The sequence below is a fragment of the Nocardiopsis deserti genome (assembly GCF_008638355.1).
Lineage (GTDB): Bacteria > Actinomycetota > Actinomycetes > Streptosporangiales > Streptosporangiaceae > Nocardiopsis > Nocardiopsis alborubida.
Window position 1 is genome coordinate 1 of the sequence record NZ_VWVS01000016.1, and the last position, 57,671, is coordinate 57,671.

Below are 57,671 nucleotides of genomic sequence, written 5' to 3' on the forward strand. Positions count from 1 at the left end.
CCGCCCAGACCACCGCGGCGACGAGCGCGGCGACCTCTCCTCCGGTAAGCATGCGGGCTCCGTGGGCAGATAGAGGGTGACTTCGAGGGTGTGCGGCGGCCCCTCGCGCACGCGCCGGGACCGGGGGGGATGTTCTCCACGAGGTTGACCTCGTTGATGGTGCGCCAGGTGTTGGCGGCGAACTCCAGCGCCTCCTCCTCGCCGATGGCGGTGGCCATGTGGTGGAAGTAGGAGCGCGGGTCGGAGAACGCGGTGCGGCGCAGCTCGCGGAAGCGGTCGAGGTACCAGCCGCGGATGTTCTCGACCCTGGCGTCCACGTAGATGGAGAAGTCGAAGAAGTCGGCCACGGCCAGGCGCCCCACGGAGGGGGTCTGGAGGACGTTGATGCCCTCGACGATGAGGATGTCGGGTCGGTGCACGGTCTGGCGCTCGTCCGGCACGATGTCGTAGTTCAGGTGGGAGTAGACGGGGATGTCGATCCGGTCGGCCCCCGCCTTCATCTCCGACACGAAGCGCACCAGGGCGCGGCGGTCGTAGCTCTCGGGGAAGCCCTTGCGGCGCATCAGGCCGCGCGACTCCAGCACCGCGTTGGCGTGCAGGAAGTTGTCGGTGCTGACCAGTTCCACGTCCGGGTGGTTGGGCCATTGGGCGAGCAGGGAGCGCAGGAGGCGCGCCGTGGTGGACTTGCCCACCGCGACGCTGCCCGCGACGCCGATGATGAACGGCGACGGGCGGTCGGACTCGCCGAGGAAGGCGCGCACCGCGGCGTGCCGCTGCTGGGTCGCGCCCACGTAGAGGTTGAGCAGTCGCGACAGCGGCAGGTAGATGTCCCGCACGTCCTCAAGGGAGGTGGGGTCGGTGGTGCCGCGGAGCTCGGCGAGGTCCGCCTCGGTCAGGGAAAGGGGTGTGGAGGCCCGGAGCGCGGCCCAGGCCTCCCGGTCCATCTCCACGTACGGCGTGGAGAAGCCGTTCTTCGTCGTGTGAGACACGAATGACCACCCTAGGGCAGGGGGTCGACCGCACCGGGCGGCCGGTACCCACAAGTCCCGTCACAGCGCCGGAAACGTGCCCGAAGCCACATGTTCACGACACGTACCCCCAAAATTTTGCCTCTCCTTCCCGGAGGGTGGAATCGGTTCCACTCGTTGCCTCCCCATGCCCCCGACCTGCGCGGTCTACTCCCCATGCACCAAATGGTCTATACCGTTACCTGGGAAAACGACCAGTGGTATGGATGCCTGGTTGGTCGATTCGACCGGCTTCTTCGCTTACGCTGGCGGCCATGTGCGGAATCGTTGGCTACGTCGGGCCGCAACCGGCGCTTGAGGTTGTCGTGGACGGCCTCGCAAGGTTGGAGTACCGCGGATATGACTCCGCGGGTGTGGCTGTGCTGGGCGGGGGCGCCCTGCGCACCGAGAAGCGCGCGGGCAAGCTCGCGAACCTGCGCCGGGCGCTGGAGGAGCGGCCCGTCAGCGGCGACGGCGCCGGGATCGGGCACACGCGCTGGGCCACGCACGGCGCCCCGAACGACGTCAACGCCCACCCCCACGTGGACAACGACAACCGTGTCGCCATCGTCCACAACGGCATCATCGAGAACTTCGCCGCGCTGCGCCTGGAGCTGGAGGAGCAGGGCTGCAAGTTCCTCTCCGAGACCGACACCGAGGTCGCCGCGCACCTGCTCAACACCGAGCTGGCCCGGACCGACGGGCTCCCCTCCGCCATGCGCGCGGTGTGCAAACGCCTGGAGGGCGCGTTCACCCTCGTGGCCGTCTCCGTGGACGACCCCGACCTGGTCGTGGCCGCCCGCCGCAACTCGCCGCTGGTCGTCGGCCGCGGTGAGGGCGAGAACTTCCTGGCCAGCGACGTGGCGGCGTTCATCGCCCACACCCGCGAGGCGGTCGAGCTGGGCCAGGACCAGGTCGTGGAGCTGCGCGCGGACTCGGTCACGGTGACCGACTACGACGGCAACCCCGTCGACGTGCGCGAGTACCACGTGGACTGGGACGCCTCCGCCGCCGAGAAGGGCGGCTACGACTACTTCATGCTCAAGGAGATCGTCGAGCAGCCGCGCGCGGTGGCCGACACCCTCCTGGGCCGCGTGACGGTCGACGGCCAGCTCACCCTGGACGAGATGCGCCTGTCCCCCGAGGACCTGCGCTCGGTCGAGAAGATCGTCATCATCGCCTGCGGCACCTCCTACCACGCGGGTCTGATCGCCAAGTACGCCATCGAGCACTGGTGCCGCATCCCGTGCGAGGTCGAGGTGGCCAGCGAGTTCCGCTACCGGGACCCGATCCTGGACCAGCAGACCCTGGTCATCGCCATCTCCCAGTCCGGCGAGAGCATGGACACCCTGATGGCGGTCCGCTACGCCCGCGAGCAGCGCGCCCGGGTCCTGGCCATCTGCAACGTCAACGGGTCGACCATCCCGCGCGAGTCCGACGGCGTGCTGTACACGCACGCGGGCCCGGAGGTCGGCGTCGCCGCCACCAAGACCTTCCTCACCCAGCTGGCCGCCTGCTACCTGATCGGCCTGTACCTGGCCCAGGTGCGCGGGCTGAAGTTCGGCGACGAGATCAACACCGTGATCGCCCAGCTGGCCACCATGCCCGAGCAGGTCGAGCGGGTCTTGGAGACGGCCGAGCCGGTCCGTGAGCTGGCCCGGTCGCTGTCGGACGCCGACACGGTGCTGTTCCTGGGCCGTCACGTGGGCTACCCCGTGGCGATGGAGGGCGCGCTCAAGCTCAAGGAGCTGGCGTACATGCACGCCGAGGCGTTCGCCGCCGGTGAGCTCAAGCACGGGTCGATCGCGCTGATCGAGGACGGTGTGCCGGTCGTCGTGGTGGTGCCCTCCCCCAAGGGCCGCAGCGTGCTGCACGACAAGATCGTGTCCAACATCCAGGAGGTGCGCGCCCGCGGCGCCCGCACCATCGTCATCGCCGAGGAGGGCGACGAGGTGGTCCGCCCGTACGCGGACGTGCTCATCCCCATCCCGGCCGTGCCGACCCTGCTCCAGCCGCTCGTGTCGACGATCCCCATGCAGGTGTTCGCCTGCGAGCTGGCCCTGGCCAAGGGCAACGACGTGGACCAGCCGCGCAACCTGGCCAAGAGTGTGACGGTCGAGTAGGAGGACCGGGGAGGGGGCGTGTCCGGCGCGCGGCGCCGGGCGCGCCCTCTCCTGTGTCCGGTGTCGGCTCCCGTGTGCGGGGGCGGGCCCGTGCGCGGCGCGGGGCCGCGCCGGATGCGCGACCGGGTCCGCTCCCCCTCGTGGGAACGCTCCCGTCAGCGCGGGGCGCCGCGTCCGGACCCGTCGTGGGCGGAACGGGCGGCGGAGACGTCGGGGTGCGTCGGCAGGACCGCGCTCAGCGCCAGGACGTCGAGGATGCGGGTCAGCTGGCGGGGCGGGCAGGCCAGGAGGAGGTGGTGCCGGGCCCCCGCGGCGAAGCGCAGGGCACGGACGAGGGCGTTGACGCCCGAGGCGTCGATGAACTCCACCGCGGACAGGTCCACCACCACACAGCCGTCCGCGGCGGCGGCCGTGATCCGGGTGAACGCCTCCTCCGCGGTGGCGATGTCGATCTCGCCGCCCAGATCGACGACGGTGGTCCCGTCACAGACGAACTGGTCCTGTTCCGTGTCCAGCACGGTCACGCCTCGCTCCGGGGATCGGGTGTAGGGAACTCTGCTCAGGACGCGGTCGGCCAAATGCCGACATGCGTTGACAGCCTACTCTTCCCGGGCGGTCCGTCCGGTGCCGTCCACAGCCCCCGGCGCCCTTTCCCGGAATCCCTCAGGGGCGTGCGTCAGCCCTCACCACCGCATATCGCCCACACGATTTTTCCGCGTCCACCGACCGGTTCCCAGCCCCATTCACGGCTGAAAGCGGAGACGAGACCGAGCCCCCGGCCCGACTCCGCGAAATGGTGGGCCTCCACCCTGACCGGGGCTTTCTCGCTGGAATCGGCGACCATGCACACCACACCGCCCCGCCCGCCGTCGAGGCGGCGCAGCTGGACCACGACGCGGCCGCGCGGGCGTCCGACCTCGGGGAGGGCGTGCCGGCAGGCGTTGCCCACGAGTTCGGAGACGATCAGCCGAACGTCCTCGACCTCACCGAAGAACCCCCACTCCCCCAGGGCCCCGGAGGCGAACTCGCGCGCCCGGCGCACCGACTCCGGCGAGGCCGCGAACGCGCCCGCCGCCGCGTCCCTGGTCCGCGCGCGCTCACCGACCGAGAGGCGGCCCAGTGGGTCGTCCCACCAGCCGCCCAGGAGTGCCTGGGAGGCCTCCGCGAGGGAGGGGCGGCTCCAGGAGGGCTCGGAGTCGGTCTCCGAGGACACCAGCTCTGCGTTCATCAAGGTCCTCACGAGTGCGCTGTCGGTTGCCCCGGTCCGCGGGGCCATCGTGGCTTACATCTGTAAGACACAGATGCACGTGCAGCTCAACGTCCGGCCTAGAGTATAGGACGAAGCACCCTTATTGGTAGATCCCCTGCGCAGAATTCACAGACGGGCATCCGGGTTTACACCAGACCCGTAAGGGGCTCATAGGACCCGACCCAATCCCCACTCGCCTCTGTCCGCAACAGGGCCCCGTGGGTATACTGAGCGGTCGCCCGCACCAAAGCCGCTACAGCCGTTGCACAGGAGGCGATGTGGTCGCCGAAGAGGCACAGAATATGCAGGTCACCCAGGATTTCCTGGCCAATTCCAGCGGCGGTCCCACCGTGCTGCGCATTCTCCTGGGAACGCAGCTGCGACGGCTGCGCCAGGAGAAGGGGATTTCGCGGCACGACGCCGGGTACGCCATCCGCGCCTCCCACGCCAAGATCAGCCGCATGGAGCTCGGCCAGGTCAGCTTCAAGCGCCGCGACGTGGACGACCTGCTCAAGCTCTACGGCGTGGACCAGGCGGACCAGCGCGAGGCCCTCCTCGGGCTGGTCTCCAGCGCCAACGCCCAGGGCTGGTGGCACAAGTACGGCGACGTGCTGCCGAACTGGTTCGGCGTCTACGTCGGCCTGGAGGAGGCCGCGTCGGTCATCCGCACCTTCGAGGTCCAGTTCGTCCCGGGCCTGCTCCAGAGCGAGGACTACGCGCGTTCGGTCATCCGCCTGTCCCGGACCGCCACGTCGGAGGAGGACGTCGACAGCCGGGTGCAGATGCGCATGCGCCGCCAGCGCAGATTCGTCGAACCTGAGGCGCCCAGACTGTGGGCGGTCATCGACGAGGCCGTGCTGCACCGCCCCTACGGCGACACCGGGGTGATGCGCGGGCAGATCGAGCACCTGGTCGAGATGGCCCGCCGCCCCAACATCACCCTCCAGATCGCCACCTTCGCCATGGGCGGCCACCCCGCCGCGGGAGGCCCGTTCAGCATCCTGCGCTTCCCCACCCCCCAGCTGCCCGACGTGGTCTACCTGGAGCAGCTGAGCAGCGCCCTGTACTTCGACAAGTACGACGACACCCACCGCTACGCGCAGACGATGGACCACCTCGCCACCCAGGCGCCGCCGCCCTCCGCCACGGAGGAGATCCTCCGCGGCTTCCTGGAGCGCTACTCCTGACCGCCGTCCCCGCCCGCCGGTTCCCGAGCCCCTGACCGGGGTACCCGCCTCGGGACGCCCTCCCCCTCGACCCCGCCGCCAGACCCCGCCACCGGATCCCGCCACCGGATCCCGCTTGCGGGAGCCTCCTCCGCCCCGTCGGCTCTCTCCCCCCACGCCTTCCCACGCCTGGTCGCTCTCCGCGCCCAGGCGTTCGCTTTGCGCACATGAAACCGGCCTCCCGATGGCCGCCTTCGGCCACGACCGGACAACGATCCTCGGGGGCCGGACCCCCGGCTTTCCCGCCGCACTGGGCGTGACGTGCGGTTCCGCCCCCGAACCACCCGACGCGCTTGCATAAGTACTTACCGCCGCAAGTACGAATGCACGTGCATAAGCTACGCTTTGGCTCGCACCGGGGATGAAACAGCCCAACGGGGGACAGGGCTACCCATGCCCGGGGGTCGACTTCCCGGCGGGGGCCCGGTGGTTCGACACAACGGGCGCGGCGGACTGGACCGCCGCGTGTGGACACACCCCGCTCACGCGTCCCCCACGTTCCAGGAGGTTGAGATGCATCCGATCTACAACGGCGTACCCGCCGGCCGTCTGCCGAAAGTCGTCTGGACCAAGAGCAGCTGGAGCAATCCGGACGGGAACTGTGTCGAGGTCGCCACGCTTCCGGACGGGGACATCGCCGTGCGCAACTCGCGCGACCCCCAGGGACCGGCGCTCGTCTACACCCCCGCCGAGATCGAGGCCTTCGTGCGCGGCGCCAAGACCGGCGACTTCGACGCCCTCCTGCGCTGACCAGGACCCCCCACCCTCAGACCACCCAGGAAAGGGTCCGCGTCGAGGGTCGCCGTGACCACCCGAACCCGTCCGGCGGCCCGCACTCCGTCCACGGCGCGGACGCGAGCGGAGCCCGGCACCACCGCGGTGCCGGGCTCCGTCTGTGTCCGGGGACGCCCGCGGCGGCCGGGCCCGCCCCAGGGACGCTCCAAATCCCCTGGGACGGGACCGCCGTCCGCCTCGTCCCGCGCACCCTCGGGGGCGGGAACGCGCGCGGCGCCGGGCCGTCCTACAGGCGGGTGGGGTCGACCAGACCGCCGGGCGCTCCGACCGGCGGCTGCTCCCACGGCAGGTGGGTGGCGCCCAGGGCGGGCTTGAGGTCGAACAGCCACGCGGCCTTCTCGTCGTACTCGGCGAAGAAGGGCCTGCCGACCAGTTCGGGGTCGCGCGCCTGGATGAAGTGCAGGACGAAGACCTTCTGGCCCGCCACCTCGGCGACGCCGTCCACGCACACCTTGCCCGGGGTCGCCGACATCGACGGGCCGCGCACCGTGCGGGCCAGGCCCGAGACCTTCTTGTAGGCGCCGCGGAAGATCTCGTAGGCCTCCGCGAGCGGCACCGCGAAGTAGTCCTGCGGGCCCGTGTCACGCTCGACGAACATGTAGTACGGGACCATGCCGTGCCGCAGGTGGGTGCGCCACATGCTCTCCCACACGGCGGAGTCGTCGTTGATCGTGCGGATCAGCGGCGCCTGCGTCCGGATGACGGCACCGGTCGCGCGGATGCGGCGCACCGCCTCCTGCACGAGCTCGGGCCTCATCTCGTTGGGGTGGGAGAAGTGGGCCATGAACGCGAGGTTCTTGCCCGAGGCCACGACCTTCTCGAACAGGCGCAGGGTGTCGTCGGCGTCCGGGTCGGTGACGAAGCGCTGCGGCCAGTAGGCCAGCGCCTTCGTGCCGATGCGGATGGCCTCCAGGTGCTCGATCTCCAGCAGCGGCTCGATGTACTTGGAGATGACCCCCTCGCCCATGATCATCGGGTCGCCGCCGGTGAACAGGACGCTGGTGACCTCGGGGTGCGAGCGGACGTAGTCGACCAGCTGGTCGATCTCGCTGGAGGCGAACTTCAGGTCGGCGTCACCGACGAACTGGGCCCAGCGGAAGCAGTACGTGCAGTACGCGTGACAGGTCTGCCCCTGCTTGGGGAAGAAGAGCACGGTCTCCTTGTACTTGTGCTGGACGCCGGGGATGGGCTCCTCGTTGGCCAGCTTGGGCACGTTGAGGTCCATCTGGCCCGCGGGGTGCGGGTTCAGGCGTGCGCGGATCTGGTTGGCGGCCTCGTTCAGCTCCTTGCGCTGGGCGCCAGAGCGCAGCAGGTCGGCGATCCGGGACACGTCGTCCTGGGGCAGCATGTCCGCCTGCGGGAAGACCAGGCGGTAGATCGGATCGTCGGGAGCCGCGTCCCAGTCGATCAGCTCGTCGACGACGTAGCTGTTGACCCGGAACGGCAGCACGGTGGCCACCGCCTGCACCGCGAGCCGCTCGTCGGCGGCGAGTCCGGCTCGCGTGGTGAGCTCGTCGAGGTGTTTCGTCGTGTAGGCACGAAACCGACGTCCGGCGGACGGGGACGTCGCCGCGTCTGGCGTAACGCTCACGCCTCTCCTCTCTGCGGGTGAGCAGGGCGCCCGGCGGGTTGGTGCGGGCAGCCCTGACCCGGCGGTTCCGGTGTGCGGGCACACCGGCGGACCGCCGGAAGGTGTTCGATGTGGTTGTCGCGTGCCGCCGGAGGGTGATCACATCCCGGGGCAGCGAGCGGATATACCCCGTTTAGGGGCTTTTACCCATCATGCGGGAAGTTCAGGCCTGACCTGGACATACGGGAAGTATCCTCGCATGAGTACACGAAAGTGCCTGACGACGCCGCCCCGGCGCGACCCGATACCGTGTCACCGCGTCCGCCCACCACACCCGTGAGGGAACAGTTGACTGGTACACCCGACGCGGAGGCGTCCGTCGTGCGGCGCCCGCCCCCGCCGATCATCGCCGTGGACGCGATGGGCGGGGACAACGCGCCCGCCGAGATCGTGCGGGGCGCCGTGATGGCCGTCCGCGAACTCGGCCTGCGCGTCCTGCTCGTGGGGCGGCGGAGTGAGATCGCCGCGCTGCTCGCCGAGGAGGGCGCGCTGCGCGACATCCCCATCGTCCACGCCGAGGACAACCTGGCCATGCACGAGGGCGCCCTGGCCAGCTGGCGGCGGCCCCGCTCCAGCGCCGCCGTCTCCTGCCGCCTGATCCGCCGGGGCGACGCCGACGCCCTGGTCTCGGCCGGGTCCACCGGCGGGATCGTGGCCACCTCCACCGTGCGGCTGCGCACCCAGCCCGGGGTGCTGCGCCCGGCGCTGGCTGTGACCCTTCCCACCGGCGAGACGCCCACGATCATGGTGGACGCCGGGGCCAACGCCGACGCCAAGCCCGAGATGCTGGTGCAGTTCGCGCACCTGGGCTGCGCGTACGCCCAGACCGCCTTCGGGGTGCGCAGGCCCAGGGTGGGGGTGCTCACCATCGGCTCGGAGCCGGGCAAGGGCAACAAGCTCGTGCGCAGGGCGACGGAGCTGCTGGCGGCCACCGCGGAGGGGCCCCCGGCGATGGACTTCCGGGGCAACATCGAGGGCCACGACCTGCTGGCGCGCAAGGTGGACGTGGTGGTGACCGACGGCCACACCGGCAACGTGGCGCTGAAGTCGGTGGAGGGCACGGCCGCGTTCGCGATGGAGGCCGTGCACGCGGCGCTGACCTCCTCGACCGCGGCCAAGGCGGGCGCGCTGTTGCAGCGCAGGGCTCTGCGGAGCCTGCGCGAGCGGCTGGATAGCGAGACCTACGGCGGCGCCGCGCTGCTGGGCCTGAACGGGACCGTGGTGATCGCGCACGGCGACAGCCGCGCCAAGGGCGTGGCCCGCGCCTGCCAGCTGGCCAACGACCTGGCGGGCGGCCGCATCGGGGACCAGATCCGCCGCCGGGTGCACAGCCGTCCGCCGAACTGGCTGCACCGCCTGGCCCAGTCCGAGGCGCCGGGGCAGCGGGGCGCGGAGCAGACCGAGGAGCGCTGACGGACGGGTCCCCCGCCTCCTACGGGCCGGGAGAGGCGGCTCCGGTCGGTACGCTTGGGGCATGGCCGACCCGCAGGAAGTACTCTCGCGACGGGTCCAGTCCGCCCTCGGCGCCGCCTTCGGCCCCGAGTTCGCCGACACCGACCCCGTCATCCGCCCGTCCCAGTTCGCCGACTACCAGGCGAACGCCGCGCTCGCGCTCGCCAAGCGACTGGGCCGAAAGCCGCGTGAGGTGTCCGCGGCGATCATGGAGCACCTGGACGTGGCCGACGTCTGCCGCGACGTCGAGGTCAGCGGGCCGGGCTTCGTCAACCTGACGCTGCGCGAGGACTGGATCGCCGAGCAGACCCGCCAGCTCCTGGACGACCCGCGGCTGGGGGTCCCCGAGCAGGAGCGCCAGAACATCCCGCTGGACTACTCCGCGCCCAACGTGGCCAAGGAGATGCACGTCGGGCACCTGCGCACCACCGTGGTCGGCGACGCGCTCGCGCGCTCCCTGGAGTTCCTGGGCCACAACGTCATCCGCCAGAACCACATCGGCGACTGGGGCACCCCCTTCGGCATGCTCATCGAGCACCTGCTGGAGGTGGGCGAGGAATCCCCCGAAGCGGACCTGGTCACCACCGACCCCAACGCCTTCTACCAGGCGGCCCGGACCAAGTTCGACGCGTCGGGCCCCGGCTCCGACGACTTCGCCGCGCGCGCCCGCCGCCGCGTGGTCTCCCTCCAGAGCGGCGACGAGGAGACGCTGCGCCTGTGGCGCAAGCTCGTCGGCCTCTCCAAGGTCTACTTCAACAAGGTGTACGCCAAGCTCGGCGTGACCCTCACCGACGAGGACCTCGCCGGGGAGAGCAGCTACAACGCCGCGCTCGCCGACGTGTGCGAGGAGCTGGAGGCCAAGGGCATCGCCGAGGTCAGCGACGGCGCCCTGTGCGTGTTCCTGGAGGGCTTCACCGGCCGCGAGGACAAGCCCGTCCCGCTGATCGTGCGCAAGAGCGACGGCGGCTACGGCTACGCCACCACCGACCTGGCCACCGTCCGCCACCGCGTGGACGACCTCAAGGCCGACCGCATCCTGTACGTGGTCGGCGCCCCGCAGGCCATGCACTTCAAGATGGTGTGGGCCGCCGCCCGCGAGGCCGGGTGGCTGCCCGAGGGCGTCGAGACCGTCCACGTGCAGATCGGCAACGTGCTGGGCGGCGACGGCAAGATCCTGCGCACCCGCAGCGGCGCCCCGGTGCGCCTCATGGCTCTGCTGGACGAGGCGATCGAGCGCGCCGCCGCGGTGGTCGCGCAGAACCGCCCCGACCTGGACGCCGAGGGCCAGGCCGAGATCGCCCGCCAGGTGGGCATCGGCGCGGTCAAGTACGCCGACCTGTCGGTCGCGCACGACACCGAGTACACCTTCGACTTCGACCGGATGCTGGCCCTGACCGGCAACACCGGCCCCTACCTCCAGTACGCCCAGGCCCGGATCCGGTCCATCTTCCGCAAGGGCGGCCTGGAGCTGTCGCAGGCCAGGGGGAACATCAGCGTCTCCGAGGGCGCCGAGCGCGACCTGGCGCTCAAGCTGCTGGAGTTCGGCGCGGTGGTGGCGCAGGTCGGCGACCTGCTCCAGCCGCACCGGCTGTCCACGTACCTGTTCGAACTGGCGCAGTCCCTGACGGCCTTCTACGAGCACTGCCCGGTGCTGACCGCCCAGAGCGAGGCCGAGCGCGAGTCGCGCCTGGCGCTGGTCGCGGTGGCGTTCCGGGTCCTGGTCCAGGGTCTGGACCTGCTGGGTGTGGAGGCTCCCGAGCACATGTAGCGGAGCCCACGCGGGTCCACCGGACGCGCGTGTGTGGGAGGAGGCCGGGGCGGTGCCGCCCCGGCCTCCTCCGTGTGCGCCGGTGCCCGTGGGCGCGCGGTCCTTCGCGTGCCGTGTCCACCCGGAGTCGCGCGGCTGACCGGTTCCGGCCGCCCGGAACCCTCCGGGAGATCTCACACGGAACGAATCGCCTCGTCAGAGGCGGTTTCAGCACAAGCGCGGCCACCGAGTCGAAGATCTCGCCTCCGGCCGGGCCGGAACTCCGTTCTCCGTCGGGGCGTCAGACCTAAAGTATGTGGACAAAAGCCCCCATATAAGGCAAAAGGGAGAAATCGGTAATGACAACCGCGCCCGCGCAGGTCGGCCCCGGACCCGGCACCTGGTACCTCGACCCCCTGCACTCCAGCCTGATCTTCGTCGCCCACTACCTGCGCTTCGGCCGGGTCCAGGGCACGTTCGGCCAGGCCTGGGGCCGCGTCGCCGTCGCCGAGGCGCCCGAACGGTCCGCGGTGGAGGTCGTCCTCGACGCCGCCAGCGTCAACACCGGCGTGGGCGCGCGCGACGCCCACCTGCGCTCCTCCGACTTCCTGGACGTGGACCACCACCCCGAACTGCGCTTCGTCTCCACCGGACTGGAGCCGAGCCGACGCAACCGCAACGCCTTCCGCCTGCACGGCGACCTGACCATCCACGGCACGACCGTGCCCACCGTGCTGGACGCCCAGTGGGTGGGTGAGGCCCCGGACTACGCGTCCCCCGAGGACACCCACGGCCACTTCTTCTCCGCCACCACCCGGATCCGCCTCTCGGACTTCGGCGTGGGCGACGGCGGACCCGTGCCCTGGGGAGGCCGCATGGTCGGCGACACGGTCGACATCGTGCTGGAGGTGCGCCTCCAGGACCAGGACCCCGCCCCCTTCCTCAGGCAGATCGGGCACACGCCCTGAGAAGCGCCTGCCCGAACGCACGGGGTCCCGCGGGAACCGGGGAGGGGACGCGGCGGTCTCAGCCGCCGAGCAGCGCCTCGACCTCGTCCCGGGAGGCCATCGACGAACTGGCGCCGTGCCGCTGGACCGAGAGCGCGGCCGCCGCGGCGGCGAACCGCATGGCCTCCTCGGGCGAGCGGCCCTCCGCGCGGGCGACCGCGAACGACCCGCAGAAGACGTCCCCGGCCGCCGTGGTGTCCACCGCCTCCACCCGGCGCGCGGGAACGTGCACCGGCTCGGCCCCCCTGCGACCGTGGAACGAGCCGTCCCCGCCCAGGGTCAGCAGCACCTCCGGAACCAGTTCCAGCAGCGCCGCCAGCGCCTCACGCGGCTCGGCGCGGCCGGTGATGGCGGCCGCCTCGTGCTGGTTGGGCACCAGGACGTCCACCGACTCCAGGAGTTCGGCGGGCAGCTCGCGCGCGGGAGCCGGGGTCAGGTAGACCGGGACGCCCAGCTCGCGACCGGTACGCGCGGCCGATACCACCGCCTCCATGGGCAGTTCGAGCTGGAGCAGCAGGGCGGCGCTGCCCCCGATGATCCCGGGGTCGTCCGCGGCCACGCCGGTGACCTCGCCGTTGGCCCCGGGCACGACGATGATCGAGTTGCCGCCCCCGCCGTCCACGACGATGTGCGCCACCCCCGAGGCCCCGGGCACCGTGCGCAGCCCGGACACGTCGACGCCGCTGCCGACGAGGTTGGCGCGCAGGCCCTCCCCGAACGCGTCCTCGCCCACCGCCCCGAGGAAGGCCACGTCGGCTCCGGCCCTGGCCGCGGCGACGGCCTGGTTGGCGCCCTTGCCGCCGGGCACCTGGCGAAAGGCCGTGCCGGTGACCGTCTCACCGCTGGCGGGTACCTGCTCGACGTAGGCGACCAGGTCCATGTTGACGCTGCCGAAGACCGCCACACGCGGCGCCACGGCGCTCACTTGGCCGCCTCCCTGGCCACGGCCTCACCGCTGTCGCCGTCCAGGCCCACGATGACCGGGGCGTGGTCGGAGGCGCCCTTGCCCTTGCGCTCCTCGCGGTCGATGCTCGCGCCGCTGACGCGGTCGCGCAGCGCCGGGGAGGCGAGCACGAAGTCGATGCGCATGCCCCTGCGCTTGGGGAAGGCCAGGCCCTTGTAGTCCCAGTAGGTGTACACGCCGGGGCCGGGGGTGTGGGCGCGCACGACCTCGTCGAACCCGGCGCCGACCAGCTTGTCGAAGGCCATGCGCTCGGACTCGGTGACGTGGGTGCTGCCCTCGAAGGCGGCCATGTCCCACACGTCCTCGTCGCGGGGGGCGATGTTGAAGTCGCCGACGTAGGCGATCTGGGCGTCGGGGTCGGCGGCCAGGCTGGCGGTGCCCGCCTCGCGCAGCGCCTCCAGCCAGCGGAGCTTGTAGGCGTAGTGGGGGTGGTCGACCTCGCGCCCGTTGGGCACGTACAGGCTCCACACCTGTACGCCCGCGCAGGTGGCGCCGATGGCGCGGGCCTCGGTCTCCTCGGGGTCGCCGTAGCCGGGCTGGCCGGGGAAGCCGATCCGCACGTCCTCCAGGCCGACGCGGGAGGCGATCGCGACCCCGTTCCACTGGGACAGGCCGTGGTGGGCCACCTCGTAACCGCGGTCGGTGAGGACCGAGGCGGGGAACTGGTCGTCCCGGGCCTTGGTCTCCTGGATGGCGAGGACGTCGACGTCGCTCCGGTCCAGCCAGGCGCCGATCCGCTCGGCCCTGGCCCGGGCACTGTTCACATTCCATGTCGCGATACGCACAGCAGAAGGCTAGGCCATGACGGTGACGGGACCGGCCTCGCCGGGGAACCGGTCCCGCGTGTCCGCGCCCGCGGGCTCGCCCGGAGCGGACCGCGCCGCCGCGGCGGCCGCGCGACCGTCAGGGGTGGGAGACGAGCACCCCGCCCATCGCCTTCGTGAAGTCCATCGCCTCCAGGTCGTGGCGGTACATGACCCACACCGCGTACCCGGTCCAGCCGGGGGCGCCGAACAGCTCGTAGTTCGCCTGGGCCAGCAGCACGTACTCCCCTCCGTCGCGCTCGTGGTCCGCCGGGGTCTGGACGAAGGGCGGGTCCTGCGGCGAGTAGGCGTACCCGCCCAGGAGCAGGTCGGAGCGGCGCATGTGCTCCGCACGGTCGTACTGCTCCAACCGGTGCTCCAGGTAGACCCGCGCGGTCTCCCCGCCCGCGGCGACGGCGCCGTCGGCACCTGTCGGCATGCTCCAGGCCGTCCGGGCGTAGAGGGGGTACGGGTCCGTGTGGGGGGTGCCCTCGCCGGGGACGCGTTCGGCCGCGGCCGCCCCCGCGGGGACGTGGACCACCGCACCGTCGCCCGCGGAGCCCTCGGTGTCGCGCCGGTTGGCGAAGAACAGCAGTTGACCGTCCTCCGGCAGCGGGAAGTCGAGCACGTCCCGGGGCAGGGCAGCGCAGTCCACGGAGGCGATGAGGTCCGGGAAGCCGTTCCAGTCGACGTCCGGGGGGAGGACGGGACGGCCGCCGTACCGCCCGGCGAGGACCCCGCCGCCCTCGTCCGTGGGGCTCAGCCCGATCTGGGGACGGGCCAGGCGCAGGGCCGTGTCGACGATGTGGTCGGACACGCCGTTCCGGCGGGCCGAGTCGCGGTACTCCTCGAAACTGTCCATGGCGGACATGCTGGCGCACCGGGGGGACATCCCGCCGCGCGGGTGGGCACGCGAGGGGGAACGGGAAAACGGCCCTGTGGACAACGGGGACGCGGAGTTCCCGGCGGGGAGAACGCGAGGAGGCGACCGTTCGTGCCCCGCTCCTCGGGGGCGCGGGGCACGGGAACGGTCGTGGCCCCGGTGCGGCCGTCCTCCGCACCGGGGCTTGCGCGACTCCCGGCACGTGCCCGGTGGTTGTTGTCGCGTCCTGTTGGACGGCTTTCCACCCCCGGAGGTTCGCATTGGGTCAAAGGTTTTTCGGGGCTCCCGCCGGACCTGCGCACGGACCCCGCGGTCCGGAGGAGCGGACTGTCAGCGGTCGGGGTTACGGTGGCGCAATGGCAGAACCGCACCCCCGCCGCGACGCGGAACTCTCCCTCTCCCAGGCGCGCAGGATCGCGCTCGCCGCCCAGGGGTTCAGCGACCCCAGGCCCGCCGGGAAGCCGACCCTCACCCACCTGGCGCGGGTGGTGCGCAGGGTGGGCATCCTCCAGATCGACAGCGTGAACGTGCTGGCCCGCAGCCAGTACCTGCCGGTCTTCGCCCGCATGGGCGCCTACGACACCGCCCTGCTGGACCGGGCGACCACCTCCGCGGCCGGATCGGGGCCCGCCCGGCTGGTGGAGTGCTGGGCGCACGAGGCCAGTCTGGTGCCGCCCTCCACCCGCCAGCTCATGCGCTACCGGATGGAACGCAACCGCGCCCAGGAGCGGGTGGGGTGGATGGACCGCATCCGGGAGGAGAAGCCCGAGCTGGTCAAGGCGGCGCTGGAGGAGGTGGCGCGGCTCGGCCCGGCCACCGCCCGGCAGGTGGAGGCGGCGCTGGCGCACGACGTGCCGATCACCAAGAACCACTGGGGCTGGAACTGGTCCGAGGTCAAGAGGTGCCTGGAGTACCTGTTCTGGATCGGCGACCTGACCTCCAACGGACGCAACGCGCAGTTCGAGCGGCTCTACGACCTGCCCGAACGGGTGCTGCCCCCGGAGGTGTACGCCGCGCCGGAGACCACCCCGGAGGAGGCGCACCGGGAGCTGGTGTCGATCGCCGCCCGCAACCACGGGGTGGCCACCGAGGCGTGCCTGCGCGACTACTTCCGCCTGAAGCACACCGAGTCCCGGGCGGCCGTCTCCGACCTGGTGGAGGCGGGTGAGCTGGTGCCGGTGCGGGTGCGGGGCTGGGAGCGCACGGCCTACCTGCACCGGGACGCCCGGGTACCGCGGAGCGTGCGGGCACGGGCTCTGCTGAGCCCGTTCGACTCGCTGGTGTGGACGCGCGACCGGGCGGAGGAGCTGTTCGGGTTCCGGTACCGGTTGGAGATCTACGTGCCCGCCGCCAAGCGGGTGCACGGCTACTACGTGCTGCCGTTCCTGCTGGGCGAGGACCTGGTGGCGCGGGTGGACCTCAAGGCGGACCGCGCCTCGGGAACCCTGCTGGCGCAGCGGATCACCCTGGAGGACGGCGCCCCCGCCGAGACGGTGCCCGAACTGGTCGAGCAGCTGACCGAGATGGCCGCCTGGCTGGGCCTGCCCAACGGCGTCGGCGGCCCGGCGCTAGCCGCCTCCCCCTCCTGAGCCCGGGGCAGCGCCGCCGGTGGGGCCGCGCGAGCCTTCGTCAGGGCACCGTCGCGCCGTCCCCGACCGGGCCCGTGGCACGTACATCCCGGAGCAGTTTCCGGCAATGATCCGCCAAGGGGGTTCATCCCCGGCGGGGAGCTGTCCTAGGCTGCTCACAGGGGTGTTCGCGGCGCGCCCCGTCTTCGGTGGCTGCCACTGCGTCCGAGACCGACCGGCCCCGGAGGGCACCCCACGACGTGGGGAGGAAGCCATGGCCCAGCTCAAGACAGGCCCGGTGTCCGACACGGCCCTGAACCGGCTGAGGAGGGAGTTCACCGGTCGGCTGCTCACCCCCGGGGACGACGGGTACGAGGACGCCCGCGCCGTCTTCAACACCATGATCGACCTGAGGCCGGGCGTGATCGCCCAGTGCGCGAACACCGACGACGTCGCCCGCGCCCTCGCGTGCGCGCGGCAGGAGGGCGCGGAGGTCGCCGTACGCGGAGGCGGGCACAGCGTCGCGGGCATGTCCTCGACCGACGGCGGCCTGGTCGTGGACCTGCGCCGGCTGGACACCGCCACCGCCGACCCCGAGGCGATGGAGGTGCGGGTCGGGGGCGGGGCCCTCATGGCGGACCTGGACGCGGCCACGGCGCCGCTGGACCTGGCCACCACCGGCGGCAGGGTCTCCACCACGGGCGTCGGCGGCTTCACGCTCGGCGGAGGGTCGGGATGGCTCGAGCGCAGGTTCGGGCTGGCCTGCGACAACCTGGTGGGCGTGGACCTGGTGACCGCGGACGGGGAACTGGTCCACGCGTCCGCGGAGGAGGACCCGGAGCTGTTCTGGGCGCTGCACGGCGGAGGCGGGAACTTCGGGGTGGCGACGGAGCTGCGTTTGCGCCTGCACCCCCTGCCGGAGTTCTCGATCGGACTGCTCATGTTCCGCCCCGAGCGCGGGCCGGAGGCGGCCCGGACCTGGCGGGACCTCATGCGGACGGCGCCGGACGAGATCGGGGGCGCCCTGATCTACCTGGCCCCCGAGCCCGCTCCGTTCATCCCCCAGGACATGGTCGGGGCCCTGACCTGCGGCGTGGTACTGACGTGCGCGGGCGGCCAGGAGCTGCTGCGGGAGGTGGCCGACCCCCTCCTGCGGATGCGGCCCGACGCCGAGATGGTCACCGACATGCCCTACCAGGAGGCCCAGAAGCTGCTCGACGACCCTCCCGGCTACCGCAACTACTGGTCGGCGGAGTACCTGAGCGCTCTGCCGGACGAGGCCCTCGACCGGTTCTGCGCCCGCGCCGACGGCATGGTCGTGCCCTCGCCGACCGGGCACATCCTCTTCCCCCTCGGCGGAGCGGTGGCGCGGCCCCTGCACGACTATCCCGTGCCGTGGCGCTCCGCGCCGTGGGGCGTGCACCCCCTGGCCATGTGGGCGGACCCGCGCGACGACGCCCGTGTCCGCCGGTGGGTGAGGGACGTGCGCGAGGACATGCGCCCCTGGGCGACGGGGGACGTGTACCTCAACTTCACGGCGGACGACGAGGGGCAGGAGCGTGTCTTCGCCGGGTTCGGCAGGGACAACCACCGCAGGCTGAGCGCGGTCAAGACGAGGCTCGACCCGGAGAACGTGTTCCACCGCAACCACAACATCCACCCGGCGATGGCGATGCCGGCGGCACCGCCGCCGCGGAGGGGCTGAGGGTCCGGCGCGGGACCCGTACGGGGCACCGACGGCGGCCGGCCGGGAGTGGCCCGTGTGTCCGCGGGCGTGCCCGCGGACACACGGGTGACCGGCGGTCGGCCTAGACGCGCTCGATGATGGTGACGTTGGCCTGGCCGCCGCCCTCGCACATGGTCTGGAGGCCGTAGCGGCCGCCGGTGCGGTGCAGCTCGCCGACCAGCTTGGCCAGGAGCACGGTGCCGGTGGCGCCCAGCGGGTGGCCGAGGGCGATGGCGCCGCCGTTGGGGTTGACCTTGGCCGGGTCGGCGCCCAGTTCCTGGATCCAGGACATCGGCACCGGGGCGAAGGCCTCGTTGATCTCGGTGACGTCGATGTCGTCGATGCCCAGCCCGGCCTTCTCCAGGGCGATCCTCGTCGCCGGGATGGGCGCGGTGAGCATGTACACCGGGTCGTCGCCCACGAGCGAGAGCTGGACGATCCGGGCCAGCGGGGTCAGGCCGTGCTGCTCGACCGCGCGCTCGGAGGCGATCAGGACCGCGCCCGCGCCGACGGAGATCTGGCTGGCCACGGCGGCGGTGAGCTCCCAACCCTCGCGCAGCGGCTTCAGGCCCGCCATCTTCTCCAGGGTGGTGTCGGGGCGCACGCCCTCGTCGCGCTCCACCCCGGCCAGGGGGGCGACCTGCTCGTCGAAGTGGCCCGCCTCCAGCGCCAGGGCCGCGCGCCGGTGGCTCTCCAAAGCGAACTCCTCCAGCTGCTCGCGCTTGAAGCCCCACTTCTCACACATGAGCTGGGCCCCGCGGAACTGGGAGATCTCCTGGAGGCCGTAGCGCTCGACCCAACCGTCGCCGTACAGGCCGAGCCCGTTGTCGAGGGCGTACTGGACGTTGGCTCCCATGGGGACCATGCCCATGTTCTCCACGCCCGAGGCCACGACCAGGTCCTGGGTGCCGGACATGACGCCCTGGGCGGCGAAGTGGACGGCCTGCTGGGAGGACCCGCACTGGCGGTCGATGGTGACGCCGGGGACGGACTCCGGCAGGCCCGCGGAGAGCCAGGCGGTGCGGGCGAGGTCGAGCGCCTGCGGTCCGACCTGGCTGACACAGCCCATGATGACGTCCTCGACCGCGGCCGGGTCCACCCCGGTCCGGGAGACGAGTTCCCTGAGCACGTGCGCCCCCAGGTCCGCCGGATGCACGGCGGCCAGGGCGCCCTTCCTGGTGCCGACGGGGGTGCGTACTGCGCCGACGATGTATGCCTCGGCCACGGGGTCCTCCAAGGGCCTGGGTGACGATTACGAACCGAACTGTATTCGGTTTCTCGGATCCGGCAAGACCCCGCCCCCACGAACGAGGTGGAGCATGGCCGTGGTGGTGGGCGTGGGCGCTGACCTCCTCGCCATGACAGGTGGCCATGGACGGATGGCGGGGCCGGGTGGCGGAGCGGGGTGTCACTCCCGGGGTGGTGGGTGGGGTTCGGGCGGGTGCCCCCACCCCGGGCTGCCTTGGCGGAGCGGGTGGTTCTGGTGGCCGTTGCGGGCTTGGTGGTGTTGCTGGTGTGTGCGCAGTTCGCGTTGGTACTTGGCCCGGTTGTGCGGCCCGCACAACGGTTGCAGGTTCGCCACCACCGTGCGCCCGCCCCGGGAGAAGGACCGCACGTGGTCGGCCTGGCACCAGGTCACCGGCACCTCGCACCCGCCCGGGTGCGCACACGTGGCATGCCCGTGAAAGGCCGCCGTGCGCTGTCGGGCTGAGGCCAACCGTCGGCTGTGACCCACATCGAGGACCTGTCCGGTGGGCGGTGCGATGAGCATCCGCACCACCTCGGAGTCCCCCGCCAACTCATGCACCAGGCCGACCGGAACCACCCGACCGCGCTCGTCCAAGGCCGGAACCTCCTGGCCTTCGGCGTCCAGGTAAGTCTGCACCGGTACCAGGATGCGGATCTGCGCCAACGGAGCGGGAACGTTGTCGCATCCGGTGTGGGTGGTGGCAAAGCGCAGCGCCGCGATGAGCGCGTCGTGCTCACGCTGGGACCGGGTGCGGGTGTCGTCCTCACTCGGTGGGGTGGTGAAGGTGTCGATGGCCGCGCGCACGATCAACGCGTCCCCACTGCCTCCCCAGGCCTGCAACTGGTAGCTGCCCTGAAACGTGTCATGCACGCTCAGGCCACGCCCAGCGTGAGCGGCCTCGTGATCACGGTCCAGACGGTGCGGATCCAACCGGTAGGCGACCTGGCGAGCCACCGACCGAAGCTGGTTGACCGACAACGCAGGCCGCTCCCTCTTGGCGGCCACCAACGCTGACTCAAATCCTTGGCGGTATTCCGCCTCGTCGGGGAAATGCTGGGCGTCGCGGGTCTGGACGGCTTTATCGGTGGCCTTGGCGATCGCCACCGCCTCACCCAACACCACCCTGCCCTCAGCCACCGCTTGAGTGGTGGCGGGCAGCGTCTCCTGGTGGGCGTGCTGGGCCAGACGGGCCAGATCCTTGGCCTGGGCGGTGGGCATCTTGCCGTGGTGAACCAGCCACTTGTCCAGGGTGGTGTAACCGCTGTAGCGGGCCACCTCACCCCGCGCGTACAAACGCGCCATCCGCGCCAGGGCCTGGTAGCGGAGCTGGTCCAGCTGCGCCCACAGGGCGGCGACTTCCTCAGCCGCACTCTCGTCCGCTCCGGGCGGCAGTTCCCCGCTCCATGTCTGGTCGATGATCTCGCGCGCACCGGCCAGCGCGGCCACGACCGGGGAGCATTCCCCGGGGGCCACGTCGGGCGCTGCAAGCATCATCTCCATACCTCTTATTATAAGCCAGAGCCCGCCATTCAGCCAGTATTCACAGCCTTGAATTCACCGCCTTTTGGCCATCTTTCCTAGAATCCGCCCCTGATTGGAAAGCCACAATTAGGGCGAACCAAAAAGTGTCCGTAAATGCGCGGCCGAAACGATCGTTCGCCGTTGGTGTCATCGTCGCTCACCCCTGGCCGCAGGGGCCGGAGTCGTTGCCCGAAGCGGGAGGGTCCGCCTGCCGTTGGTGCCGACGCAGCAGAGCCCCACCACCCCCACGCCCTGGGCGTTGGTCGCCCTCCGTCAGTGGCTCCCGCCTTTGGTGCCGCTGTTCGTCGGACACCCCCGCCCTCCACCAAACGTCTACCGATTTTCGAAATCTGTTCCACTTCGCGGCAGCAGGTGCGCTTTCGTTGCTGCCGACAACCCCTGGCAGGAATGGCGTAGGGAGGGACCCTGAGGACGGCCCCTCCCTACCCCTTAATTTGTTATTTCCGTTGGGGTGTCAGATACTTCTCGGTTGTTCTAGGGCATGCCGAAACGCACGTGGGTGGGATCCCCCCTATTTCCAGCAAACCATCCCCGCCCCACCCCGGAACACCCCCAACCACCACCTGTGGAAAACCAATCCCTCCGCACGCACGAGTCCGTGCTCGCACGGGATGCGACGCCCCCAAACCCGCCACCCTCAAACCCACCACCCTCAAGCCCGCCACCCCCAGACCCACCACCCCCAAACCCGCCACCCCCAAACCCGCCACCCTCAAACCCACCACCCTCAAACCCGTCACCCCCAGACCCACCACCCCCAAACCCACCACCCTCAGGCCCGGTGCGCCCCCCGCTCCAGGTGCCCGGCGTCCCCCTCGTCCCCCAGGGTGTCGGTGGTGATCCGCTCCAGGGCGGCCACCACCTCCGGGTGTTCCTCGGGCCCGTAGTCGGCCAGCAGCGAGCGCAGCGCGGTGCGCTGGGCCTCGAACATCCTGCGGGCGGCGGACGCGCCGCGCCGGCTGAGCTCCCAGGGTTCGCCCCCACCGGCCAGGTAGCCAGCCTCGACCAGTTCCTGGTGGACCGGCGCCCAGTACTCGGCGGGTAGCCCCGACATCTCCACCAGCTCCCCGGGCGACAGCGGCCCGGTCACGCCCAGGTGGCTGAGCACCCAGCACGCGCGCGGCGAGACCTCCAGGCCCGCCGCCTCACGCAGGCGCCCGTACATCTCGTCGGCGCCCTCCCGGCCGCAGGCCCGGAACACCTCCTTCTCCACGTGCGCGATGGCGCTGCGGCTCGCGGCGGCCACGGGTGGGATGGACTCGTCCAGGTCCGGGGAGTCGATGGTGGTGCGCAGCGGGACCTGCCGCAGGAACAGCGCCAGCACGAACCCGGCCAGGGCGACCGGGACCGCGCACAGGAAGACGGTGTCCACGGCGTCCGCGTAGGCCTGGAGGAAGGACGCCTGCGCCTGCGGGGTCAGCTGGTCCAGGCTGCGCGGGTCGCTCTCCAGCGCCGCGGGGTCCACCCCGGGCGGCAGCTGGATCTGCGCGGCCCGCTCGGCCAGGTTGGCCGCCAGCTGCCCGGAGAAGACGGCGCCGAACACCGCCGTGCCGAACGACCCCCCGATGGACCGGAAGAACGTCGCCGCCGAGGTGGCCACCCCCAGGTTCGCGTAGCTGGCGGCGTTCTGCACCACCACGACCACCACCTGCATCACCAGGCCCAGGCCCACACCGAGGACGAAGAAGTAGAGCCCCATCTGCGTCATCGAGCTCTCCGGCCCCAGCCGCGAGAGCAGGAGCAGGCCGAGGGAGGTCACCGCCATCCCCAGCACCGGGTAGATCTTGTAGTGACCGGTGCGGGTGACCAGGCGCCCGCTGGTGATCGAGGTCAGGAACAGGCCCAGCACCATGGGCAGCAGGTGCAGCCCCGAGGCCGTGGGCGACAGGCCGTGCACGATCTGCAGGAACAACGGCAGGAAGGCCATCGACCCCATCATCGCGAAGCCCACGCAGAAGCCGATCGCCATGGCCACCACGATGGTGGGGTCGCGGAACAGGCTGAGCGGCATGACCGGATCCGGCGCCCGCCGAGCGGACAGCCACCAGCCCACACCGAGCACCGCCGCCGCGAAGCCGAGCCCGAGGACCTGCGGCGACGTCCACGGGTAGAGGCTGCCGCCCCAGGAGGCCACCAACGTCAGGCAGATCGCGGTGGCGGCCAGCAGCACGATCCCGAAGTAGTCGATGCTCTGGCGGCCGGTCGGCCGTCGGCGGGGCAGCACTGCGAGCACCGTGGCGAAGGCCAGGACCCCCAGCGGCAGGTTGACGTAGAACACCCACCGCCAGGACAGGTGGTCGACGAACAGTCCGCCGAGCAGCGGACCCGCCACACTGGAGATTCCGAACACCGCGCCGAACAGCCCCTGGTACTTGCCGCGCTCGCGGGGAGAGACGACGTCACCGATGATGGCGGAGGCCAGCACCATGAGCCCTCCGCCGCCGACGCCCTGGAGCGCGCGGAAGAGGATGAGCTGGAGCATGTCCTGGGCGGTCCCGCACAGGGCCGAGCCGACCAGGAAGACGGCGATGCAGACGAGGAAGAGCTGCTTGCGGCCGAACTGGTCGCCGAGTTTGCCCCACAGCGGGGTGACGGCCGTGACCGCGAGCAGGTAGGCGGTGATCACCCACGACAGGTGGTTGAGTCCGCCGAGTTCGGACACGATCGTGGGCAGCGCGGTGGACACGATCGTCTGGTCCAGGGCCGACAGCAGCACGGTGAGCATCAGCGCGCTCATGATCAGCGCGATCCTGCCGCCCCGGTGTTCCCGTCGCTCCCGTCGCCCGGCCTCGTGCTGGGCCATGGCCCTCATCCCTCCTCCGGCCGGGCCGCGGGCAGCCCCGCCCCTCGGCTACCGGCTCCGCTGCCGCCACCCTAGGAAGCCGTCGCACCCGCGTCCTGCGGGAACCGCCGACTCGGGTACCACGGGCACGGGAACTTTGCCCGGGCTTGGACTGTCCCCTTCAAAGCCGAATCTTGTTCGGTTACTGTGGCGTCACGCGGGAAACCCCGACACCTCAACACCCGGCACCTCAACACCCGGCACCCCGGCACCCCGGCACCCCGGCACCCCGGCACCCCGAAACCACAACACCTCAACACCCCGAAACCTCAACACCTCGGAGTAGAGCATGAAGCGGGAACTCTTCGACGCCGACCAGGACCTCTTCCGCGCATCGGTAGCCGAGTTCCTCAAGCGCGAGGTCGCGCCACACCATCCAGAGTGGGAGAAGGACGGGATCGTGCCCCGCGAGGTGTGGACCAGGGCGGGCGAGGTCGGCCTGCTCGGCCACGGCGTGCCCGAGGAGTACGGCGGCACCGGACTGAGGGACTTCCGCTACAACACCATCGTCAACGAGGAGATCTGCCGGGCCCACGCCAGCGGCCTGGGCGTCACGCTCCAGAACGACGTCATGGCCCCGTACATGGTCGACCTGACCGACGAGGAGCAGAAGGGGCGCTGGCTGCCGGGGTTCGCCAGCGGCGAGCTGATCACCGCCATCGCCATGACCGAACCCGGGGCGGGCAGCGACCTCCAGGGCATCACCACCTCGGCGGTGCGCGACGGCGACGAGTACGTCCTCAACGGCTCCAAGACCTTCATCACCAACGGCGTCAACGCCGACCTGGTCATCGTGGTCGCCCGGACCGACCCCGAGGCGGGCGCGCAGGGCTTCTCGCTGATCGCGGTGGAGCGCGGCGCCCCCGGGTTCGCCCGGGGCCGCAACCTCGACAAGATCGGCATGAAGGCGCAGGACACCGCCGAGCTGTTCTTCGACGACGTGCGCGTCCCCGCAGCCAACCTCATCGGCCGGGAGGGTGGCGGGTTCGTCCACCTGATGGAGAACCTGCCGCAGGAGCGACTGTCCATCGCCACCTGCGCGGTGGCATCCGCCGACGCCATGCTCCAGCACACCATCGCCTACTGCCGGGAGCGGACCGCCTTCGGCCGTCCGATTGGGCGCTTCCAGAACACCCGTTTTGTCCTGGCCGAGTTGGCCACCGAGGTGGACATCGCCCGTACCTACGTGGACCGCGGCATCGGCCTGCTCAACCGCGGTGAGCTCACCGTCGAGGACGCCGCCATGGCCAAGTGGTGGACCACCGAACTGTGCAACAAGGTCATGGACCGGTGCCTCCAGCTTCACGGCGGGTACGGATACATGATGGAATACCCCGTGGCACGGGCCTGGCAGGACACCCGCGTCCAGACGATCTACGGTGGCACCACCGAGATCATGAAGGAGATCGTGGGACGCGGCCTGGGACTGTGACCGCACAACCCCCTCCCCAGAAGGGTCGGAGCTGGAATGAGCGGTGCGTGGGACGGCCTCATCGTCATGGGCCTGCTGGTCGTGCTGCTCGTGATCGGAGTGCGCAAGCTCCGGCCCCGGGTCCACATCCCGTGGACCACCGGCGGCATCGTGGTCTTCTTCGTCTTCCTGTGCCTGCTGCTGTGGGCCTGGTCCTGGCGTTAGGGACACTCCCCCCGCCGGGCGGACCGGTGCTCCGGCCCGGCGGTCCCCTCCTCAGCGGACCGCCAGCGGCCACCACCAGGACGGCTGGCCCGGCGGACCCAGCGGGAGGCTAGTCCTGCCCGGCCTTCTCCCCGTCGTCGGCCTTCTCCGGCTCCTCGGTCTCCTCCGAGCGCATGGGCATCTCGAACCAGACCGCCTTGCCGTCGGGGGTCGGCCGCGCCCCCCACCGGCTGGCCAGCTGCTCGACCAGGTACAGGCCACGGCCGCCCTCGTCGTCGGCGGCGGCGCTGCGGATGCGGGGCAGGCGCAGGTCGTTGTCGAAGACCTCCACCCACACCGTGTTCGCGCCCCGCCGCAGCCGCAGCAGGAACTCCTTCTCACCTGCCTCCTCGGCGGGCTCGTCGGCCTCCTCGGCCACCGCCTCCAGCAGGTCCGTCCAGTCCTCGTCGAACTCGTCGGCACCCGCGTCGAGCGGGGTCTCGGAATCCAGCACCCCTCCGCCGGTGAACTCGCGGTGCACCGGGTGCGGGGTGGCGTGGATGACGACGTTGGTGACGATCTCCGAGACCAGCAGACAGGCCAGTTCGGCCTGGTCGCGGTCCACCCCCCACTCATCGAAGGTGTTGGCCGCCATGTGGCGGGCCTCGCCCACGGTGGAGGCCTCCGAGGGGAACCAGCCCTCGCGCAGAGCCAGCTCCTCGGAGTGGGTGCGCACGACCAGCAGCGCGGTGTCGTCGTCCAGCTCACCCGGGACGCTGTGCACGGCCGCCTCGGCGATCTGCTCCACGTCCTTGTCGGCGACCTCGGCCACCCGCTCGGACAACCGCTCGAAGGCCCGTTCGGGGTCGGCCCTGCCCCCGGCCGGGCGCCGGTCCACGAGCCCGTCGGTGTACAGGACCAGGGTGGCGCCGATGGGCAGGCGCAGGTTGGCCTGGTGGTAGACCACGTCCTCGCCTGATCCGCCCTTGGCCCGCACGCCCAGCATGCGGTCGGTGACCTCCAGGTCGATCTTCTCCACCGACTCGGAGGTGACCAGCAGCGGGGGCGCGTGCCCGGCGTTGGCGTAGGACAGCTCTCGCGACCAGGCGTCGTAGACCATGTACAGGCAGCTGACGCTGGGGATCCAGGTGTCGCCCTCGTCGTCCTCCTGGCCCAGCTGGCGGACCCACTCGTCGAGTTCGCGCAGGATGTCGGCGGGTTCGCGGTCGGCCTGGGCGAAGGCGCGCAGCGCGGCGCGCAGCTGGCCCATGACGGCGGCGGCGTGCGGGCCGCGGCCCTCGACGTCGCCGATGACCAGTCCGACGCGTCCGGCGGAGAGCGGGATGGCGTCGTAGAAGTCGCCGCCGATCTGGGTCTGGACCCCGTATCCGTCGGAGCGCAGCGGTCCCGCGGGCAGGTAGCGGTGCGCCGCGGTCAGCCCGTCCAGCCGGGGGAGGCTGCTGGGCAGCAGGCTGCGCTGGAAGGCCAGGGCGGTGCTGCGCTCCTGCTCGAACAGGCGGGCGTTGTCGATGGCCAGGGCCACGCGGGAGGCGATGGCGCCGACGAGGTCGCGGTCGAAGCCGCCGTAGGTGCTCTTCTGCCGCGGGGAGAGCCCGGACAGCGCCAGGGTGAGCACGCCCAGCACCTCGCCGCGGGCCCGCAGCGGGGCGGCGATGGCGGAGGTGACGCCGACCTGGCGGGAGACCTGGTCGGAGCGTGTGCTGGGTGAGTTCTCGAACAGGTACTCGCTGCTGACCACCGTCTCCAGGCGGCGCAGGGCCTGGGTGACGAAGTGGCGTTCGGGGTAGCGGACCTCGTCCCCGACCTCGAACCAGGTGCGCGGCGGGGGCGTCCACCCCTCGGCGTGCACCGACACCTGTCTGACCAGGCGGTCGCGGTCGTAGAGGTCGATGAAGCAGTGGTCGGCGAACTGCGGGACGAGGATGCCCGCCACCCCCCTGACCGTGGAGTCGAACTCCAGCGAGCTGGTCAGGCGGCTGCCGATGCGCTCCAGCAGGCCGTACTGCTCCTCCACCCGTCCGCTGCGCAGGGCCTCCCTGGCGATCAGGGTGATGCCGTCGACCTCGCCGGACTCGTCGCGCATGGGCACGGCCTGGGCCCGCACGTGGATCCAGGTCGAGTCGCCCCGGAGCACGGCGAAGGTGCCCTCCCACGGTTCCCCGCGCAGGACGCGCCGGGCCAGCTGGGAGGCGTGCTCGCGGTCGGACTCGTGGATACCGATGTCGAGCAGGGAGAGGCCGACGTAGTCGCGACCGCCCACGAACCCGAACAGCTCGCGCGCGAAGGGGTTCCAGTAGCGCAGGAGGCTGGCGCGGTCGATGACGACGATGGCGATCTGCGCCTTATCCGCCACGGCGGCCGCGGCGAGCGCGTCACCCTTGGGGAAGGGCTCACCCCACCGTGTCATCTAGCCGCCACCTCGCCGTCATGAGCTGCATACATGCCCGCTCCGGGTACCCCGAACGACCGCACCTTGGGGCGAGCGTAGCAACACCGTCAACGTTCCCGCAGCGCAATGTGACAATCCTGATGAGCAACCAATCAACGCGTCCGTACGGTTCACGGCTTGGCGACGAAGATGTGCCCGGCGACGAGCGCCGAGAGCTCGGTTTCCCCGGTCTCACCGTCGATCACGCGGACCCCGTCGTCAGAGGCTCGCAAGACCACTTCCTGTCCCGGTTGTACCCCGGATCGGCGCAAGGTGAGCATGATGTCGGCGTCCGACTGGATCTGCTCGCTGATACGCCGCACGGTGACCGTGGTCTCGCTGTTGCCGGCGACGTCGATCATCGGGACGATCGAATCGTCGGTGAAGGGCTCGGGGGAGTAGTCCTCCAGGCCCAGCTCGTCCAGGCCCGGGATCGGGTTGCCGTGCGGGCACACCGAGGGGGCGTTGAGCAGCGTGACCAGGCGCTCCTCCACCGCCTCGGAGATGACGTGCTCCCAGCGGCATGCCTCGATGTGCACGTCCTCCCATGGGAGTCCGATGACGTCGACGAGCAGGCGTTCGGCGAGCCGGTGCTTGCGCATGACGTGGGTGGCCAGACGGCGCCCCTCGGCGGTCATGACCAGGTGCCTGTCGTTCTCCACCCGCAGCAGGCCGTCGCGCTCCATACGGGCCACGGTCTGGCTCACCGTGGGGCCGCTCTGGTGCAGGCGTTCGGCGATACGGGCCCGAAGCGGAACAATGCCCTCCTCTTCGAGCTCGAAGACCGTACGGAGGTACATCTCCGTGGTGTCGATCAGCCCGTGTGCGGTCAAGTCTCCCCTCCCAAGGCTCTGTGCCCGGCGCGCGGTCACGACGGGCACGGCGGGTCTCTCACAACACAGGCCGGGGCGACGTGATTCCCAGGGGCCGAGTGGGGACCGGGGCGTCCGCAGGACCGCGGGAGCGACCACCGATACACGCAAGCATATCGTGGCGCGGGGCACCCGGATTTCTGCCCGGTCTCACGATGCGGATACGTTCTCCCCGCGCCGCAAGGGTACTTGGTCCCGCCGGAGAGGGGCCTTCCAGCCCCACGGCGTGTGCCGGACGGAACCGGACCCGTCTCCACCTGCGGGGACAAGCCTCCCGAACTCCCGTACGAAGCGGCCAAGATCACTCTCGGAAGCGAGGCGGAACGAACGCGTCACCGGGCGGCCCTTCCGTGGAGGACCTCCTGTGGTGGCTGGCCGCACGCCCGGTCGAGGAAGTCGTCGTGCCGGGGGTCCTGGACCGGGCGGACGGCAACGCGGTCCGGCTCTGGACGAGCCACGTCCACGTCGGCTCGCCGGAGCGGGGCTACCTGTGCGCCGGAGACCCCGGCCGCTCGGCCCAGCTGTCCCTGACCGCGGAGGACTCCCTGTCCCGCGCCGAGCGGCACGTCGGACGGTACGCGGACCCCGCCGAGGGCGAGGAGTACGTCCCCGTCCACCTGGGCGGGCAGTTCCTGTCGCACGGGGCGCCTCCCCTGCGGCTCACCCGGGCCCGCTACGCGCTGGGGCCGCGTTCGGACCCCGGCGGCGGCGTGGTGGAGTGGCTGGAGCTGCTGCTGGACGACCGCGACCCCCTCCCCCTGAACTGGGACGGCCTCGTCCTCGGCGGGGCGGGTGCCTACGAGCGCTGGTACGCCTCCCGGTCCGAGGTCCACCGGCGTGAGCTGCGCGAGGTGGTCTGGTACCCGTAGCGGGGGCGCCCCGGAGCACCCCGGTGCGGCCACCGGTCAGGGGGCCAGGCGATCGACGCTCCAGGTGCCGTCGGGCTCGCGCAGGTAGCGGAACCGGTCGTGCATGCGGTCGGCACCGCCCTGCCAGAACTCCACCTCGCTCGGCACGAGCCGGAAGCCGCCCCAGTAGGCGGGCCGGGGGATCTCCTCCTCCGCGGCCCAGACCGTGTCGAACTCCCGGTAGAGCCGGTCGAGCTCGGCCCGGTCCGCCACCGGCCGCGACTGGCGCTCGCTGGCCCAGGCGCCCAGCTGCGAGCCGCGCGGGCGCGAGGCGAAGTAGCGGTCGTTCTCCTCGTCGCTGAGCCGCTCCACCCGTCCGGCCAGCAGGACCTGGCGCCGGATGGCGTGCCAGGGGAAGACCACGCCGACCCGCGGGTCGGCCTCCAGCGCCTGTCCCTTGCGCGAGGTGTAGTTGGTGAAGAAGCGCAGTCCGGTGCTGTCGTAGCCCTTCATCAGCACGGTGCGGGCGCGGGGCATGCCCGAGGGCTCGACGGACGCCAGGACCATGGCGTTGGGCTCGGCGAGCCCGGAGTCGTAGGCCTCGTCGAACCACAGGTGGAACTGCGTCATGGGGTGGTCAGCGAGGCCGGAGCGCCTCAGGGGTGCACCCAGGTACGGTTTGCGCAGTTCGGCGGGGTCTTGGTGGTCCACACGGGGCATCCTCTCGCGTCGTGTGCCGAGTGCGCCACCGGCGACCCGCGCGTCAGGTGCACGCCGGTCCCGGGTCGACCGTGCCCGTGCTGGCCTGGCCGCAGGCGGCGATCACGTGCTGGCGTTCGCCGTCCGAGTGGCGTTCCCCCGAAACTCATTCCACAAGACACACTCCGGGCGGAAAACGCACCCGTATTAACCGAAATGCGGATCACCCATACCGCCCAGAACCCTCAGGAACGTGACATCGCGCCCGGTTCCTCACGCCGTCTCACGCGGTCGAACCGCGGCCCTGACCGGCCCCGCCGCCGTCGCCGCCACTACCCTGGTGGTCGTGACCGACGAGATTCAGATCCCCGCGAACCTGCTGCCCTCCGACGGCCGTTTCGGCAGTGGCCCGTCCAAAGTCCGCCCCGCCCAGGTCGAGGCCCTGGCCGCCTCCGGCTCCCGCTACATGGGCACCTCCCACCGGCAGAAGCCGGTCAAGTCCCTGGTCTCCCGGGTGCGCACCGGTGTGAGCGAGCTGTTCTCCCTCCCCGACGGCTACGAGGTGGTCCTCGGCAACGGAGGCACCACCGCCTTCTGGGACATCGCCGCGCACGGCCTGCTGCGTGAGAGGTCCCAGCACCTGGCCTTCGGCGAGTTCTCCAGCAAGTTCGCGAAGGTCGCCAAGGGCGCGCCCTGGCTCCAGGAGCCCACGGTCATCAGCACCGACCCTGGCAGCCACGGCGAGCCCGTGGCCGAGGCCGGTGTGGACGTGTACGCGCTGACCCACAACGAGACCTCCACCGGTGTGGCCGCGCCCATCAGGCGCGTGGCGGGCGCCGACGAGGACGCGCTCGTCCTCGTGGACGCCACCAGCGGCGCGGGCGGCCTGCCGGTCGACATCGCCCAGACCGACGTCTACTACTTCGCGCCGCAGAAGAGCTTCGCCGCCGACGGCGGGCTGTGGCTGGCCGTCATGTCGCCCCGGGCCCTGGCCCGCGTGGAGGAGATCGCGGCCAGCGGCCGCTACGTGCCGGAGTTCTTCTCGCTGCCCACGGCGATCGACAACTCCCGCAAGGACCAGACCTACAACACCCCGGCCGTGGCCACGCTGCTGCTGCTCGCCGAGCAGCTGGAGTGGATGAACGGCCAGGGCGGCCTGGAGTGGACCGTGGCGCGCACCGCCGAGTCCTCCTCGGTCCTCTACGACTGGGCGGAGAAGTCGCCGGTCGCGACGCCGTTCGTCACCGACCCCGCCAAGCGCTCGCAGGTGGTCGGCACCATCGACTTCAGCGACGACGTGGACGCCGCCGCGGTGGCCAGGGTCCTGCGCGCCAACGGCGTGGTCGACACCGAGCCCTACCGCAAGCTGGGCCGCAACCAGCTGCGTGTGGCCATGTTCCCCGCGATCGACCCGGACGACGTGCGCGCGCTCACCGAGTGCGTGGACCACGTGCTCACCGAGCTGTCCTGACCCGTTCGCCCCGCGTTGCACAATGGAGGCCGACCCGTGTCGGGTCGGCCTCCCCCTTTTCCCGGCATCTCGCTTCTCAGGACGGTTCGGCTGTGCGCAGGAACAAGAAGGAACCCCCGATCAAGATCATCTCGCACCGCGGGGCGTCGGGGCACCGTCCCGAGCACACGCTGGCCTCCTACGAGCTGGGGGCCCGGCACGGCGGCGACTTCATCGAGATGGACCTGGTCGCGACCAGGGACGGGAGGCTGGTCTGCCGCCACGAGCAGGAGATCGGCGGGACCACGGACGTGGCCGAGCGCCCCGAGTTCGCCGACCGGCGCACCACGCGCACCGTCGACGGGCGCGAGGTGACCGGGTTCTTCGCCCAGGACTTCACGCTGGAGGAGATCCGGACGCTGCGCGCGGTGGAGCGCCTCCAGGACGTGCGCGCGATGAACGCCGTGATGGACGGGACCTACGGGATTCCGACCCTGGAGGAGGTCGTCGAGCTCGCGCTGGCGCTCACCAAGGAGCTGGGCCGCCCGATCGGGATCTACCCCGAGACCAAGCACCCCGCCTACCACGAGGCGCAGGGCCTGGAGCTGGAGCCGGTGCTCATCGAGGCCCTGCGGGAGGCGGGGCTGACGGGCCCGGAGCCGCTGGTGCCGGTGTTCCTCCAGTCCTTCGAGGCCGAGAGCCTGCGCAAGCTGGCCGTGACGGAGCTGCCGCTGGTCTACCTCATGGGCACCGAGGAGCACTGGCTGCACCACACCACGCCGGACGGCCTGGCCGAGGTGGCGACGTTCGCGCACGCGATCGGCCCGGCCAAGAGCCTGGTCATCCCCACCGAGGACGGGATGCTGGGGGAGCCGACCGACCTGGTGGAGAACGCGCACGCGGCCGGACTCCTGGTGCACCCGTACACGTTCCGCAGCGAGAACCACTTCCTTCCCGCCGAGCTGCGTTCGGAGGGCGAGCCGGGCGACTACGGGTCCTTCGCCGCCGAGTACGAGGCCTTCTTCGAGGCCGGGGTGGACGGCGTGTTCACCGACTTCTCCCGGCACGCCTTCCTGGTGCGCGAGCACTTCCTGGACCCTCAGCCCGAGAAGTAGGGGGAGGTCAGCCCCGTCGGGCCAGCAGGACGATCGCGACGATGACCAGCGCGGCGACCGCGGCGCCGCCCACGATGAAGGGCAGCGCGCCCCGGGTCTCGGGTTCGACGGTCCCGTCCTCCCCCGCGGGTGACTCCTGCGCGGCGACCTCCCGCACCGGCGGCTCCTCGGCGAGGTAGCGCTCCTCCAGCGGGATCCGCCAGACCGGCGCGCCGGCCCCCTCGGTCCCGGCCATGAGGGCGGTGCCGTCGGGAGTGAAGGCGATGGCCTCGCCCTGGTCGGACTCGGGCAGGTCGAACGCGCCCAGCGAGGAGCCGGGCACACCCTCGGTGGCGTCGTAGACCGTGGCGCCCCAGTAGGTGCGGATGGCGTAGCGGCTGCCGTCCGGGCTGAAGGCGGCGTCGGTGGCGAACAGCGGCGCCGAGTCGATCCGCTCCAGGACGTGCTCGGCCCCGGGTTCGAGGTCCTCGGGCGCCGCGTACAGGCCGCCGGAGAACTCCTTGGACACCACGTACATCCGGCCGTCGCGGGGGTCGACCATCAGCGACTCCGCGTCGCGCCCCCCGTCCTCGTAGGTGAAGGTGAACACCTGCGGGTCCACGACCGTGTCGGCGAGCGACTCGGGCTCGGGGAAGCGGTAGACGCTGACGTCGGGCCAGCCGCCGTTGAAGTTGTCGCCGATGTCGGCCACCAGGACCGACGGCGTCCCGTCGGGGGCCTCGGCGACCGAGACCGCCTCCCAGTCGCGGCGCTCCAGGTCGAGCGTGACCGCGGCGACCGTGCGCCCCTCCTCGTCGACCGCGTACACCTCGCTGAGGTGCTCGCCGCTGTCGTTGTGGGTCCACCACACGCCGTCGTGCAGCAGGGAGGGGGCGATTCCGCTGGACTCGGAGATCCTCGGGTCCTGGAACTCGAAGGCGACCTCGGAGCCCTCGGGCCCCTCACCTCCGCGGGGGTAGTCGACACCACCGGTGTCGGAGTCGCTCGGGTCCTCGGGGAAGGCCAGGGCCGGGGCGGCCGGGAGGGTCGCGAAGAGGGCGGCGGCGGCAAGAACGAGCGGAGTTCTCATGACCGACATCCTGCCAGGGAACGCCGCGGATGGCTTGTACCCGGGTGGTAACGGGCACATGGGGCTTACGGAGCGCCGTTAGGAGGGCACTCATGAGGATCGTCGCCTGTCTGAACGGGGACCGCCGCCCCGGAGCGCACCCCGCCCTGCCCGTGTCCGTGGACCAGCTCGTGTCGGACGCGCACGCGGTGGTGGCGGCGGGCGCGACCGAGCTGCACCTGCATCCGCGCGACCCCACCGGCGCCGAGTCACTGGAGCCCCAGGTGGTGGGTCCGCTCATGGAGCGGCTGCGCGCCGACGGGCCGCGGGTGCCGGTGTCGCTGACCACGTCGCTGTCGGCGGAGTCCGATCCGTGGCGGCGCTACGACCTGGTGCAGCGCTGGGCGTCGTCGGCGCTGCCGGACTCGGTCACCGTGAACCTGCACGAGGCGGGCTCGGTGGACCTGGCGCACCTGCTGGACGACCGCCGGATCGGGGTGGAGGCCGGGGTGTGGACGGTGGAGGCCGCGCGCATCCTCGTCGCCACGAAGCTCAGGGTGGCGGCGGTCCTGGTGGAGCCCACGCAGGTCGCGGTGGAGGACGCCCGGCGCAACGCCGAGGCGATCTGCTCCCTGCTGGACCGGGCGGGGGCGAACCAGCCGCGGTTGCTGCACGGGGCCGACGCGACGGCCTGGCCGATCCTGGAGTCGGCGGTGGTCTCGGGCTACGACATCCGGATGGGACTGGAGGACACCATGCGGCTGCCCGGCGGCGAGGAGGCGCACGACAACGCTGATCTGATCACGCGCGCGGTGAGCCTGGCCGCCGCGTCCGCGTGACCCGCTCCAGCCGGTCACGTGTGCGGGTCAAGGCGTCGATGCGCTCGCGTACGGCCCGGAGCCTGTTCTCGTACAGCTCGACGGCCTCGGCGCACTCGGGTTCGTTGACCAGGTCCAGTGCCAGGCACCCGCGCAGCTCACGGACGTCGTCCGAGGTGAGCCCGGAGTCCAGGAGCAGCCGGATCCCGTGTACCCGGTCCACCGACGAAGGCCGAGCGCCAGCCGAACGCGGAGCCCAGAAGGGTGCCGACGGGCACGCCGAGGAAGAGGGCGACGGTGAGCCCGGCCGCGACCGCGCCCATGGCGCGGCCGGTCCTTTCTGGCGGGGAGAGCCGGGCCGCCATGGAGAAGGCCGCCGGAGTCACGGTGGCGGCCACGAGCGCGGTGAGCACGCGCAGCGCCATCAGGACGGTGTAGGAGAGCGCCAGCGCGGTGGCCAGGTTGGCCAGGGCGAACAGCCCGAGCCCGCCGAGGACCAGGGCCCTGCGCGGCAGTCGGGCGGTGGCCACGGCCAGGGGAGGAGCGGCGACGGCGTAGGTGAGGGAGAAGACCGTCACCAGCTGTCCGGCCGCGGGGAGGCCCACCCCCAGGTCGCGCGCTAGGTCGGGCAGCAGCCCGGCGATGACGAGGTCGTCGGTGCCGATCGCGAAGACGGTCAGCAGCAGGCACACCAGCCAGCCGGAGCCCTGCGCGCGGCCGGTGGCGGTCGTGGAGGAGTTCATGGCGGCACGTTAGAACCCTGACGCTGGCGTCAAGGTCAAGCCCGCCGGGGCCCGCGGGACCGCCGGTCAGCCGACGAGGGCGCCCAGGAGCACGATGAGCATGATGCCCCCCAGAACCACGGGTAGCAGCCAGCGCTGCTTGCGGTTGTTGGTGAGCATGCTCATGACGCGCTCCGCTCAGGAGGTCGGGTGGGATCCGCTTCCCAGCGTAACCCCCAGGTCCGGACGGTCCGGTAGCGGTCCTCCCGCCCCGGCCTGCTCTCCACCAGGTGCGCCTCGCGGACCCGCCACCTGCGGCCGCGCAGTGTTCCGAGGGCGTCCGCGGTGCCGGTGAGGTCGCGCGCGGGACGGCTACGGGCGACCGTGATGTGCGGCACGTAGGCGCGGCGCTCGACCGGCACACCGATCCCGGCCGCGGCGGCGCGCAGCCCGTCGGCGAGGGCGCCGAGGCACGCGGTGTCGCCGCCGAGCCCGGCCCAGAGCACGGAGGCGCGGCGGAGGTCGCCCGGGAAGGCGCCCCAGCCGTCGGCGGCGAGGTGGAAGGGCTCGTGCCGGCGGACCTCACGGCCGAGGGCGTCGCCGAGCGCTGGCAGGAGGGCCTCGTCGACCTCGCCGAGGAAGACCAGGGTGAGGTGCCACTCGCGGGGGCTGGCCCAGCGGAGGTCGGGGGTGTGGTCGCGGCCCCGGTCGACGGCCCGGCGCAGCGCGTCCGCCGTGTCGGGGGGCGGGTCCAGTGCCGCGAACAGTCTCATGTCCTCATTCTGCCCCGGACGGAGCCCTCGGGTCCGCCCCCGGAGCGCACCGGAGGTCCCGTCGGGCGGTGCCGGGTCCGCTGGCGGTCGGCCCGGTGGTCCTGGTGACCGGTCGTCGGCGGGCGGGTCGGCCGCCCCGGTCGTGCCCCGAGGACGGCGGGGCACGACCGGGAGTCTCAGGTGCGGGTGACCGTGTCCGGCCGGATCCCGTTCCCGTCCGGGGCGAGGCGGACCCCGGTGGAGCCGTCCGGGCGGCGTTCGACGCCCGCCCGCTCGTGCTCCGTCTCCGGGGCCTCCTCGCGCTCGTCGCCGGTCTCCGCGGCCTCCGGTCCGGCGGCCTCCGCGTCCGCGGAGGGGCGCCGCCCCGGGAGCACGTCGCGCAGGCGCACGTCCTTGGCCCGAAGGAGCAGGGCGGAGATGACCGTGACGACCACGAGGGTCACCGCGCCGCCGATGACCAGGCTCGTCTCCGGGCCGAAGGTGTCAGCGAGCAGTCCCACCACGGGCGCGCCGATGGGCGCCACACCCATGAACACCAGCAGGAACATGCTCATGACGCGCCCGCGCATCCGCGGGTCCACACTGAGCTGGAAGGTGGCGTTGAGCGTGGTCACGTACGTCATGAAGGCCATGCCCATGGGCACCAGCACCAGGATGAACGACACGTAGCCGGGCATGAGCCCCGCCACCACCTGGAGCGCGCCGAAGGCCAGCGACCCGATCAGCACCAGCCGCAGCCGGGGCCGGTCGCGGCGGGCGGCCAACAGGGCGCCGACGAGGGCGCCGACGGCCAGGAAGGCGGCGGCCACACCGAACGCGTCGGCCCCGGCCTCGAACACGTTGTTGACCATCAGCGCGATCTGGTTCTGGCTGTTGGCGCCGAAGAACTGTGTGGCGGCGGCCAGCACCAGCAGCAGGACCAGGTCGCGTCTGCCGCCGATGTAGCGCAGCCCCTCCCGGATCTGCCCCTTGCCCCGGGCCACCCGCTCGGTGGGGTTGAGCTCGGAGGTGCGGATCATCGTCAGGGCGAGGATGGTGAACCCGAACGACGCGCCGTTGATGAGGAAGACCGGTCCGCTGCCGATGACCGCGATGAGCAGACCGGCGACGGCCGGACCGGTCACCCGGCCGAGCTGGAAGCTGGCGCTGTTGAGCGCGATGGCGTTGGACAGGTGCTCGCGGTCGACCATCTCGGGGACGAAGGCCTGCCGCCCGGGGTTGTCGAGCACGGTGATCATGCCGAGGCCGAAGGCGAACAGGTACACGTGCCAGACCTGCGCGGCGCCCGCGGTGGCCAGGATTCCGAGGCCGACCGCGAGCACGCCCATGGCGGCCTGGGTGCAGACCAGCAGCCTGCGCTTGTCCATCCGGTCGACCAGCGCCCCGCCCCACAGCCCGAAGAGGAGCAGCGGCAGGAACTGGAGGGCGGTGGTCATGCCGAGCGCGATGCCGCTGCCCCCGCTGAGCTGGAGGACCAGCCAGTCCTGCGCGATGCGCTGCATCCACGTGCCGGGGTTGGACAGCAGCTGGCCCAGGGCGTACAGCCGGTAGTTGCGGTTGGCCAGGGACCGGAACATGGCGATACGCCGCATCAGTCCCTCCCCGCGAGCGCGTGGGGAGGGACTGATGCGGCCATCGGCGGTCGGCTTCGGTCTCGGCCGGATGGACAAAGCGGACAAATAAGTAAACGGCGTTGACTCATCACTGGAGTCAACGCCGTCCACCGCCGCCGGAATTCCCGTACGGCGCGAAGGCCGTGCCTCAGCTGATCAGGGCGTTGATCGGCGCCTCGGCGAAGTGGATCAGGAAGACCAGCGAGATCAGCCACAGCAGTGGGTGGACCTGGCGGCCCTTCCCCGTGACCAGGCTGACGAAGGCGTAGGTCAGCAGGCCGAACCCGATGCCGTTGGCGATCGAGTAGGTGAAGGGCATCATGATGATCGCCATGAAGGAGCCCAGGCCCAGCGCCGGGTCCGTGAAGTCGATGTTGACGACCTGGACCATCATCATGAATCCCACGATCATCAGCACCGGCGTGGCGGCCTCGAAGGGCACCAGATTCACCAGCGGGGTGAACAGGGTGGCCAGCATCATCAGGGCGCCGGTGACGATCGGCGCGATACCGGTGCGGGCGCCCTCGCCGACGCCCGCGGCGGACTCGGCGTAGATGGTGGCGACCGAGGCCGAGCCCAGGCCGCCCAGGACCGTGCCGATGGAGTCGGCGGCCAGCACCTCGCGGGCGCCTTCGATGTTGCCGTCCTCGTCGGCCAGGTCGCCCTGGTGGGCGACACCGACCATGGTGCCCATGGTGTCGAAGAAGTCGGCGAGCAGCAGCGTGAAGATCAGCATGACCACGGTGGCGATGCCGATGTCGGCCCAGCGGGAGAACACGTTGAGGCCGCCGTCGGCGAACATGCCGATGAGCGAGAAGTCGGGGAGCGCCACCAGTCCTCCGCCGGTGGGCAGGGTCGGGACCGTCAGGCTCCAGCCGAGGCGGTTGTCGCCACCGCCGAACAGCGACTCCACGAGGAGGGCGACGAGCGTGGAGACGATGATGCCGATCAGCATCGCGCCCGGCACCTTGCGCACGTACAGGGCGACGGTGATCAGCAGGCCGACGACGAAGATCAGGATCGGCCAGCCCTGGAGTCCGCCGTTGCCGAGTTGGACGGGGGTGCCCTCGCCGGCCTGCACGAAACCGGCGTTGACCAGTCCGACCAGGGCCAGGAAGAGGCCCACGCCGACGGCGATGGCGACCTTGAGGCCGGGCGGGATGGCGGAGAAGACCGCGGTGCGGAACCCGGTGAGCACCAGGATCAGCAGCAGCACGCCCTCGATGACGATCAGCAGGAAGACGTCGGACCAGGGCATGACCGGCGCGATGCCGTAGGCGACGACGGCGTTGAGTCCCATGCCCGCCGCGATGGCGAAGGGGTAGCGGCTGACGACGCCCATGAGCACGCAGGAGATCGCGGCGACCAGGGCGGTGACCGCGGCCACCTGGGGGATGCCCAGGGTCTCTCCGTTGACGTCCTCCGCCGTACCGATGATCAGCGGGTTGAGGACGACGATGTAGGCCATGGCGAAGAAGGTCGCCAGGCCTCCGCGCACCTCGGTGCCGACGGTGGACCCGCGCTCGGAGACGCGGAAGTAGCGGTCGAGGGGACCGGACGGCCTCTTGCCGGTGCCGCTGGGGGATGGACTTGGAGTTTTCACGTCGTCAGCCTGACCTGGTCGTACTTACGGGACAAGAAGGATTCTGCGTCAGGTTAGTTGCATGTTCACACAACCCCGGCCACACCTTTCCCCGGTTTTTCGGAGGAAAGACCATATGGCCGGATGATCGGCCTCCCGGATGTGACGAATCCGTCCCCGCGCGGCGGGGCGGCCCGGTACGCACGCCGCCTCCCCGGTGTGCGCTCCGCCGCTCCGCCGTACGCACCCGCGCGCCTCGGCCCGCACCCCCCTTCGCCGGTGTGCGCCGCTGCCCCGGTGTGCGCACCCCTTCCCCCGCGGTGAGCGGATAGCCTTGGACCGTGCGCAAACCTCGCCAGCCCGACCCGGACGTCCACGAGAGCGACTACCGCGTGCCCGCCGCGATCGGCACCCTGGCGTGGACGGTGGCGCTCGTGGTCCTCATCGCCCTGGGCGACGGGCTGCCCGCGACCGAGCGCTGGTGGATCGGCGTCTGCGTGACCGGGATCGCGTTGGGCGTGTTCGGGTTCCTGTACATACCGCGCCTGCTGCGCAGGCGCTCCGACGCGGCCGAGCGCCGGGCCGACCACTCCTGACCAGCGCCGGGCACCCCCCGGCGGGGCACCGCGGTTCTGCCCGATAATGGGCGGGTGTCTGAGACGAGATTTCCGCGCGGTCTGGCCGAGCGACTCCGTGGCATCCTCATCGACGCCGACTACACCGTGTCCGGCGTCCGTGACCGCCTCGGCGACGCCGCCGCGCGCGCACTGGCCCGCGAGGAGCTGGTGCCCGCCCTGCGCGCCACCGGCGGCGACGAACGGCTCGGACTGCTGCTGCGCCTGTGGTGGCTGCGGTCGTCCATCCCCGCGCGCGCCGCGCGTTCGATCCTGCCCGTGGACGAGCTGGCCGAGGCCGGGCTGGTCACCGTGGAGGAGGGCGGAAGCGGGCCCGTCGTGCGCTCCCTGGTGCACCTGGGCCCCTGGGAGCTGGAGGACGGCAGACCCGGCTTCGTGGTCTCCGACCCCAAGGTGCGCCCCGGCAGCGGCGCCGTTCCCGCCCCCGACCACGTGGTGGGTGCGGGCGGTGCCTCCTCCACCCTGTCCCAGCTGATCGTGGGCGGGCCCGTCGAGCGCGCCCTGGACGTGGGCACCGGCTGCGGGGTGCAGGCCCTGCACCTGGCCTCGCGGGCGCGCGAGGTGGTGGCCACCGACCTCAACCCGCGCGCCGTGCACCTGGCCGGGATCAGCCTGGCCCTGTCCGGGGTCACCGACGCCCGCCTGGAACAGGGGTCGCTGTACGAGCCGGTCAAGGGCGAGCGCTTCGACCTGATCGTGTCCAACCCGCCGTTCGTGATCACCCCCGACTCCTCCCGGTACACCTACCGGGAGTCGGATCTGCCCGGCGACACCGTGTGCGCCGAGCTGGTGCGGCAGGCCCCGGCGCACCTGACCGAGGGCGGCTGGTGCCAGATCCTGGCGAACTGGGTGCACCGCGACGGCGACGACTGGGAGGACCGGGTCGGCGGCTGGGTGACCGGGACCGGGTGCTCGGGCTGGGTGGTCCAGCGCGACGTGCAGGACCCCGCCGAGTACGTGGAGCTGTGGCTGCGCGACTCCTGCGAGCACGGCACCCCCGAGTACACCCGCCGCTACGACGCCTGGCTCGACTACTTCGAGCGCGAGGGCATCAAGGGCATCGGGTTCGGGTGGATCTGCCTGCGCAACGACGTCGCCCAGGACGCGACCGTGCGCGTGGAGGAGCTGCGGCACGAGATCGAGCGGCCCGTGGGCCCCTACCTGCCCGACGTGGTGGACGGGGCGATGACCGCGCTGCGCCTGACCGACGCCGCGCTGCTGTCCGCGCACGTGGCGCTCGCGCCGGGCGTGGTGGAGGAGAGGGTGGGGCGCCCCGGCGCGCCGGACCCGGAGAAGATCCTGCTGCGCCAGCGCGACGGCCTGCGGCGCGTGGCCCGTGTGGGGACGGTGGAGGCCGCCCTCGCCGGGGTGTGCGACGGCACCATGCCGGTGGGCCCGCTGCTGGACGTGATCGCCGAGCTCATCAGCGAGGACCCCGCGCAGGTGCGCGAGCGCACGCCCGACGCGCTGCGCACCCTCATCGCGGAGGGGTTCTTCCGGGTGGCCCGCTGACCGGGGCCGCCCCGGCGGGCGGCCCCGGCGGGCTCAGGTCCCGGGCTCGGCGGTGTAGAAGGCCACGGTCCGCTCCGCTGAGGCCCTGGCCTCCTCCGGCTCGGCGCCCGCGGCGGTGTGCGCCTCGCCCCACAGGCGTCCGCTCAGCTCCATGAACCAGCGGGCCTCCTCGGTCCTGTCCCAACCCTCCGTCTCCGACACCACGTCGGCCCCCGAGGCCAGGTGCGAGCTCAGGCCGAGGAGTCCCATCTCCCAGCCGATGCCGGTGGCGCCGGGACCGTACTGGGCCCAGAAGTCGTTGAGCGGCGCGAAGTGGGTCAGCGCGAAGCGGGTCCGCTCGTCCGACAGCGCGGTCAGCCTGACCTCCACCTCGCTGCGCCCCTCGCCGTACTCCCACGTCAGGCGGAAGGCGTTCGGCGGGTCGCACGAGAGCACCCGGCCCCCGGCGTTGCCCTCCAGCTGGTAGGCGCCTCCCTCGCGCAGGTCACCCGTGACCGGCAGGAACCACCGCGAGAGGCGTTCAGCGCTGGTGCAGGCGTCCCACAGGTCATCGATCGGCGCGTCGTAGTCCTGGGTCAGCGTGATGGCGGTGTCGGCTCCGGCGCCGTTGAGTTCGACCGTGCGGCCGACCGCGTCGATCTGCTTCCGGACGTCCATGGTGTGCTCCCCTTGCTAGCGGTCCCGCCCCTCGTCGGCGGGCCCTCGGCGTTGGCGCCTTCCCCGGGCCAGTTCGGTCTCCAGGGCCATCAGGTGGGGCTCCCAGCGGGCGGCGAAGCGCCGCAGCCAGGCGTCGACGTCGCGCAGCGGCGAGGGGTCGACGGCGTAGAGCCTGCGGGTGCCCTCCCGGCGCACGGTGGCGAAGCCGTTCTCCCGGAGCACGCGCAGGTGCTGGGAGACGGCGGGCTGGGAGATGCCGAACTCGGCCCGTACGACCTCGGTCAGCTCGCCTGAGGAGTGCTCGCCCTCGTTGAGCAGCTCCAGCAGGCGGCGCCGAACGGGGTCACCGAGGACATCGAAGGCGTGCATGGCCTCACTGTATAAGCAAACACCTATATAAGCCAGCCTTGATACGATAACGTCTGCCCATGGCCCGAATCGAGGAACTCGTCCACTACCCGGTCAAGGGGTGCGCGGGCACGTCCGTGCCCTCCGCCGAGATGGCGCCGACCGGCCTCCCGCACGACCGCGCGTTCATGGTGGTCGACGACGCCGGGGGTTTCCGCAGCCAGCGCAACGACCCCCGCATGGCGCTCATCCGCGCGGGGATCACCGCGGACGGCACGCGCCTGAGCCTGGGGTGGGGCTCCGGGCCGGGGGCGGACGGGTTCACACCCCTGGAGGTCGAGGTCGACCCCGGGGGCCCGCGCCTGGACGTGACCATGCACCGGCAGCCGTTCGTCGGCGTGGACCAGGGCCGCGAGGCCGCGGACTGGCTGTCGGAGGTGCTCGGCGCGCCCAGCCGCCTGGTGCGGGTACCCGACGACCACGACCGCCGCGTGGGCGGGATGACCCCGGGCACCAGCGCGTTCGCCGACAGCACCGCGGTGCTGATGGTGTCGCGGGCCTCCCTCGACCTGCTCAGCGAGCGCATCCTCGCCCGGGGCGCCGAACCCGTGCCGATGAACCGCTTCCGGCCCAACATCGTGGTGTCGGGCTGGGCCGAGCCGCACACCGAGGACCGCGCCCGCGCCCTGCGCCTGGGCACCGCGGAGCTGGGCTACGCCAAGGTGTGCGTCCGCTGCGTGGCCACGACGGTCGACCAGTCCCGGGGCGCCAAGGCCGGGCCCGAGCCGCTGCGCACCCTGGCGGACTACCGCAGGGCCCAGGGCGGGGTGGCCTTCGGCGCCAAGTTCGCCGTCACCCGAACGGGATCGCTGGCCGTGGGCGACGAGGTGGAGGTGCTCGCCTGGGACGAGGCCCGGGACGAGGACGCGGGCCTGACGAGCGTTCCGGCCTGACCGCTGGCCGCCGCACCCGGCCGGGTGCGGCCGAGGGGTCGCACCCCTCACCCCCGGGGCCGAAACCGCGTCCTTCGTCGTCGGCCCCGGCCCGGAGGCCGACCGGGCCTCCGGACGCTCCTGTGGGCGTCGGCGACGGCCTCAGTCGTCCAGGTCGGCCTCGGCCAGCAGCCTCGCCGCCGCCCCCGGCTCCCGCAGCGCGTCGGCCAGCACGTGCCTTCTCGACCACTGCCCCGCGCGCCAGCACAGCGCCCGGGCCAGCCCGTCACTGGTCGAGGCGTGCGCCGAACCGTCCGCGACGTACCACTCCACCTCCACCCCGTCCACCGTGAGCGTCTGGTGGTGCAGGTAGGTGCGGTCGGGCTCCCCCGCCGGGTCGAGGAAGAGGTCCGCCTCGTCCGGGACCTGGCGCATCTGCCCCGCCGAGCCGACCCTTCCGGTCACGACCTCGCTGGCCAGGTCCAGGTCCAGCACGTCCGCCACGGCCTCGGCCGTCTCGGCCGGGGCGAGCACCAGGGCCCGCTCCTGCTCCTCCAGCAGCGGCAGCAGGTCCGGCGAGTCCACCACGACCGCGTCCTCGGCGTCGGCCACCACGATCGACCCGCCGCGCACCGCACGTACTCGGGAGGGCGGAGTGACCAGGTCGGTGTCCACCCCGGCCAGGGCGGCCCACACCCTGCGCAGCGACGCGCGGTCCACGTGCCGCTGGGGGTCGGCCAGCCGGGTGAGCAGGTCGTCCGCGCCGTCCGGATCCGCCAGCACGTCGTCCAGGGTGGTGCGCACGCCCAGTGCGCGGGCGAACTCCGGGTCGACGTCGGCGCTCACCTCGTCGTACAGGCCCACCAGGGCGGGGTCGGCGTCCCCGATCCGCAGCCCCGCCGGTGCGCTCCCGCCCAGCAGTGCCCGCGTGCGCAGCCACCAGGCGGTGTAGGAGGGCACGTCCGCCACGCGGCCGTCGGGCAGCAGCACGCGGGCGGGGGCGGTCACCGCCTCGCGCAGCGGCCCCTCGGCGAGCATGGCCAGGGCGCGTGGCCACTGCTCGTCGGCCACGTAGTCGAGGTCGGCGACGCACACCAGCTCGGGGACGACCGGCGGCAGTTCCGGGTCGCCCACCCGTTCGAGGACCTCGTCGGCCCAGTCCTCCAGGCCGTCCGGGCCCTCCTCCCCCGCCGCGCCGTCGAAGACGGAGGCCAGGTCCTCGCCCAGCGCGACCTCCTCGGCGCGGACCGCGGTCAGCCCCCACAGCGCGCCGACCGCGCGCAGGACCTCGGTCCCGTGCCGTTCGACCAGGTCCGGGTGCACGGTGCCGAAGGGGGCGTCGTCCACGAGGAGGTCGGCCAGGGGCGCGCCGGGCACGAGGAGCTCCGCGGCGACCGAGTAGCCGTCCTCGTCGTCGCGCAGGGCCAGCTCGGAGAGCCAGGGCACGTCGGCGACGCCGGTCCCCGAGGCGGCGACCAGGTCCAGCACGGCCTCGGCCACGGGGTCGGGGTCGTCGGCGTCCAGGGAGGCGCGGACGGCGGCCTCGGTGCGCCCGTCGCGCAGGACGGTCGCGGCGCTGGCCTCCACCGCGCCCAGGCGGTTGAGGAGGGGGTGGACGGCCTCGGGGTGCACGACGCGCACGCCCAGGGCCGCCAGGGCGTCCAAGGGCCCGCGTTCGCCTCGGTCGTCCCGTGCGTCCCAGCCGTCCTGCTCGTCTCGGCCGTCCCAGTCGTCCCGCTCGTCGTTCCGCGCGCCGCCCGCCGTCGCCGACCAGTCCTCCGAGGGCACCAGCAGCGAACGGGGTCCGCGCACGAGCCTTCCGTCGGCCAGCGGGACGGGCAGGGCGCCGAGCTCGTCCAGGTCGGCGCCGCCCCTGCCCGCCCGGTCCAGGGCGGCGTAGAGCGAGGCCCACCAGCGCGGGGGCCGGTCGGTGTCGGCGAGCAGGTCGGCGACGTCGGCCAGCCCGAGGCGGTGGACGCGCAGGGCGGCCAGCGCGGGGTGGCGCGAACTCCAGCTCCCGGGCAGCAGCCGGGGAACGAGCTCGGACAGGACGGAGACGAGGTCGGCGGCGAGGCCGTCGGTCCCGCCCGGTCCCCCGGTGTCGAGGAGCACGGCGTCGCGCGGGGCGACGGGCGCACCGGCCGCCGTCACCAGGAACGGGGCGTCCTGGAGGGGCTCGGCCACACGGGCGCGGAAGACGGCGTCGACGGCGCCGCCGCCCACACGGGTTCCGGGCACCAGGTCGAGCGCCGCCCGGGGGTCGAAGCGCCGCAGCAGGGCGCAGTAGGCCTCGGCGGCCTCCATGAGCAGCAGGTCGGTGGCGGCCCCGGGCTGGACCGCGCGTCGGTCGCTGCCCAGCGGGAAGGTGCCGATGAGGACGGCGGGCAGGTCGAGTTCGGTGTCGGTGGGCGTGGGCGCGTGGACCACGGGCTCGACGTCGGCGGGCAGGGCGGCGACCGCGCCGTCCTCGTCCACGGGGACCGCCCACGTCAGCGACCACGACGTGCGGTCCCGTTCCTCGGTGGGGCGGTCGGCGAGCAGGGCGGGGTCGAAGGCGCCCGAGCGCTCGACGGTCCGCCAGAGGGTGGCCCGGGTGCCGTCGCCGTCCAGGTGCGCGGTGACCAGGTCGGCCGTTCCGGTGGCCTCCTCACGGGTGAGGACGCGCTCGGCGCCCTCGACGTCCACGCGTACCTCGACCAGGCCGGGCAGGGCGAGCAGGAGCGCCTCGCCGGTCCGGTCCAGGAGTTCGCGCACCCGGTCGCGCGCGTGGTCGTCGCGGAGGAGGAGGGTGACGACGGTGTCGTAGCCCTCGGCGCCCTCACGCGGGGCGGAGAACCCGGCGACCCCTCCTCCATCAGGAGCCCCGGAGACCCCCCGGCCAACGGTTTCGGCGGGGAAGGGCAGGCGCAGCATGGGCACGTGCCCGGAGCGGTGCGCCACCTCCTCCGCGAGCCCGCCGTGGACGCCGTCGTCGCCCAGCAGGGCCGTGACCGCGGCGCGGGCGGCCTCGGCGCTGAAGCGGACGGCCGAGCCGCCGGAGTCGACGGTGACGTCGTCGCTGAGCGCCGCCACCGCGGAGAAGCCCACGCCGAAGCGTCCGGCAGAGCCCTGTTCACCGCGCTTGGTGGAGGCCCGCAGCGTGGCCAGCGACTCCACTCCCTCGGCGGTCAGCGGGGCTCCGGTGTTGGCGGCGGTCAGCCGGTTGCCGGTCAGCGCGAGGCGCAGCCGTCCCGGGACGCCCGCGCGGCGGGCGGCGTCGGCGGCGTTCTGGGCCAGCTCGACCACGACCCGGTCGCGGTAGCCGCCGAGCGCGAAGTCCTCCTCCGCGTTGGCGTCCTCACGGAAGCGCGCGGGGGCGTCGGCCCACGCCGCGAGGACGCGTCGGCGCAGTTCGGCGGTGTTGTAGGGATCGGCCACCGAAGCGGTCAGCGGCTCGGCCATGGCGGTTTCCTCCTGCGCTGCGGGCACGGCCCGGCACGGTGCACCCGGGGCGGGAGCGGATGCGGTAAACCGACCCTAGCCCACCGGAGCGGAGGGCCGGGGTCGGACCGTGCGGCGCGGCGGCACAGCGGCAGGAGGAGACGGCGCGTTCGGACGGCGCCGGGACGCTGCGCCAGCGCTGGGACGCGGCGCGCGCTCAGGAATCCGAGGAGACCAGTTCCAGCTCGGCGGTGTCGTCGAAGACGATGTGGTCGTAGCCCATCTCGTCGACGACCGGCTTGACCGGATCGTTGCGCGACTCGGGGCGGCGCACCTCGGAGTGGGCGCCGCAGCCGTGGTCCATCGAGACCACGCGGCCGTCGTCGGGGGCGTACTCGTTGGTGCACACACCGAACATCTGGCGCAGCTCACCGGCGAGCGGCGTCATGAAACCGCAGGTGAGGCAGCGGGCGGGCGCGGCCGTCGCGATCGGGCTGCGCGGGCCGCCCTCGCCGTTGTACCAGCGCTCCGCGGCCTGTTCGCGTCCGACCTCCGAGAGCACCTGGCGTCGTCCCAGGCCCAGCTCCCACATCACCTGCCGGTCCTCGCCCTCGGCGTCCAGCTCGCTGTCGGGCACCTGGGCGTAGCCGGGGACGAGCCGTTCGTCGTCCTCCTCGGCGGGCAGCAGGTCGCCCACGCCGAGGTCGCCGGGGAGCAGCCGCTCCTTCCAGGGCACCCACTCGGGCGGGGCGAGGGCGCCGTCGCCGGGCAGCAGAACGACCTCGTTCACCGTGACCTGTCTGGCGCGCGAGGCGCGGACCACGGTGACGGCGTAGTTCCACCCCGGGTAGGCGGGGTCCAGGCAGGTGAAGAGGTGAGTGACCAGGCGGGTGTCCTCGACCTGAGGGGCGAGGTGCTCACCCACCCACTCGGGTCGCCCGACCTCGGCGGCCACCGAGCGAGCCAGCTCCACCGCCTCGATACATGCCTTGTCCGGTACAGGAGAACGTCGAGTAGGGCTCACGCCCCCATTCTCACTGATCGCGAGCACCGATTTGACCATAACGAGGGTCAAGGTTCGCCCGATACATCCTCCGGAACCGGTCTCGGACCTCTGACCACCCGGGAACCGGAGACACCGAACCGGACCGAGACAAACCAAAGCAGACCGAACCCGCCGGTCCGGACCGAATCCCACCGGTCCCGTCACCCGGGTGCGCCGTCTCCCACCGCCCCCGGGGACACGGCAGCCGCTCAGGCCTCCAGGTCGTCGGCGACCACGCGCAGCACGGAGGCGACCCTGGCCGCATCACGGCGCTCGGGGTGGCGTCCCCGGCGGTAGCCGTTGGACAGGCCCTCCAGCAGCTTGATGAGGTCCTCGGTGATCACCACCATCTCGTCCGGCTTCTTGCGCCGCGCCCTGGCGACCGAGTGCTGGTCCTCCAGGAGCCTGACCTGGAGCGCCTGGGCGCCCTTGCGGCCCTCGGCCACGCCGAACTCGACCTTCTGACCAGGGCGCAGTGACGCGGTGCCCGGGGGGAGCGAGGAGGAGTGCACGAAGACCTCGCCGCCGTCGTCGCGGGTGAGGAAACCGAAACCCTTGTCGCCGTCGTACCACTTGACCTTGCCGGTGGGCACCTGGGGACCTCATGCTTTCACTGGCGGGCGCGCCGGAGGCGGGACGCGGGCGGGTGCGGTGGGATCCGCGCCGTCCGCACGTCGCCGGGACGCCCCTGGTTTTTCCACGGGTGTCTCCAAAGTAGTGCCCGCGGGCTCACCGGCGCGAGGGTATAAACAGCCGTCGATCCCCGCCCACGCCCGGCGGGGCGGGGCTTCCGGGCAGGGTTTCCGGGGCGGGGCACGGGCTCCGCGGACACGGCGAGGAGGCCCGGATGCGGATCATCCGGGCCTCGCGACGCCGACAGCGGCCCCTCACCGCTGGGTGCGGAGTGTGGGACGGGACTCGGCGGAGACACGGGCCGCCTCGGCTGCTGTGGCGACCGGGCTGGAGGCCTGGCCACCGGTACTGACGCGACCGCCCAGCGAAAGAGGCGGTGTACCGACATGACTACCCGAACCCGTGTGTTCGGACGCGCGGTAACGGGCCGACCGGAAAAGGTTATTCCCCAGCGTTTGCCAAGCAATGACCAGCGGGACCAGGCTGGTGAACCGGGACGACACCGCGCACGCCCCGGCACCGCGCAGCGCTTCGCGCGCACGGCCTCAGCGCGTCGCGGCGTCCCGCGCGGGCGGCGCCGAGCGCGGCAGCCGGGAGTAGAGGTAGACCACGCACACCAGGGAGGCCACGCCGAGGCCGACGACCCCGGTGGCGGTCAGGGACTCCTGGACGTACTCGTCGACGAACTCGGCCTCGCCGCTCCACAGGGCCATGCCGAGCGCGCAGGAGAGCAGGGGCAGGCCCACGCCGATCCACTTGTCCCGGGCGGGCCACACCTGGCTGAGCAGGATCAGGGCCGCTCCCAGGACCCACAGGAAGGCCAGGTCCCACCACCAGGGCACGGCCAGCAGCAGCAGGAGCAGGGCCGCGGCCTCGGGCGGGTGGCGGCGCACCACCGCCGCCGGGCCGCCGCGGTCGGTCCGGGCACCCTGGCCGGGCTGGTCCGCGCCTCCGGTCCCGCCGCTGCGGCCGGACCCGTCGCCGCGGTCCGCGCGGCGGCCCCGGATACGCATCTCCGTCTGGCCGGGCCCCTCCAGAAGGGACCTGAGCCCGCGGTTGGGGCCGCCCCGCCAGGGCGGCGGCGGCCGGTCGGCGTGGCGCGGCCTGGAGGGGATCAGCTCGTCGTCCTCGACGTCGAGGTCGCGGCCGTCGAGGTCCCGCTCCACCAGGTCGCGGGGCGTGCCGAGTCCCCTGAGGATCCCCCGGACGGTGTCCACGTCGTGGCCCGCGGCGGCGCGGCGGGCGTTGATGCGCGAGCGCACTCCGGCGAGGTAGGCGGTGCGTTCCTGCGCGGTCATGCGACCGTGCAGCTCCAGGCCGACCTCGGACAGATAATCGAGTACCAGTTGTTCCGAGCGCTGGGTCATGCCCCCATATTGGCTCAGGATGACCTGGCTTTTAAGCCCTACTTCTCAGTTTCGGTCACCGATTTTCCTTCGGATACGGTCTGCTGCGGTGGGCCGGAGGCAGTCGCGGAAGCCACAGGGGACGGACGCGAACACCGGGGCCCTGATCGCTTAGCGTTGAACCGATGAGCGACAACGCACCGCCCGACGGGCGCGAACCGGGCACGGGGGACCGCACGGCCCCCGCGTCGGGCCGTCCCCCCACGTTCACCTCCTGGCTGCGCGGCAGGTCGGACGACGCACTCGTCGCCCTGCTGCGGGCCCGCCCGGACCTGGCCCAGCCCGTCCCGGCCGACATCGGCGCGCTCGCCTCGCGGGCCGCCACCCGCAACACCGTTCTGCGGGTCCTGGAACGGCTGGACCGGTTCACGCTCCAGGTGCTGGAGTCGGTGGTCGCGCTCGGGGACGACCGGATGTCCGAGCCGGTGGGAGTGCCCGCCGCCGACCTGGCCGACGTTCTCGGACCGGTGGGGGAGCGCGGGGCCGACCGGGCGGACGGGACGGTGGACACCCCGGACGGTGTCGCGGTCAGCGGACCGGCCCCGGGGGCGGCCGGCGGCGCGGTCCCCGCCTCGGCCCCGGTCGGCGGCCCCGCCGGCGCAGGGGCCGGCGCGTCGGCCCACGACACTGTGGACGGACCGGTCGGCGCGGCCCTGGACACCCTGCTGCGCCTCGCCCTGGTCTGGCCCGACCGGGGGCGGCTGCGCCCCGTCCAGGTGCTGCGCGACCTGCTCCCCCAGCCCGCCCAGCTCGGCCCGCCCGCGCGCGTGCTGCTCGCCGCGCTGCCGCACGGCGCCGTCAGGAGGCTCGCCGACGACCTCGCGCCGGGCAGCGCCGAGGACACCCCCGTCGAGGCGGTCGCCGCTCTCCTGTCCGACCCGAAGCGGGTCGCGGTCCTGGTCGACGGAGGGATCCACGGGCACACCGAAAGCCCCGCAGGCGCGGGAGCCCCGGAGAGCGCGGGAAGCACGGGGAGCCCGGGCAGCTCACGGAGTACGGAGGGCCCGCACACCCCACGGATCCAGGCCGACGCACCGGCCCCCGGCGACGACCGGCCCGGACCGGTCAGCGCCCAGGCCCGGCGGCTGCTGGACAGCATGGCGTGGGGGCCGCCGCACGGAACCGTCTCCGGCGCCCGCCGCGAGGTCACCCTGGACACCGCCGCCTCCCCGGTCGACGAGCTGATCGCCCGCGCCCTTCTGCTGCCGAGCGGCGACGACACCCTCACCCTGCCCCGCGAGGTGGGGCTGCACCTGCGTTCGGGCCTGCTGTTCCGTGAGGTCACCACCGCGCCGCCGCCCTTCGAGGGGACCGCGCACCCCGCCGACGCCGTGACCCGTGCGGCCGCCGGGCAGGCCTTCACGGTGCTGCGGGCCGTCGAGGAACTCCTGGAGCACTGGTCCGAGGACCCGGCCGCGGTGCTGCGCAACGGCGGCCTGGGAGTACGCGACCTGCGCCGCGCCGCCCAGGCGATGGAGACCGACGACGCCACCGCCGCCCTGTTCGTGGAGGTCGCGCACGCCGCCGGGCTGCTCGCCGCCGACGACCGGGTCGAGGGCGAGTGGCTGCCCACCCGCGAGTACGACCTGTGGCGGGAGCGCGCGCCCGCGCACCGGTGGCTGCGGCTGGCCTCCGCCTGGCTGGAGTCGGACCGCGTGGCGTCGCTGAGCGGGTCGCGCGACTCGGGCGGGCGGATGCGCAACGCGCTCGGTCCGGGCCTGGTCCGTCCGGCCGCGCCGCAGGCCCGCCGCGACCTGCTCACGGAGCTGGGCACCGCGGAACCGGGTCTCGCGCCGCTGCCGGACTCCCTGTCGGCGCGCCTGTCCTGGCGGCGCCCGCGCCGCCAGTCGCCGGTCTACGCCGAGCTGGTGCGGGCGGCGGCGGCCGAGGCCGCCACGCTCGGCCTGACCGGGCGCGGCGCCCTGGCCGACCACGTCCGTCCGCTGCTGGACGGCGACGAGGACGCGGCCGCGCGCGTCCTGGGCGGGGAGCTGCCCGAGCCGCTCGACTACGTGCTGGTGCAGGGCGACCTGACGGCCGTCGCGCCGGGTCCCCTCGTGCCCGGGTTGGCCCGCGAGCTGGCCCTGGTCGCCGACGTGGAGTCCACCGGCGGGGCCACGGTGTACCGGTTCACGGAGGGGTCGGTGCGGCGGGCCCTGGACGCCGGGCGGGGCGTCGCCGACATCACCGCCCTGCTCGAACGCCACTCGCGCACCCCGCTGCCCCAGGCGCTGCGGTACCTGGTGTCGGACGTGGGTCGGCGGCACGGACGGCTGCGGGCCGGTTCGGCGTCGAGCTACCTGCGCTGCGACGAGCCCGCGCTGCTGGAGGAGCTGGTCAGCGACCGGCGGGCCGACGACCTGGGGCTGCTGAGGCTGGCACCGACCGTGGTGGCGAGCCGGTCGACCCGTGCGGCGCTGGTGGAACGGCTACGGCAGCTGGGGTACCACCCGGTGTCCGAGGGCGGGGACGGGTCGATGCGGCTGAGCCGCCCCGAGGTGCGCCGGGCCGACGCGGCGGACGTGCCCCCCGCCCCGGGCGGGTCGGGGACGTCGCGGGAACTGGCGGCCGCGGCGGTGCGCGCCGTGCGCGCCGGGGACGAGGCCGCCACGGCGGCGCGCACACTGGTACCGCTGCCTGAGAACGGCCCGCCGGGGTCGCGGTCGGCGGCGGTGCTGGAGGTGCTCGCGGGAGCCGCCCGGGACGGCCGGAGGGTGTGGATCGGCTACACCGACACGGACGGCCGACAGGTGAGCCGGATCGTGGAGCCGTCGGGTGTGGACGGGGGCTTCCTGACCGCCTACGACGCGACCCGGGCGGCGGTGCACCGGTTCGCCGTGCACCGGGTGACCGCCGTGGCCGAGCTGGACCCGGAGCCGCGGGAGGAAGCGGAGCGGCGGGGGCAGCCGGAGCCGCGGTAGCCCCCGGACCGGGGCCGGACGGCGGGAGGGCCCGCGCGGGCGGACCGCGCGCCGTCCTGGCACCACCGGTCCGGAAGGGGGCGGCGGGAGGACGCGCCCGGGTTCCTCACGATCGCCCCGTAGGCGGCGGGCTAGTCTGGAACCGAGTTGGTCGACCCACCGACAGCGAGAGAACCCCCATGAGCAACGCATCGCTGCCCCCCGGGGCATCGTCCCCCCGTGAACACGGACGCGACGGCGACCGCGAGCGCCGGAGGGCCCGCACCCCCGAGCGCGACGGGGAGCGCGGGGCCGGGAGCGACCGCCGCGACGACCGGGATGACGAGCGCGGCGGAACCGACGCGCGCCAGAGCGCGATCGGGGCCAGCAGTTCGACGATGGCGCTGATCCTGCACGCCCTGACCTTCGTGTGCTGCATGAACTGGCTGTTCGGTGTCGCCGGGATCGTGTTCGCGGTGCGCGCCGCCCATGCCCGCGACCGGGGGCGCGCGGTCCAGGCCGAGACGCTCACGCGCTACTCCTGGTACTGCCTGGGCGCGGCCGGGGTGATGCTCTTCGTGATGCTGGTGCTGACGCTGGTGATGTTCACCCAGGCGGGCTCCTGGATCCAGGGAATCGTCCCGGTCACCAACTACTGAGCCGTGTTTGGCGGACGGGGCCACGGGGCACCGCGTCTGCACGGAGCACGGGGATCACCAGCGGGAGCGGGGGCGGCCGTGGGAGCGGCACGGGACGGGTCCGAGAAGCAGGGGGAGGGGGACGAGCGGTGATGAACGGCGGAGGCGGTCCGAAGGCCTTCTGGGAGAGGAAGCACGGCTTCACACCGGGGCCCCCGTCCGGGGGCGGCCCGGGGCGCCCGGCGCCCTCGGCGCCGTTCCGGTTCCCCGGACCCTCGGGCGCGTCCGGGCCGGGCGGTGCGTCAGGCGTGCCCGGCCCGGGCGGTCCGGGAGAACACGCCACCGGTTCCGCCCCGGGTGGCCCCTCCCTGCTGGCGGCGCCCCCCGACCCGGCGCTCCCCCCTGGGGCGGTTCTCCCGGCGGCCCCTCCCGCCCGTGTGGGCGGCGCCGTGGCCGCGCTGGTGGTGGCCGTCCTCAGCGCGGCGGGGTCGATACTGATGATGTACCTGGGCTTCTGGTTCTTCCTGCTGGCGGTGAACGTGCCCGGGGTCTGGTTCGGCATCTCGACGCTGCGCGGGCTCTCCGATCCCGAACGGGTGGAGCGGTACATTCGGTACACCTGGGCCTGCAACTTCGCGTACTTCGCCCTGTTCGTCCTGTTCCTCATCCCGGTCGCCGTCCTGGCCATGATGATGCTCCTGTTCACCTACTGACCGGGTCTCCCCCGTACCGGTCCTCGCCCCCCACCCCCCGGTGCCGTGCACCACGATCCGCGGAGAAGCACGAGCGTGAACGACGACTGGCGACACAGCGGTCCGCCCCCGGGCGACGGCCCCGGCGGCAACGACGCGTACAAGGACTCGACCGGCGGGTACAGCCCGTACGGCGGCTATAGCGCCCCCGGGAGCGGCTACGGCCCCGGACGGCCCCACCCGGGCGGCGGGTACCCGGGCGGCCCCCACCGGGAGCAGAGGAGCGCGTCCAGTGCGATCGCCGCCCTGGTGGTGTCCCTCGTCCTGGTGCTGACCTGCTGCGGTTTCCTGGGCATCGTCGGCACGGTCTTCTCCGCCCTCGCGATCTCGGAGAAGTCCGATCCCGACAGGTACCAGCGCTACACCCGCGTCGCCTGGATCTCCAACGGCGTGATCCTGGCTCTGCTGGTCCTCTTCCTCACCCTCATCGTGGTCGCCGTCGTCTCCGACATGTGATCCGCCGCCTCCGGCGGCTCCCCCCGCCCTCCCGGCTGTTCCCGGGGCGCCGCGACCGCCGTCCCGGGTCCGAACGGCCCGCGAGGGTACGGGCACGGGTCCCGCGGGCATGATCGGGAGTCCGGATGCGTTGCATCTGTGGCCGCCCCCGCCCCGCGAGATTGAAGGTCCGTGTTGTCCTGCCTGATCGTCCAGTCCGACAAGACGCTCCTGCTGGAGGTCGACCACGAGCTCGCCGGCGAGTGCCGCCGGGCCATCGCCCCCTTCGCCGAGCTCGAACGCGCGCCCGAACACGTGCACACCTACCGGATCACACCGCTGGCCCTGTGGAACTCCCGTGCCGCCGGGCACGACGCCGAGCAGGTCGTGGACGCGCTGATCCGGTTCTCCAAGTTCCCGGTACCGCACTCGCTGCTGGTGGACATCGCCGAGACGATGGACCGCTACGGGCGGCTGCGGATCGTGGGTGACCCGCGGCACGGCCTGGTCCTGGAGTCCTCCGACCGCGCCGTGCTGGAGGAGGTCGTCCGCGCCAAGAAGCTCAAGGGCATGCTGGGCGAGCGGCTGGGCGAGGACTCGGTCGCCGTGCACCCGAGCGAGCGCGGCAACCTCAAGCAGGCGCTGCTCAGGATCGGCTGGCCCGCCGAGGACCTGGCCGGGTACGTCGACGGCGAGGCGCACCCGATCGGCCTCGACCAGGACGGCTGGGAGCTGCGCGGCTACCAGAAGGAGGCCGCGGAGAGCTTCCACGCGGGCGGGTCCGGCGTGGTGGTCCTGCCGTGCGGCGCGGGCAAGACCGTGGTCGGCGCGGCGGCGATGGCCATGACCGGGGCGACCACGCTCATCCTGGTGACGAACACGGTGTCGGTGCACCAGTGGAAGACCGAGCTGCTGCGGCGCACCTCGCTGACCGAGGACGAGATCGGCGAGTACTCGGGCACCCGCAAGGAGATCCGCCCCGTCACCATCGCCACCTACCAGGTCATGGCGGCCAAGCGGAAGGGCGTGTACACGCACCTGGAGCTGTTCGACGCCCGTGACTGGGGCCTGGTCGTCTACGACGAGGTGCACCTGCTGCCCGCGCCGATCTTCCGGATGACCGCCGACCTCCAGGCCCGGCGCCGGCTGGGCCTGACCGCGACCCTGGTGCGCGAGGACGGCCGCGAGGGCGACGTGTTCTCACTGATCGGCCCCAAGCGCTACGACGCCCCGTGGAAGGACATGGAGAACCAGGGGTGGATCGCCCCCGCGGACTGCGTCGAGGTGCGGGTGGACCTGTCGGAGGCCGAGCGGCTGGCGTACGCGACCGCCGAGCCGGAGGACCGCTACCGGTTCTGCGCCTCCTCCGAGACCAAGACCTCCGTGGTGCGGGAGATCGTGGAGCGCCACCCCGAGGAGCAGGTGCTGGTCATCGGCTCCTACATCGACCAGCTGGACGAACTCGGCGCGTCGCTGGGCGCGCCCGTGATCAAGGGCGAGACCCGCAACAAGGAGCGCGAGCGCCTCTTCGACGCCTTCCGCTCCGGAGACCTGAGGACGCTGGTGGTGTCGAAGGTCGCGAACTTCTCCATCGACCTGCCCGAGGCCGGTGTCGCGGTGCAGGTGTCGGGGTCCTTCGGCTCACGGCAGGAGGAGGCGCAGCGGCTCGGCCGGGTGCTGCGCCCCAAGACCGACGGCCGCGCCGCCCGCTTCTACGCCGTGGTGGCACGGGACACCCTCGACCAGGACTACGCCGCGCACCGGCAGCGCTTCCTCGCCGAGCAGGGGTACGCCTACCGGATCACCGACGCCGGCGACCTGCTGTCGGGCGAGGAGATCTGACCGGGGCGGGCGGCTCCGGACGCGTCCCGGCGGGGCGCGGCCGACCGGGGGCCGCCCGCGGGGCACCCGTCCCTCAGAAGGACGGCAGACCGCCCATGACGTAGGTGCCCGCGGCGATCCCCCAGGCCACCAGGGAGTAGCTCAGGGTGCGGGTGCGCAGGAGCCGGTCGCCCCGCACGGACGGCGCGGTGAAGGCCGCCACGAGGAGGGCCATGCCGAGCAGGGCGGGGATGGCGGAGGCCAACGCGAAGAGCTGGGTCTGGGAGGCGCACGCGGTGTAGCCGGATGTGCCGGGATCACCACAGAACACGTCGTTCCCCGATCGTTCGGTGCGGTCGGTACTCCCCGACCGTACCGTTTCGGCGGGGGCGCGCCGTCAATGACCACGGCCGTATCCCGGCTCCCCCGCGGCTGCCGCCCGTCTCCGCACGCCCCGCACCGCACCCCGGAACCCACCGAGTCGGATTCGGTTTTTGGCTCCGCACACCCCGTTCGCCCTTTACACGAACCCCTCCCGTGTCCAATCATGAGGACACAGCAGCTCCCCCAGCGGCCTGGAGGTCCCCCGTGCCCGACTCCCCCGTTCCCACCCCGTCCGCGCCCCCAGTCGCGGAGCACCGCACCGGTTTCCACTCGCTCCGGGGCGGCGGCCTGAACTGGGACTCGCTCCCGCTGAAGCTGTTCGCCAAGGGCAACGCCCGGTTCTGGAACCCGGCGGACATCGACCTGAGCCAGGACGCCGAGGACTGGAAGGAGCTGGGCGAGGGGGCCCGGACGCGGATCCTGCGGCTGTGCGCGTTCTTCGTGGCGGGCGAGGAGGCGGTCACGGAGGACATCCAGCCCTTCCTCCGCGCCATGGCCGCGGAGGGGCGCCTGGGCGACGAGATGTACCTGACCCAGTTCGCGTTCGAGGAGGCCAGGCACGTCCAGGCGTTCCGGCTGTGGCTGGACGCGCTCGGGGTCCACGAGGACCTGCACGGGTACGTGGACGCCAACCCGGGCTACCGGACGCTGTTCTACGAGGAGCTGCCCGGCTCCCTGGAGGCGCTGCTGGAGGACCCGAGCCCCCGCAACCAGGTGCGCGCCTCGGTGACCTACA

Annotated in this window: 48 protein-coding genes and 1 pseudogene (1 of these 49 running past the window's edge); 23 read left to right on the forward strand and 26 right to left on the reverse strand. The window is 72.5% G+C overall.

The genetic code is table 11. From position 1 onward, the window contains the following. The coding region (gene coaA, locus FYW99_RS21455) for a type I pantothenate kinase (RefSeq protein WP_223839409.1) at positions 1-950 on the reverse strand (950 nt) is incomplete at its 3' end. Positions 951-1,282: 332 nt separating this feature from the next. Between coaA and glmS the strand changes: the two genes are divergently transcribed. Further along, the gene (gene glmS, locus FYW99_RS21460; RefSeq protein ID WP_150253850.1) at positions 1,283-3,130 is read left to right on the forward strand and encodes a glutamine--fructose-6-phosphate transaminase (isomerizing); all 1,848 of its coding nucleotides are present in this window, start codon (positions 1,283-1,285) and stop codon (positions 3,128-3,130) included. A 155-nt stretch (positions 3,131-3,285) separates the two neighbouring features. Here glmS and FYW99_RS21465 read toward each other — a convergent pair whose 3' ends face one another. Both FYW99_RS21465 and FYW99_RS21470 read right to left on the reverse strand, forming a co-directional pair. Further along, complete coding sequence (locus tag FYW99_RS21465; RefSeq protein WP_150253851.1) at positions 3,286-3,654, reverse strand: STAS domain-containing protein; 369 nt, start codon at positions 3,652-3,654, stop codon at positions 3,286-3,288. Positions 3,655-3,806: 152 nt separating this feature from the next. Beyond that, positions 3,807-4,358 carry an ATP-binding protein gene (locus tag FYW99_RS21470; RefSeq protein WP_150253852.1) on the reverse strand — a complete coding sequence of 184 codons (552 nt, stop codon included), beginning with the start codon at positions 4,356-4,358 and terminating at the stop codon, positions 3,807-3,809. 323 nt (positions 4,359-4,681) lie between these two features. Between FYW99_RS21470 and FYW99_RS21475 the strand changes: the two genes are divergently transcribed. Further along, a complete protein-coding gene (locus tag FYW99_RS21475; protein WP_017563537.1) occupies positions 4,682-5,566 on the forward strand; it encodes a helix-turn-helix domain-containing protein in 885 nt (294 codons plus the stop codon). A gap of 552 nt (positions 5,567-6,118) precedes the next feature. Next, entirely contained in the window at positions 6,119-6,355 is a 237-nt protein-coding gene (locus FYW99_RS21480) for a DUF397 domain-containing protein (protein WP_017563538.1), read from the forward strand. A 271-nt stretch (positions 6,356-6,626) separates the two neighbouring features. On the opposite strand, the gene FYW99_RS21485 is transcribed toward FYW99_RS21480, so the two are convergent. Next, complete coding sequence (locus FYW99_RS21485; RefSeq protein WP_150253853.1) at positions 6,627-7,991, reverse strand: KamA family radical SAM protein; 1,365 nt, start codon at positions 7,989-7,991, stop codon at positions 6,627-6,629. A 327-nt stretch (positions 7,992-8,318) separates the two neighbouring features. Between FYW99_RS21485 and plsX the strand changes: the two genes are divergently transcribed. From plsX to FYW99_RS21500, 3 genes are all read left to right on the forward strand, one after another. Then, on the forward strand, positions 8,319-9,443 hold the full coding sequence (gene plsX, locus FYW99_RS21490; RefSeq protein WP_150253854.1) for a phosphate acyltransferase PlsX: 1,125 nt from the start codon (positions 8,319-8,321) through the stop codon (positions 9,441-9,443). Between the two features lie 61 nt (positions 9,444-9,504). Continuing rightward, positions 9,505-11,250 (forward strand): arginine--tRNA ligase, encoded by a 1,746-nt coding sequence (gene argS / locus FYW99_RS21495; protein ID WP_150253855.1) that lies wholly within the window; start codon positions 9,505-9,507, stop codon positions 11,248-11,250. A 338-nt stretch (positions 11,251-11,588) separates the two neighbouring features. Next, positions 11,589-12,197: a YceI family protein gene (locus FYW99_RS21500; RefSeq protein WP_150253856.1), complete on the forward strand. Its 609-nt coding sequence runs from the start codon at positions 11,589-11,591 to the stop codon at positions 12,195-12,197. 58 nt (positions 12,198-12,255) lie between these two features. Here the strand turns inward: FYW99_RS21500 and FYW99_RS21505 are convergent, their stop codons facing one another. From FYW99_RS21505 to FYW99_RS21515, 3 genes are all read right to left on the reverse strand, one after another. Then, entirely contained in the window at positions 12,256-13,161 is a 906-nt protein-coding gene (locus tag FYW99_RS21505; protein ID WP_150253857.1) for a ribokinase, read from the reverse strand. After that, positions 13,158-13,985, reverse strand: a complete 828-nt coding sequence (locus FYW99_RS21510) for an exodeoxyribonuclease III (protein ID WP_190394755.1) — start codon at positions 13,983-13,985, stop codon at positions 13,158-13,160. The genes FYW99_RS21505 and FYW99_RS21510 overlap by 4 nt, the downstream gene beginning before the upstream one ends. A gap of 118 nt (positions 13,986-14,103) precedes the next feature. Further along, positions 14,104-14,874 (reverse strand): DUF1963 domain-containing protein, encoded by a 771-nt coding sequence (locus tag FYW99_RS21515; protein ID WP_150253858.1) that lies wholly within the window; start codon positions 14,872-14,874, stop codon positions 14,104-14,106. 368 nt (positions 14,875-15,242) lie between these two features. Between FYW99_RS21515 and FYW99_RS21520 the strand changes: the two genes are divergently transcribed. After that, a complete protein-coding gene (locus FYW99_RS21520; protein ID WP_150253859.1) occupies positions 15,243-16,475 on the forward strand; it encodes a winged helix-turn-helix domain-containing protein in 1,233 nt (410 codons plus the stop codon). A 253-nt stretch (positions 16,476-16,728) separates the two neighbouring features. After that, complete coding sequence (locus FYW99_RS21525; protein ID WP_150253860.1) at positions 16,729-18,159, forward strand: FAD-binding oxidoreductase; 1,431 nt, start codon at positions 16,729-16,731, stop codon at positions 18,157-18,159. A 103-nt stretch (positions 18,160-18,262) separates the two neighbouring features. On the opposite strand, the gene FYW99_RS21530 is transcribed toward FYW99_RS21525, so the two are convergent. The 3 genes from FYW99_RS21530 to FYW99_RS21545 form a co-directional block, all read right to left on the reverse strand. Beyond that, complete coding sequence (locus tag FYW99_RS21530; RefSeq protein ID WP_150253861.1) at positions 18,263-19,405, reverse strand: acetyl-CoA C-acetyltransferase; 1,143 nt, start codon at positions 19,403-19,405, stop codon at positions 18,263-18,265. A 183-nt stretch (positions 19,406-19,588) separates the two neighbouring features. Beyond that, positions 19,589-20,920 (reverse strand): HNH endonuclease signature motif containing protein, encoded by a 1,332-nt coding sequence (locus FYW99_RS21535; RefSeq protein WP_150254062.1) that lies wholly within the window; start codon positions 20,918-20,920, stop codon positions 19,589-19,591. Between the two features lie 823 nt (positions 20,921-21,743). Then, positions 21,744-23,774 carry an MDR family MFS transporter gene (locus FYW99_RS21545; RefSeq protein ID WP_150253862.1) on the reverse strand — a complete coding sequence of 677 codons (2,031 nt, stop codon included), beginning with the start codon at positions 23,772-23,774 and terminating at the stop codon, positions 21,744-21,746. Between the two features lie 328 nt (positions 23,775-24,102). On the opposite strand from FYW99_RS21545, the gene FYW99_RS21550 reads away from it, so the two are divergent. Both FYW99_RS21550 and FYW99_RS31890 read left to right on the forward strand, forming a co-directional pair. Continuing rightward, on the forward strand, positions 24,103-25,245 hold the full coding sequence (locus tag FYW99_RS21550) for an acyl-CoA dehydrogenase family protein (protein ID WP_150253863.1): 1,143 nt from the start codon (positions 24,103-24,105) through the stop codon (positions 25,243-25,245). A 36-nt stretch (positions 25,246-25,281) separates the two neighbouring features. Further along, positions 25,282-25,449 carry a hypothetical protein gene (locus tag FYW99_RS31890; RefSeq protein ID WP_017563552.1) on the forward strand — a complete coding sequence of 56 codons (168 nt, stop codon included), beginning with the start codon at positions 25,282-25,284 and terminating at the stop codon, positions 25,447-25,449. Positions 25,450-25,558: 109 nt separating this feature from the next. On the opposite strand, the gene FYW99_RS21555 is transcribed toward FYW99_RS31890, so the two are convergent. Continuing rightward, positions 25,559-27,856, reverse strand: a complete 2,298-nt coding sequence (locus FYW99_RS21555) for a SpoIIE family protein phosphatase (RefSeq protein ID WP_150253864.1) — start codon at positions 27,854-27,856, stop codon at positions 25,559-25,561. A gap of 152 nt (positions 27,857-28,008) precedes the next feature. Continuing rightward, on the reverse strand, positions 28,009-28,710 hold the full coding sequence (locus FYW99_RS21560; RefSeq protein ID WP_017563554.1) for a metal-dependent transcriptional regulator: 702 nt from the start codon (positions 28,708-28,710) through the stop codon (positions 28,009-28,011). A gap of 389 nt (positions 28,711-29,099) precedes the next feature. Between FYW99_RS21560 and FYW99_RS21565 the strand changes: the two genes are divergently transcribed. Further along, on the forward strand, positions 29,100-29,618 hold the full coding sequence (locus tag FYW99_RS21565) for a hypothetical protein (RefSeq protein ID WP_150253865.1): 519 nt from the start codon (positions 29,100-29,102) through the stop codon (positions 29,616-29,618). Between the two features lie 36 nt (positions 29,619-29,654). Here FYW99_RS21565 and pdxH read toward each other — a convergent pair whose 3' ends face one another. Then, positions 29,655-30,308 (reverse strand): pyridoxamine 5'-phosphate oxidase, encoded by a 654-nt coding sequence (gene pdxH, locus FYW99_RS21570; protein WP_150253866.1) that lies wholly within the window; start codon positions 30,306-30,308, stop codon positions 29,655-29,657. A 328-nt stretch (positions 30,309-30,636) separates the two neighbouring features. On the opposite strand from pdxH, the gene serC reads away from it, so the two are divergent. Both serC and FYW99_RS21580 read left to right on the forward strand, forming a co-directional pair. After that, positions 30,637-31,767 carry a phosphoserine transaminase gene (gene serC / locus FYW99_RS21575; protein WP_150254063.1) on the forward strand — a complete coding sequence of 377 codons (1,131 nt, stop codon included), beginning with the start codon at positions 30,637-30,639 and terminating at the stop codon, positions 31,765-31,767. 92 nt (positions 31,768-31,859) lie between these two features. Beyond that, positions 31,860-32,861: a glycerophosphodiester phosphodiesterase family protein gene (locus FYW99_RS21580; protein WP_150253867.1), complete on the forward strand. Its 1,002-nt coding sequence runs from the start codon at positions 31,860-31,862 to the stop codon at positions 32,859-32,861. A gap of 7 nt (positions 32,862-32,868) precedes the next feature. On the opposite strand, the gene FYW99_RS21585 is transcribed toward FYW99_RS21580, so the two are convergent. After that, positions 32,869-33,930, reverse strand: coding sequence for a hypothetical protein (locus FYW99_RS21585; RefSeq protein WP_150253868.1), 1,062 nt, complete (start codon positions 33,928-33,930; stop codon positions 32,869-32,871). Between the two features lie 92 nt (positions 33,931-34,022). Here FYW99_RS21585 and FYW99_RS21590 point away from each other — a divergent pair, with 92 nt between their 5' ends. Further along, positions 34,023-34,748, forward strand: a complete 726-nt coding sequence (locus FYW99_RS21590) for a 3-keto-5-aminohexanoate cleavage protein (RefSeq protein WP_150253869.1) — start codon at positions 34,023-34,025, stop codon at positions 34,746-34,748. Here FYW99_RS21590 and FYW99_RS21595 read toward each other — a convergent pair. The 5 genes and pseudogenes from FYW99_RS21595 to FYW99_RS21615 form a co-directional block, all read right to left on the reverse strand. Then, positions 34,711-34,950, reverse strand: a complete 240-nt coding sequence (locus FYW99_RS21595; RefSeq protein ID WP_150253870.1) for a MerR family DNA-binding protein — start codon at positions 34,948-34,950, stop codon at positions 34,711-34,713. The genes FYW99_RS21590 and FYW99_RS21595 overlap by 38 nt on opposite strands. Position 34,951: 1 nt before the next feature. Next, positions 34,952-35,470, reverse strand: a pseudogene (locus FYW99_RS21600) (MFS transporter); the annotation flags it as partial. A 161-nt stretch (positions 35,471-35,631) separates the two neighbouring features. Next, positions 35,632-36,222, reverse strand: a complete 591-nt coding sequence (gene thpR / locus FYW99_RS21605) for an RNA 2',3'-cyclic phosphodiesterase (protein ID WP_150253871.1) — start codon at positions 36,220-36,222, stop codon at positions 35,632-35,634. 176 nt (positions 36,223-36,398) lie between these two features. Next, positions 36,399-37,814, reverse strand: coding sequence for an MFS transporter (locus tag FYW99_RS21610; RefSeq protein WP_150253872.1), 1,416 nt, complete (start codon positions 37,812-37,814; stop codon positions 36,399-36,401). 169 nt (positions 37,815-37,983) lie between these two features. Further along, positions 37,984-39,438 (reverse strand): NCS2 family permease, encoded by a 1,455-nt coding sequence (locus tag FYW99_RS21615; protein ID WP_150253873.1) that lies wholly within the window; start codon positions 39,436-39,438, stop codon positions 37,984-37,986. Between the two features lie 320 nt (positions 39,439-39,758). Between FYW99_RS21615 and FYW99_RS21620 the strand changes: the two genes are divergently transcribed. Together FYW99_RS21620 and FYW99_RS21625 are read left to right on the forward strand one after the other, a co-directional pair. After that, positions 39,759-40,013 carry a DUF2530 domain-containing protein gene (locus tag FYW99_RS21620; protein WP_150253874.1) on the forward strand — a complete coding sequence of 85 codons (255 nt, stop codon included), beginning with the start codon at positions 39,759-39,761 and terminating at the stop codon, positions 40,011-40,013. Between the two features lie 54 nt (positions 40,014-40,067). Further along, entirely contained in the window at positions 40,068-41,564 is a 1,497-nt protein-coding gene (locus tag FYW99_RS21625; protein ID WP_150253875.1) for a DUF7059 domain-containing protein, read from the forward strand. 33 nt (positions 41,565-41,597) lie between these two features. On the opposite strand, the gene FYW99_RS21630 is transcribed toward FYW99_RS21625, so the two are convergent. Together FYW99_RS21630 and FYW99_RS21635 are read right to left on the reverse strand one after the other, a co-directional pair. Then, positions 41,598-42,221 (reverse strand): SRPBCC family protein, encoded by a 624-nt coding sequence (locus FYW99_RS21630; RefSeq protein ID WP_150253876.1) that lies wholly within the window; start codon positions 42,219-42,221, stop codon positions 41,598-41,600. 15 nt (positions 42,222-42,236) lie between these two features. Further along, on the reverse strand, positions 42,237-42,590 hold the full coding sequence (locus tag FYW99_RS21635) for an ArsR/SmtB family transcription factor (protein ID WP_150253877.1): 354 nt from the start codon (positions 42,588-42,590) through the stop codon (positions 42,237-42,239). Between the two features lie 59 nt (positions 42,591-42,649). Between FYW99_RS21635 and FYW99_RS21640 the strand changes: the two genes are divergently transcribed. After that, entirely contained in the window at positions 42,650-43,522 is an 873-nt protein-coding gene (locus FYW99_RS21640) for an MOSC domain-containing protein (protein WP_150253878.1), read from the forward strand. 141 nt (positions 43,523-43,663) lie between these two features. Here FYW99_RS21640 and FYW99_RS21645 read toward each other — a convergent pair whose 3' ends face one another. The 4 genes from FYW99_RS21645 to FYW99_RS21660 form a co-directional block, all read right to left on the reverse strand. Beyond that, positions 43,664-46,942, reverse strand: a complete 3,279-nt coding sequence (locus FYW99_RS21645) for a sacsin N-terminal ATP-binding-like domain-containing protein (protein WP_150253879.1) — start codon at positions 46,940-46,942, stop codon at positions 43,664-43,666. A gap of 196 nt (positions 46,943-47,138) precedes the next feature. Further along, positions 47,139-47,894 (reverse strand): DUF3027 domain-containing protein, encoded by a 756-nt coding sequence (locus FYW99_RS21650; RefSeq protein WP_150254064.1) that lies wholly within the window; start codon positions 47,892-47,894, stop codon positions 47,139-47,141. A gap of 281 nt (positions 47,895-48,175) precedes the next feature. Continuing rightward, on the reverse strand, positions 48,176-48,559 hold the full coding sequence (locus FYW99_RS21655) for a cold-shock protein (protein WP_150253880.1): 384 nt from the start codon (positions 48,557-48,559) through the stop codon (positions 48,176-48,178). Between the two features lie 585 nt (positions 48,560-49,144). Continuing rightward, the gene (locus tag FYW99_RS21660) at positions 49,145-49,966 is read right to left on the reverse strand and encodes a hypothetical protein (protein WP_150253881.1); all 822 of its coding nucleotides are present in this window, start codon (positions 49,964-49,966) and stop codon (positions 49,145-49,147) included. Between the two features lie 164 nt (positions 49,967-50,130). Between FYW99_RS21660 and FYW99_RS21665 the strand changes: the two genes are divergently transcribed. The 5 genes from FYW99_RS21665 (at position 50,131) to FYW99_RS21685 (ending at position 56,572) form a co-directional block, all read left to right on the forward strand. Continuing rightward, positions 50,131-52,926, forward strand: coding sequence for a helicase-associated domain-containing protein (locus FYW99_RS21665; protein ID WP_150253882.1), 2,796 nt, complete (start codon positions 50,131-50,133; stop codon positions 52,924-52,926). A gap of 179 nt (positions 52,927-53,105) precedes the next feature. After that, positions 53,106-53,564 (forward strand): hypothetical protein, encoded by a 459-nt coding sequence (locus tag FYW99_RS21670; RefSeq protein WP_150253883.1) that lies wholly within the window; start codon positions 53,106-53,108, stop codon positions 53,562-53,564. Positions 53,565-53,980: 416 nt separating this feature from the next. After that, complete coding sequence (locus FYW99_RS21675) at positions 53,981-54,256, forward strand: hypothetical protein (RefSeq protein ID WP_150253884.1); 276 nt, start codon at positions 53,981-53,983, stop codon at positions 54,254-54,256. A gap of 75 nt (positions 54,257-54,331) precedes the next feature. Then, positions 54,332-54,751, forward strand: coding sequence for a hypothetical protein (locus FYW99_RS21680; RefSeq protein ID WP_150253885.1), 420 nt, complete (start codon positions 54,332-54,334; stop codon positions 54,749-54,751). Positions 54,752-54,925: 174 nt separating this feature from the next. Next, positions 54,926-56,572, forward strand: coding sequence for a DNA repair helicase XPB (locus tag FYW99_RS21685; protein WP_150253886.1), 1,647 nt, complete (start codon positions 54,926-54,928; stop codon positions 56,570-56,572). Positions 56,573-56,645: 73 nt separating this feature from the next. Here the strand turns inward: FYW99_RS21685 and FYW99_RS21690 are convergent, their stop codons facing one another. Next, a complete protein-coding gene (locus FYW99_RS21690; RefSeq protein WP_017563581.1) occupies positions 56,646-56,882 on the reverse strand; it encodes a hypothetical protein in 237 nt (78 codons plus the stop codon). 257 nt (positions 56,883-57,139) lie between these two features. Here FYW99_RS21690 and FYW99_RS21695 point away from each other — a divergent pair, with 257 nt between their 5' ends. Further along, positions 57,140-57,671, forward strand: partial view of a R2-like ligand-binding oxidase gene (locus FYW99_RS21695; RefSeq protein ID WP_150253887.1) — the 5' portion only. Its footprint extends 470 nt past the window's final position; 532 of the gene's 1,002 nt are visible here — the first part of the coding sequence; the start codon lies at positions 57,140-57,142; its stop codon lies off the right edge, out of view.

Bases quoted from the DNA above. Each gene is read 5' to 3' on its own strand.
- glmS (WP_150253850.1), top strand. From the start codon at position 1,283: ATGTGCGGAATCGTTGGCTACGTCGGGCCGCAACCGGCGCTTGAGGTT.
- FYW99_RS21470 (WP_150253852.1), bottom strand. From the start codon at position 4,358: ATGAACGCAGAGCTGGTGTCCTCGGAGACCGACTCCGAGCCCTCCTGG.
- FYW99_RS21475 (WP_017563537.1), top strand. From the start codon at position 4,682: ATGCAGGTCACCCAGGATTTCCTGGCCAATTCCAGCGGCGGTCCCACC.
- FYW99_RS21480 (WP_017563538.1), top strand. From the start codon at position 6,119: ATGCATCCGATCTACAACGGCGTACCCGCCGGCCGTCTGCCGAAAGTC.
- argS (WP_150253855.1), top strand. From the start codon at position 9,505: ATGGCCGACCCGCAGGAAGTACTCTCGCGACGGGTCCAGTCCGCCCTC.
- FYW99_RS21500 (WP_150253856.1), top strand. From the start codon at position 11,589: ATGACAACCGCGCCCGCGCAGGTCGGCCCCGGACCCGGCACCTGGTAC.
- FYW99_RS21515 (WP_150253858.1), bottom strand. From the start codon at position 14,874: ATGTCCGCCATGGACAGTTTCGAGGAGTACCGCGACTCGGCCCGCCGG.
- FYW99_RS21520 (WP_150253859.1), top strand. From the start codon at position 15,243: ATGGCAGAACCGCACCCCCGCCGCGACGCGGAACTCTCCCTCTCCCAG.
- FYW99_RS21525 (WP_150253860.1), top strand. From the start codon at position 16,729: ATGGCCCAGCTCAAGACAGGCCCGGTGTCCGACACGGCCCTGAACCGG.
- FYW99_RS21535 (WP_150254062.1), bottom strand. From the start codon at position 20,920: ATGCTTGCAGCGCCCGACGTGGCCCCCGGGGAATGCTCCCCGGTCGTG.
- FYW99_RS21545 (WP_150253862.1), bottom strand. From the start codon at position 23,774: ATGGCCCAGCACGAGGCCGGGCGACGGGAGCGACGGGAACACCGGGGC.
- FYW99_RS21550 (WP_150253863.1), top strand. From the start codon at position 24,103: ATGAAGCGGGAACTCTTCGACGCCGACCAGGACCTCTTCCGCGCATCG.
- FYW99_RS31890 (WP_017563552.1), top strand. From the start codon at position 25,282: ATGAGCGGTGCGTGGGACGGCCTCATCGTCATGGGCCTGCTGGTCGTG.
- FYW99_RS21555 (WP_150253864.1), bottom strand. From the start codon at position 27,856: ATGACACGGTGGGGTGAGCCCTTCCCCAAGGGTGACGCGCTCGCCGCG.
- FYW99_RS21585 (WP_150253868.1), bottom strand. From the start codon at position 33,930: ATGAGAACTCCGCTCGTTCTTGCCGCCGCCGCCCTCTTCGCGACCCTC.
- FYW99_RS21590 (WP_150253869.1), top strand. From the start codon at position 34,023: ATGAGGATCGTCGCCTGTCTGAACGGGGACCGCCGCCCCGGAGCGCAC.
- thpR (WP_150253871.1), bottom strand. From the start codon at position 36,222: ATGAGACTGTTCGCGGCACTGGACCCGCCCCCCGACACGGCGGACGCG.
- FYW99_RS21610 (WP_150253872.1), bottom strand. From the start codon at position 37,814: ATGCGGCGTATCGCCATGTTCCGGTCCCTGGCCAACCGCAACTACCGG.
- FYW99_RS21630 (WP_150253876.1), bottom strand. From the start codon at position 42,221: ATGGACGTCCGGAAGCAGATCGACGCGGTCGGCCGCACGGTCGAACTC.
- FYW99_RS21635 (WP_150253877.1), bottom strand. From the start codon at position 42,590: ATGCACGCCTTCGATGTCCTCGGTGACCCCGTTCGGCGCCGCCTGCTG.
- FYW99_RS21640 (WP_150253878.1), top strand. From the start codon at position 42,650: ATGGCCCGAATCGAGGAACTCGTCCACTACCCGGTCAAGGGGTGCGCG.
- FYW99_RS21645 (WP_150253879.1), bottom strand. From the start codon at position 46,942: ATGGCCGAGCCGCTGACCGCTTCGGTGGCCGATCCCTACAACACCGCC.
- FYW99_RS21660 (WP_150253881.1), bottom strand. From the start codon at position 49,966: ATGACCCAGCGCTCGGAACAACTGGTACTCGATTATCTGTCCGAGGTC.
- FYW99_RS21665 (WP_150253882.1), top strand. From the start codon at position 50,131: ATGAGCGACAACGCACCGCCCGACGGGCGCGAACCGGGCACGGGGGAC.
- FYW99_RS21670 (WP_150253883.1), top strand. From the start codon at position 53,106: ATGAGCAACGCATCGCTGCCCCCCGGGGCATCGTCCCCCCGTGAACAC.